Genomic DNA, 57,671 nt, shown 5'->3' with positions numbered 1-57,671 from the left:
AAGCCTTTACGATCATCGAGCTGATGGCGGCGGCGGAAGATCCACTCTCCCTCCGCAGCATCTCGACGCAGACGAACCTTCCAAAAGCCACGGCCTTGAGATTGCTCTATACGTTGATGACGATGGGGTATGTCCAGCAAAATCAAGGGAACGCAGACTATTCCCTCTCTTTGAAATTCAAGCTGCTGACCAATGACAGCGACATCAGCCAAGACATCGTCGCCTACGTTCGCCCTTATATGCAGCAGATGTCTAAAGAGCTGGGTGAAGCAACCTGTCTTTCGATTTGTGACAATCAAGAACTGGTCTATGTCGAATCCATCGACAGCCAAGACAACCTGTTGACCGTCACCCAAAAAATCGGAAAGCGGGCGCCGCTGTATTGTACCGGCTCTGGAAAGCTGTATTTAGCAAATATGCCTGCGGATGAGCTGCAGCATTATTTAGACCACACGTCATTGATGCCTCTGACAACTCAGACGAAAGCCACAAAAAAAGAGCTCGCGGCTGAACTCGCCTTAGTAAAAAAACAAGGCTATTCGATCGACGATGAAGAATGCGAGATCGGGGTAAAATGTGTCGCCGTTCCATTACTAGACAAGCAGCGATCGGTTCTTGCGACGATCAGCGTCTCGATGCCGACGATTCGTGCGACAGAGGAAATGCTTCAAGAAACGATCACTCTGCTCACCCACACAGTAGCAACCCTTGAAAAATGATTTTTTGACCCTGGCCCTCAGAAAATAATAGGAGATTACTATGACATCATTAAAAGAAATTTTGCAGACACCAAGATTCTCTGAACTGTCGCTCCTCAACCAAAAGGCTGACCTAGAACGGCCGCTAGATACGATCGAAATTTTTGAAACGCCTGATATTCTTTACTATATTCCGAAAAATGCCCTGCTCGTCACTACAGGCATGGCGTTTTGTGAAGACCCTGACGGACTGTGCACTCTCGTCAAATCACTGGCAGAGCTGCCTTCCGCTGGATTGGCGATCAAGCTTGGCCGTTATTTACCCCATGTGGATGCGCAGGTTTTAGCGTTAGCGGACGACTTGAACTTTCCTATTTTGCAAATCCCTGTCAGTATGCCGTTGGGAGATATCTCCCATAAGCTGTTGAGCTTTTTATGGCACGACCAAACCGAGCAGGTCTTTTTTGCTTTGGAGATCCAGCAAAAGTTTGTCAATTTGATGGTTCATGGCGCCTCTTTTAAGATTTTGATCAAAGAGCTCAGTTCCATGATCCAACAATCGGTCCTATTGATCGATCCTTTTGGGAAGATCGTCAGCTCTCACCTGCAATTTTCAAATTCAGCGGTATTGAAGGATAGAAAAGAAGCCTTCTTAGAAAAAATTCGTGAATGTCAGTTAAAGAAGCAGCGGGAGACGCTGTTATTTGATTTCGCCCATGAAAAGATGCTGATCAGCATTTTCCCTCTTAATTCAGATCGTTACTTGCCCTACATGCTTGTTATCTTCGAGCCCGACAAGCTGCCCTATCCCTTCTCTCAGTTTGTTATTCAGCAGTCCTTGACTGTTTTAACACTAGCCTTGTATAAAGAACAAACTCTGCTAAATGAAAAAAGAGCCGAACGCAGAAATCTTTTGACCTATTTATTAAGCCGCAAGACCTCCTCGGAGGAAGACACAGATTGGCTCCATTACAAAAGGCACTTTCCTAAGCTCAACTCCACTTATTACCGCGTGATTTTTATCCATTCTTTTATAAAAAAGGACCAGCATTATTATGTAAAAGAAATCGATGCACTCATTTATGACTATCTCTTTCAAGAAGTCGAAAAAAAATCTGAGAATATTTTGCTTTTTCCAACAGAGAATCTCAATCAGATGGTACTAGTTCTTCAGAAGAAAGCGGAGATTTTACCGATTTTAGAAAAGCTCCACAAAGAGCTGTTGGGTCTCTTTGATATTTATGCACAATTTGGTATTGGTGATCCTGTTAATAATATCGACCTGCTCCATTTCTCCTACAAGGAAAGCAAGCAGGCGCTGGAAGAATCCGAAGATCGTACGACGTTTGTCTCCTATAATAAGATCCAGGGAATCAAGCGCATCACCGAAAATGTATCCAACGAAGACATGCGCTATTTCTGCATATCGATTTTGAAAAATTTAGCCTATCCTGAGAATGAACAAGACCAAGAGATGAGAAAGACCTTGATGACCTATCTCGATCAGCAATGCGAGATAACTAAAACTGCCGAAATGTTATTTATCCATCGCAATACGGTCAAATACCGCATCAAAAAATGCGAAGAGCTTTTAAACAATAACATCGATCATCCTGAATTTTCTTTACAGCTGCGTGTCGCGTTGTTTCTCTCTGATCCCGAAGCGAAGGACATCGAATAGCCCACGCCGCTTACAACAAAAACAGACGACTAAGCCAGCATCACTGCCGCTTAGTCGTCTATTTTTAGTTATCGGTTAATACGTCGTTTCCATCACCTCAGCCGCTGCTTCTTTTTCTTGATAATATTTATTGATCCCATAAAAAACAAGCGTCCCTGCAACGATGATCCCGATGGCTAAATAAAAGGCGTACACCTTGGTGCCTGTCGCATCAGAGATCATCCCTGTAACAGACGGGACGATGACCGAGGCAGACATGCCGAAGAAATTGAAGACACCATAAGTAGTAGCGATACTTTTCTTTGGGGCAAATTGACCGAGCCATGAAATAATGATCGGTTCAACGGCAAGTTTCCCGAAAAATCCGTAGGCCATAATCCCAATGATCAATAACACCTGATTATTCGTAGTGATGGTCATAAAGAGGACACTTGCTGCCAAAATTTCTAGCAGGATGATGATCATTGTTTTTTTATGAGGAATCTTATCCGCGATCCGGCTGAAAAACAACGCCCCTGGTATTGCCGTAAAGAAGACTAAGGAAGACGCAATCCCAATGCCTGTCCCTTGGAAGCCGCGTTCAGTTTCTAAAAAATTGGGCAGCCACGTGTCGATCAGATAGTACGTGTACAGCGTCGAAAAGTACAATACGTATGAAGCGATCATCGGCAATTTGAAAAGATCCTTGAGTGTGCCCTTTGGCTTTGCAGCTGTTTGTACCTGTGGAGCGGGCGTCGGTTTTTCCTCGCGAATCATTTTTTTGAAGACACCCAGCATCACGACGATCAAGAGCGCCGTCATAAGTAATAACGATTGCCATGGCAACACCCCTTCTCCTACTAAAAAGCTGGAAGAGACTAATCCTAAGCCGCTGCCAATGGCCGTCCCGCTATTTACGATCGCAGTGGCCAAACTCTTCTTGTTCGCTGGAACATATTCTGTCGTCAGTGAATACGCCACGCCATAATAAGTCCCACAGCCTAAGCCTGCCAGCACACTCCCGAGAAAGACGGCGGATAAGGCCGATGCCGATGCCACGATCAGTGTTCCAAGGCCAAATAGCAAGAATCCAGGAATCAAAATCTTCTTTTTTCCAAATCGATCCACTAAGAGGCCGGATGGAATCTGCATGCTAACATACCCTAAAAAGTAGAAACTCGATATATTGCCCAAGCTTGAATCCGTTGCTCCGCCAAAGTACGCGCTGATAATAGGATAGATCGGCGTAAGAACCATCCGATAGATCCAGATTACCACCCACCCGGCGGTCAGGATAAAAATGATTTGCTTCCAATAGGGAGCTCGCGTTGTTCTTGTTTGTTCTTCCATATTTATACGTCCTCCCTTACATGACACCTTTGATGGCCCGCATGGTCACCGATGCAGGCCACCCGTTTCTCCCTTATTTTTTGATAAATTCACCCGGGAAGTCTGCGGTCACGCCTGCTTCCTGACTGTAGATCGATTCGCCCCGTAAGATTGTTTGAACCACCTGTGCGCCGATCTCGCGTCCAATATAAGGACTGATTTTGTTGCGGTATTCGAGGTCTTCCGCTTGCAGCGTATAGGCCGCCTTTGGTTTGATCAATACGAAATCCGCGTCTTTGCCGATACTGATCCGTCCTTTTGTATCCAGATCATAGCGATCTGCCGGATTGGTCGCGATCACATCCGCAAACATTTTCAAGCTCATTCCACGTTTTTGGACCCCTTCGTCAAACATCACATCAACGTTGTTTTGAACGCCGGAGATACCGCCCCACGCTTCAAAGGCATTTTCTTTATCCTTTAAATCAGGGGTACATGGAGAATGATCCGATGTCACAAAAGCGATCTCTCCTGCCAATAATTTATCCCACATCGCTTTTCGTGTTTCCAGATCGCGAATTGGCGGAGAACATTTTACCACCGGTCCAATAGCATCCAATTCATCCGTATGGAAATATAAATAATGAGTACACGTTTCACAGGTAACGTCCACGCCCTCTGCACGAGCTTTGGTTACCTCCTCGACCCCTTCAGGACACGCAACGTGACAAATGTGGATGCGGCAGCCCGTTTCTTTCGCCAAAAGAATCGCTCGACGAATCGGCTCAACTTCCGTAAAGACTGGGCGGCTTTCTACATAGGCCTTCAAAGTCGTTTCCCCATTGGCATAGGCGATCTCCCCTAATTTATCCGTGATCGCCGCATTCTCCGCATGGATCGCTAGAACCTTGCCTGTTTCTGCGATTTGCTTCATCCCTTCATATAAAGAGTAGTCATCCACGTTCATGAAATCGCCATCGATCGTCCGGTCGCCGCAAGTCGCCATAAAACATTTGTAAGCCGCGACACCGCCGTCGTTTAATTCTTGAATACCACCCTTCAAATTTAGCGGCGTCAATCCGCCAAAGGAGCCGACATCGGAGCGTAATTTGTTTTTCCCAGCCGAATACTTGATTTCTAAGCTTTCAGCGTCGGTCGTAGCAGGAACTTGATTCAAAGGCATTTCCATAAAGGAGGTAACGCCACCTTTAGCACAAGAAGCAGTCCCGGTCACATAGCCTTCCCACTCATCCCGGTACCCGCCGCCAGGATCTGTGATGTGGACATGTGCGTCCACCATTCCTGGACTGACCACTAAACCTGACGCGTCGATCACTTTATCGCCGTCTAACCCCTTTCCGATGGCGACAATGATGCCGTCCTTGACTGCGACATCCGTCTCAACTTCCCCGCTTTCTAAAATGACTAGACCGTTTTTGATAACTAAATCATGATTCATACTTTTCCATCCTCTCTTTTTTTAAAGTCAATTTAATCAAAAGCCTCTTCGGTCGTATCCTCCGAGCCTAATTTCCTCAAGACATAATAAATAGCAAATGCGCAGGAGAAGCCGACGAGCCAAGACACGTTTGAGATCGCCTGCAATGCGGGAATGAACTGACCGCTCAATGAAATCAGCAAGGCTATGATCGTCGCGATGTAGGCTTGACGATTTAATCCCCGATACACATTTTTTGTATTGTTTTCTTTTGGATCAATATAGAGTGCGTCCAAATTGATCGTTTGATCCTTGATAAAGAAATAATGAGCGATCATGACCCCTGCCACCGGTCCTAAAACTGCCCCGATCGAATTTAAGAAAATAAAGATACTGTCGGCATTTTCCATCAATTTCCATGGCATGATCAGGTAGCTGATGACACTGGCGATGACTACGCCTTTTTTGTAATCGACTTTTTTAGGGAACAACGCCGACAATTGGTACGCCGCCGGGATAATATTCCCTGTCGCATTCGTAGAGATCGTGGTCAGTAAAAATACTGTCATCGCGATAATGACTGCCGTGAAATTGTCCCATCGATCAACAATGTTCAGCACGTTCCATTCCTGAATACCGTAGTGAATCGAGCCGCCGATCAAGATCGCCACACTGGAGAGAGCAAAGATCACGTAGGCAACTAACAGACTCGCCATCTGCCCCACCGTTTGATCTTTTGTCGATTTGGCGTTCTGAGTAAAGTCGGAGACACTTGCCCCAGGTGCTGCCCATACAGCTAACACCGAATTAATGATCATAAAATACGCGAAGATCGGATTGATACTTTGAGTCGCACCGCTTGTATCGAAGGATAGAATCGCTCCGATCCCGCCTGCTGCACGAATCGCCCAGATCGCCATGCCGCCGAAGACGAGATAGATCAACGGACTTAGTATCGCCGTGAATTTGTTTAAGATGTTGCCTCCGCCGATTCCAATCAGCATATTGAGCGCCCAAAACAAGGTGAATGCCAGCAATCCCGGAATGCCGATCCCGAAGAAACTAGCTGAACCGCCGATCGCCAAGAAACCGGGCCAAATTTTTCCAATCAATATTAAAAGTGCTAATGATCCCGTATAATTCTGTAGGCCAAACCAAGCGATCGCTGCGACACATCCCCGGAGAAATCCAGGAAGCTTGGCGCCGATATCACCATACGTCGACCGCAAATGAAGTGCGAAAGGAATGCCGTATTTTGAGCCCGCCCGTCCATTCATGGTCATAAACAACGCAACAACAAGTGCACTGATGATCAACGCCATCATGACATTTATTGGTGACAAGCCTAAAAATAGAAACCCTCCAACCGCCGTATAATTAGGAATGTTATGCACAGAACCCATCCAGAGAGTAAAATAATTTTTCGCCCCCATGTTTCGCTTCTCCGGTGTTTTAGGCAGCATATCATCGTTGTAGCCCCGCTCTTTAAATCGAGCGACTTCTTCTTCTGAAACTTGATAATCTGTGTTTTCCACTGGTGCGCCTCCTTCTTCAATTAAAACGTGCTCCTTTTCTAACTGACCTTATTGTAAGCGTTTTAAAAACAATGCACATTAGTCGAAAGAACAAAAACGATCGCCCCTTTTTGTTCACTATGAACAAGCACTTTTTTTGTTTTTAAGCGTATTATATGAGGTATATTCATGCGCTTAAAAAAGAGGCTACTTACTATCCAGTGACGATCACTAAATACAAAGTAGCCTCCTCTATCTGCTTATTCTTTTTGTTCCATCAACTCTGTATAACTTTTTGTTCCATTAAAAATATCAAGGTTAAGCTCGTTTTCATCACTCGCGATGATCATCGCGACCAGCACATCAATATCGACGTTTAACAATGTTCTGAATACGCCAGAAAACCAATCGATCCCAGCCAATAAAGCGATGCTCTCCGTCGGCAAGCCAAGCATCGGCATCACTGTCGCTAATGCTACCAAGCCGCCGCCGGGAACAACGACTGTTCCTAAACACGCTAGCGTTGAGAGCAAGACTGCTTGTGCCAATTGACCGATCCCAAGTTCGATGCTGAAAAACTGGGCAAAGGTGACGATCGACAAGGAAAGATACATCGACAAGCCATTGCTGTTCAGGCTCATTCCTAGAGGCATCACGAGCTTATTGATTCGGTCTCCGATTCCTAATTTTTCTCGTCCATCTTCTATCTTGATTGGTAACGAAATAGCCGAAGACGTTGTTGTAACAGCGATCATGGTGATTCGCCAGATGTTTTTGATCAATCGTGGAAGACTGACTTTACAGTAGACAGCGGTTATCACAAACCAAATGAGCAAATACAAGACCGCCGCGACACCAAAGGTCAGCAGAAACTTCATGAGTGTTCCTAACACACCGATTCCGATATCGCCGACAACTGCCGCGATCAAACTGAAAATACCGATGGGTGCTAATTTCATGATCATCGTGACCATTCTCAAAACAACGTTGTTGAAGCTAGAGATCCAATCTAAAATGTGCGTGCTGTTCTCGTCGCTTTTGATCACACTTAAAGCCAACCCAAACATCAGGGAAAAGACGATGACTTGGATCATATTCGCTTCCGCCATTGCGGAGACGATATTTTGCGGGATAAAGCCTAAGACCACTTCCTGCAGCCCACCCTCATTGACAGCTAGATCATTCACCTCGGAGAGGGTATTTTCCAAGCCAACACCGGGTTTAAAGACGAGTCCGAAGACGATCCCGATCGCTGCGGCTACGACGGTCGACCCCATAAACCACAGGACTAGTCTTACGCCTATTTTTCGCAGCTCTTTGATTTCCAATCCGCCGACTGCTTCTATCACTGATCCCATGATCAAGACAACTACAGACATTTGGATCAGGCGTAAAAACAAGTCACCGACGAGTTTGATGCCTACAATGTTCTTTTGAAAGACTGCGCCAAATAAAATCCCTAGGACCATCGCTATCATGATTTGATTGGTTAAGCTTATTTTTCGAAGTGCTCGCATGCGTTTACCTCGCTCTCTTATACAGAAAAAACGGCCGTGACTACTTGGCTTTCTTTAGATTGGATAATAGGAAGAGAATCGACCCAACGACCAGCAAAACGATCGCGATATAAAAGCCCATTACTTTTGATCCCGTTGCATCAGAAATCGAACCCGTCAATGTCGGCGCGATAACTGAGGACATCATTCCAAAGAAATTAAATACACCCAATGTTGTTCCAATACCCACTTGCGGCGCATTTTCACCGAGCCAAGAAATAATGATCGGCTCAACCGCTAATTTACCTAAAAATCCATACATAATCAAGGCGATCATCAAGAAGGTCGATGTTGATGAGCGAACCGTGATCAATAGCATCACTGCCGCCAAAAGTTCAAGGATCACAATAAAACGAATTTTTTTATCCATATATTTGTCTGCTAATTTACTAAAGAACAGAGCGCCCGGAATCGAAGCAAAAGCCACCAATGAAGAAGAGAATCCAATCGCTGCACCTTGGAAGCCACGTTCCGTTCCCAAGAAATTCGGCAGCCACGTCACGGTCATGTAGTAGGCATAGCATGTCGCAAAATAGAGAATGTACGTAAACAGCATCGCCGGAGACAATAAGGTTTTCATTGATACGGCTTCTTTCGGCTTCTCTTCAACCACTTCTTTTGGCTGATTGAAGGCCACGTCGTCTTTATTGCTGCGGATCACTAAGCTGAAAGCTGCTAACATTACCAAAATAAGTGCCATCGAGATATACATCATGACTTGCCAAGGCAGACCCAATTGGACAACCAAGTAACTGGAGAGGATCATCCCGATCCCGGACCCTACAGCAGAACCGCTATTAACGATCGCTGTGGAGAAGCTTTTCTTTTCCGCCGGAATGTTTTGCGAAGTCAGTGAGTACGCCGAGCCATAAAAGGAGCCGCAGCCGATCCCTGCCATGAAACTTCCGATATAGATCATTGAGATCGTTGAAGCTTGAGAAATAATAAAAGCGGCCAATGCGAAGAAGATGAACCCTGGGATCAAGACTTTCTTCTTACCGATTTTATCTACTAAAAACCCTGCAGGTATCTGCATGATCACATACCCTAGGAAATAGAAACTTGAGATGGAGCCTAATGCCGTATCTGAGACGTTTCCTCCCAGTGACGCATTGATTTGCGGATACACAGGTGACAAGGCCGAGCGGTAAATCCAAATCGACACCCATCCTGAGCAAAGTAAAACGATGATTTTCTTCCAATATTCCATACCGATTCGTTCGTTGTTCATTTCCATCTTTCTTCTTCCCCCGTCTAATATCTAGTTAGTTTTATACTTTCAACACTATGTTTTTCAACAGTTTGTACCGTTCGCATCTTCTACTCTTATTGTAAAGTGAGTCCTCTCCAGATACATTTAACAGTACGAACAAATGTGAAATTCTTTTTGTGCGCTTTAACTAATCACATACTGATAAGTCCTTACACTTCGTACACCTGCAAGGCTGCTTTTGTCGCTTCCCCTTTAGTGATTTCCGCTCCGTAATAGATCAAAGCTGCCTCTAACGCGCCTAAAACGTGCAGGACGTTTTCGCGTCGACTGCTGTAGCCCATGTTCCCGATCCGCCACACTTTTCCTTTTAAATCGCCAAACGAAGAGGCAATCTCGACTCCAAATACTTCCAAGAGCATGCTGCGGATCGCTTCACCGTCATCGGCTCCTTCTGGAATTAAAATAGGGGTCACAGTCGGCATTTTAGTCGCCATATTTCCGAAGAAACCAAGCCCCATCGCTTGAATCCCTGCCACGATCGCGTCATCGTTTAATTGATGACGTGCCCACACATTCTCGATGCCTTCGTTGATCATCGCGCGCAGCCCTTCATGCAAGGCGTAAATCATTGTTGTAGCCTCCGTGTGATGATTGATTCGTTCAGAGTTCCAATAACGCTGCAACTGGCTTAAATCCAAATAATTGCTGCTGATAGGATTGTCGTTGCGATCGACTTTGCTTAAGCCCAACTCTTTTTGGTAGCGGCTCGTCAACACCTTTTCAACGCGGTCATTATAGGTAATCAGAGACATGCCAGAAGGCACGCTCACACATTTTTGCGTTCCGCCGATCGCCATATCGACCTTCCATTCGTCGACATATATCGGCACACCGCCGTATGTTGCGACCATATCGACCACAAAGAAAATATCCCGTTCACGACAAGCCGCACCGATTTTATCCAACGCCTGCATCTGACCGTTGGCCGTTTCTCCGTGGACCATCGTGACGATCTTCGGTTGAAAATCATCGATGGCTTTAATGATGACTTCCTGATCAAAAGGCTCTGTCCATTCTTTCTCCAAATACTTTACGTCTGCTTTTGCTCGTTCGCAGATTTCTCCCAAAAGGTATGCAAAACGACCATATACCGGAATCAGTACCTTATCTCCCGGTTCGATAAGTGCGATTAAAGCAGCTTCTAAGCCCGAGCGGGATGTCCCGTCAATCGCAAAAGCTTGCTCATTTTTCGTTCCGAAAGGGATCTTGATCATTTCTTTCACTGCATCCATAATCGTTAAAAAGGCTGGATCAAATTGGCCCAAGATCGTTGAGCTCATCACTCTCAATACATTGGGATGGGCTTCTACCGGCCCTGGGGTCATAATGGTACGACGCGGGATGACTAATTCTGAAAACATATAAATTCCTCTTTTCTCTTTTTGAGTTGCGACATTGTGGTTGTCTACTTCGCATAATCATTCATATTTTTTAGCCAAAATAACTAAAATAGTCTTGTTTCTCGAGACCCCCTTGCCTATAATTGGTCTAGGAGGTTGCCATGAGAACATTACTTGATGTACTACAAATTCCACGTTTTTCTGATTTGACGTTACTTACAGAGCCCTCGTTCGCTAAATTGCCGCTAGATAGTATCGAAATCAGCGAAACACCGGACATTTCTTTTTATATACCGGAGAATACGTTTCTTTTGACCACCGCGATGATTTATCGTGACGATCAAACGAAGCTATTTGAGCTGATCGATTCGCTGCAAGAAAAAAATGCGGCTGGTTTGGGGATCAAGATCGGGCGTTTTATCGATGCCATCGATCAACGAGTGATCGATTATGCCAATAAGGTAAAATTTCCGATCGTTCAAATCCCGCTTTCCATTCCTCTGGGGAGTCTTCTCCACCAGATGCTCAACTTTTTATGGGATAAAAAAGCCGAACAGTTAAACTATGCACTGGATATCCAGCGTCGTTTTTCAAATATGCTGGTCAACGATGTCAGTATGGCGCGTTTTATCGCTGACTTTGGCCGTCTGATCAAGACGCCCGTCATTCTGGTCGATCCGTATAAGCGGGTGCAGGCGTCGTCGAAGCATTTTTCGAATACATCGAAACCCGCCGAATATTACATTGATCAATTAGAGCAGCTTGATCCTGATTTTGTAAAAAAGAAAAATGATTCCGTTTTAATCAATGATCTCGATCAAAAAGCCTTTTTGGTTTCTTATTTTTCAGTAGAACCCAATCATTATTTTCCGCATTCTCTCGTTGTTCTGAATTCTGAAAAAATTCCGTATCCTGTCTCGAATTTTGCTTTGGAGCAGGCGACATTGGTTTTGTCTTTCATGCTTTATAAGAACCAGAAGATCCAAGAGTCCTTTGATGCACTGAAGACGGATTTTTTCAACCGGATGATCGAGATTCAACAGGAGCCGAATCAGGAACCTCGAGACTGGCTCGACCTTGGTAGAACTTACGGATTAGTCAAAGCACGCCATTACCGGGTGATCTACGCCGCTTGCCAACAAAGCGACCTGGATCATTCGCGAATCAAATTCCAAGAAGAAGTGAGTGAATTAAGCTTCAATTGGCTAAATGACAAGCTTTCCCACCATATCCGCGATGTTTCCTTATTCAAAATGAAGGACCCTGCTCACTTTGCGATCGTTAGTCAGCATAAGGAAGAACAACTCGCGGACATTTTAGAAAATGTCGCGACAGATCTATCCCAGCGATTGAATATCCAACTGCAATTCGGCTTAGGAAATGTGTATGCCTCCATCGAGGACATTGGAAAATCCTTCATCGAAGCCAAAACGGCATTTGAAGAAATGCATCTGCTCTCGAAAGTACCAATGATCTACCAATACCAGCAAAAAGGGATGCGCAGCCTCTTCGAAAAAATGGGCCATTCAGACATCACGTATTTTTGCGAAATTTCTTTGAAGGAACTTGCCTATCCAAAAGAACCTGCAATGATCGAATTACGTAAAACATTGAAATATTATTTAGATTATCAATGCGAGATTGCTCGGACAGCAAAAGCGCTGTTCGTTCACCGAAATACGATCAAATATCGAATCGAACAATGTAGCTCGATCATTGGAAAAAATGTCCACGATCCCGGTGTCAGTCTCGATCTACGCCTGGCTCTGGAGCTGTCGGAAGAAAATAATACATGAAACAGCGTAAGGTACAAGAATTGCCGGATGATTATCCCACAATTCTTGTACCTGCTTTGCCCAATAACGCTTGGTCCGCTTCTTCCAGAGCACAAATGATCGCGGTTTTCCCTTGACGCGCAAAATTAATGGCTGCTTCGATTTTTGGTCCCATGCTGCCGTCAGCAAAGTGACCGTCCTGAAAATGTTTCTGAGCGGTTTCTGGCGTAATGGTCTCTAATTTTTCTTGATTTGGTTTTCCATAGTTAATGTAGACATTGCTGACATCGGTGAGCATCATAAATACATCGGCGTTCACCTGTTCTGAGAGCTTCTTGCCCGTGTGGTCTTTGTCGATCACCGCTTCGATCCCGCTTAAAAGACCATTTTCTTTTCGTGATACAGGGATACCTCCGCCGCCACCGGCTACGACGATCGTGTTTTGGTTCAACAGATTGACGATCGAATTCACTCCATGAATCGCTAAAGGCTTAGGCGATGGCACGACACGACGGTACCCGCGGCCCGCATCTTCCGCCATCTTCCAATTCCGTTCCTTCGACATTTTCTCCGCCTCTTCTTTTGAATAAAAGACACCAATCGGTTTCGTCGGTTTTTGGAAGGCTTCATCTTCAGCAGAGACTTCTACTTGCGTCAACAAGGTGACCACATCACTGGTCAAGCCTTCTTCTTCGATCTTATTTTTGATGGTTTGCTCCATTAAATAGCCGATAAATCCTTGAGACTGTGCATTACACACGTCCAAAGGAAACGGTGGGACCACATCTTTCGCTTCTTCATTTTGTCGCAAAATATTCCCCACCTGCGGCCCGTTTCCATGAGTCACCAAGATTTGATAATCCAGCTTTTCAACCTTTGCGATCATTTCAGCGCTCGTTTCGATGTTTTTCAACTGCGCTTCCACGGTTTCTTCCTGACCAGGTTTCAATATTGCGTTGCCGCCAAGGGCCATAACTACCCGATTTGCCATTTTTTTCCTCCTTCATATCCCGTTTCTTTTTCGTTATCGCCCGTCTCATCCGACGCGATTTGCGTTGCCTCACGGCGTTCGTTTCTAAAATAATTAAGCGTTCTGGAAAATCCTGCTAAAAAATCAGCTCCCGATGTATGTCCCGTCTGCAATACCAATTGAATTGCCGGTTCTAGTTCATCGGTGATTTCGCTGACTGCCTTCAGCAACTGTAGGATGGACTGGTTGAAACGCTGGTCCAATCCGCATAAAAGATAATGCTTGCTTACATCCGTTGTCAGATCAGCTACAGAGAGCAGCTTCGTTCTCAAGTAGGTCTCTAATTTCGTGTCCCTATTGTCTAAAATTAGTCGAGCAGCCAAATATCCAATGAGCATATCGTCTCCTGAAGGCGTCAGCCCCGGCCCCCGACCAATCAAAAAGTGAAGGGCTTTGCGCTGATGAGGCAAGGAATCTGAACAAAGAGCATCGATTGCCTTGGTGAAGTCATTTCCACTGTCAAACACCGTCGATAAGGGTTCCTGATACCCGGTCGGCTTCTTCACTTTTTTCAAAGAGAAACTATATTCTTTCCAACCTTCAGCAGTCAGTCCGCCAGTCGACACGTAATGAGAGGTATATTCCCGTGTCGGTGATACGACCAGTTGTCTTCCGGCGATTCGTAAGATCCTGTTTTGCATGATCAGCGGATCGCCGACGCGGACTTCCGAGAGCAATTGTTCAAAATCAGATACCTTTAGATAAATTCCATTGGGGACAGCCGCCGTTTGTTCAGTCGAAATGACCGCCAATCGCTGGCTGGTTTCATCCTGAATATTGAAGCTATGGTTAAATTTGCTGTGGACGTGCCACCGGCTTTTTAAAATCGATTGCTCAAGGATTTCCCGATCCGAGCAGCAGGCCTCTATCAGCATCGCATTTCTCTCCTTTATTCGTTGAATCCTAGTTTCTTCGCATAGGCTAGAACGGCTTTTTCAAAACAATCAATCGGCGGTGTCACTGTTCCCGCACCGATTTGTCCCTTTCCAGCCTTCTTATTCGCGATTCCCGTATTAATGACTGGCAAGATGCCCGTTTCAACAACTTTTCTCGCATCGATACCTAAGCAGATTCCTTTGAAATCCCACGTAGGAACAGGGAAATTCGGATTGCTGTCGATACAGATTTCCGTCATCTCGTTGCTGGTGTTCAAGGCATCATAAAAGCCGCCTGAACCGACGAATCGCGTCACTGCCGGAGCAGCGATCATCGCCATGCCGCCAACACCAAAGGTTTCTGTAATCGCGCTATCTCCCATATCTGGTGAGGCATCGGCTTCGCTGAATCCTGAGAAGTACAGACCTTTCGGCGTGTTCACAGGACCGGTGAACCATTCATCCCCCATCCCTGCGATTCGAATACCGAATTCATGCCCGTTCCGGCACATGGCTGTCACGATGGTCCCTTCTTGAATTTTCCGAGCCCCGTCCATGACTGCTTTGGCTGAAGCCATCATGATGTTCAAGAAGAATTGATCCGTATCTGCCAAGAACTGAATGACCTCTTGTTTCTCTTCCTCGAACTCTTTTAATGAGACGATCGCAGGTGCAACTTCCTTCAAGAAAGCCAATGATGCCGCGATGTTCCGTTGGTGAAACTCATCCCCCATCGAAATCGCTTTGGCAACTAAGACATTGACATTCAACCCGTTATCCATCGTTTTTAATGCTGCGCTTAGAACTGGTCCCAGCGTATTTTTCATCCAATGCAGACGGTTGACGACTTCTTCAGAATAGGCACCAAATCGTAAGACTGCTCCAATGCCTTCATTCATTGTGCAATAGGCACGATTACCGTCCGTTTTATTTTCGACGACCAATACAGCCATATTGGCAGAGGTGATGCCCCCCATCGGTCCTACTGCATCCACATGATGGCAAGGGATCAGAGTGACTTCGCCAGACTCTAACTGCTGCCGAACCTCTTCCTCTGTTTCGCCCCATCCTTCAAACAGCGCGGCGCCGACACAGGCCCCTTGAATCGGGTCGATCATTTGGTCGTAACGAATCGGTGGTCCAGCATGTAACAAGACCTTGCCTTCATTTAATTCAGAGATCACGGTTTTCGCAGGTACTACATCTAATAAGAAAGGAGAACCGGCTACAATTTTTGCGGCGACCGCTTGGTTTGCTTCATCAATTGTTTTGTACACTTTTCATTCTCCTCCTAATTCAATTCCACTTTATTCAAAAACTGCAATGCTTTTTGCAAGGTTGGATTTCCGCCAGCAACTGGCTGCCAGTCAAATTGAACGGCTTTGCCATGATGACTGATGATCGCGTCAGAAAAACTCCGCAGACCAATGTTGATAAATGCCTCATTCGTAAGCAAACGCATCATTTCTTTAGAAGGTGCGATTTGCGGGTTGCTGCTGGCTTTTTTCGGTAAAACAGTTCTTTCTGGAAGCGTCAATGGGTGTCCTAACATAACTAATGCCAGCTTGACCGCTTGCGCATTGCTCGTGCATAAAATCGTTCCAGCTTCTTCTAGAATCGCCTTTTGTTCCTCCATGTTTTGCGGATCTTCATCCGTCCCGACGATCGTTGCTATAACTGCCAATTCGCGACCTTCGGAGGCGGCTTTTTTCTTGATTTCTTTGATTGTTGGAGCCAATTCTTTTGCCATATTTTCATGGGAACCATAGCCTAGAACATCATCCAGCAAGATCACGGCAGTCGTCGCTTCGTCTGCTGCTTGGACCAGCATTTCTTGTCGCTTGCTTGGATCGATCATCGGGTGCGGTTTTCCTTGTGTATAGATGTCGTCTCCCAAATCAATGATCTCGTGGACACCATTCTTTAAGATAAAGCCAGCCTCTGTTTCCTGATCTTCCTTCAGCCCTAGCGCTCGTTTCATTAGCATCGCTGCTTCATAGGCCAACGTTCCGCCAGAATAAAGCCCTTTGATCCCTGTTTGTCCTGAGACAAATGAATACCCTGGATTTTCCAGTTCATCCGCCTTCACTTTGACCTGCTCCTCTTCCATCAGTTGAACGGCGATTTCAGCAGCTTCTTCTAATGTATAGGCTCTATAAAGATTCTCTTCATGATCGGTCGGTTCTTCGCCTAAGAAAATCGTAACAACTGGTTTTGAAGCACTTCTCAATAGATCAAGCACCTCATCCCGTACGCTTGGTGCAGGTGGTTTGGAAATAACGACGATCACTTTTGTCTCTGGATCTTTTTCCAATGTTGCAACACTGTCCTTCAGCGTGATACCGCCAACTTCAGCTTTTAAATCGCGCCCGCCGGTTCCGATCGCGTTGGTCACGCCGCCGCCTAATTTATGAATCAAGGTCGTTACTTCTTGAATCCCTGTCCCAGAGGCCCCGACAACGCCGATACTCCCTTTGCGAACTGCGTTGGTAAAGGCTACAGGAATGCCATTGATGATACCCGTTCCACAGTCTGGACCCATTAATAGCAGGCCTTTTTCATGAGCTAGTTTTTTTAAACGAACTTCATCTTCCAGTGCGACGTTGTCACTAAAACAGAAGACATGCTTGCCTTCGTCCAACGCGTGCTCGATCTCGCCTGCCGCATGTGTTCCTGGAATTGAGAAGACGGCCACATGAGCATCTTCGCCAAGCGCTATCGCTTTGTCCCATGTTTTTACTGTTTCTGTCCCTTTTTCATTGCCGCCCTTGCTTTGCTCCGCTAAGAATTCATCAATTGTACTCAACACATTTTGGATCAATTGTTCCTCTGTTTCCTGAATGTCTAAAACGATCGCCATGTCATTTGAGGACGCCTCTTCAAGTTCGGATGTATATAAGCCGCCTGTTTTGAAAATATCTTTATTTGCTGGTGTTCCCATCATAACGGACGCCTTGTTCACGCCATCTAGCGTATTTAATCGATTCGTTAACAACATTAATACGATCGAATCTTGATAACTGTTTTTTTGAATAATCGTGTGTAACACGTGATTCCCTCACTCTCTGTTAGTTGGTTGCAAAACTCCCAGTTTCTCCATATTGATCAAAATGGATCGTATCACTTTCCAAATAGTCTACTACCTTCTTCGCCACAGGAATTCCTTCAGAGGAGTATTCCTCATACTTGATCTGATTGGTTTCTCCCGGGTAATAGACTTGCTTAAAGCCAGCTGCTGGAGCGATGCTATGCAATTCTTCAATCATGGTTTCAATACTGTGCTTAAAACTTGCCAAATCAGTAAAGCGTCGTGGATCAATCAAAATAAATAATTGTCCGAGGTTGCGTTTTTCCGTTAGGTCACTATACATAGAAGAAACGTTTTTTCCGAAAGGCAGACCTAGCAGCATGCCAGATAACACATCCACCATCATCATCAAACCAAACCCTTTTGGTCCAGCCATTGGCAATAAGCCGTTGACCTCATGAGGATTCGTTGTTGGTTTACCGTCCGCATCCACTGCCCAAGTATCAGGAATATCTTGGTTTTTTGAACGCGCGTCTAAAATTTTCCCCCATGCTTGAACCGTTGTAGCCATATCAAAAACAACCGGTGCGCCGTGTTCCCTAGGTGCTGCAAAAGCGATCGGATTCGTTCCAAAATAGTTTTCCGAACCGCCAAAAGGAACGACCATGGGATCTGACTGGCACATTGAAATAGCGATGAGGTTTTCTTCTGCAGCTCGCTTTACATAATACGAAAGTGCGCCGCAATGACTGATCCGCTTCACACCAACGATTGCTGCACCAGACTCTTTTGCCTGATCGATCGCATATTCTAACGCCTGAAGCGCCACGAATTGCCCGACACCATTGTCTCCATGAACGATTCCTGTACTTGCGCCAGTTCGTTCAAAGGTGATTTTAGGATCAAGTGTCACGCCGCCTTTCGCGATTCGTTCGGCATAATAATCCACGCGAACAGCCCCGTGGGAGTGGATACCGCAAGCATCCGCAAATACCAAATGCTCCGCCACAGTATCGGCATGGCCTTCTCTTAATCCGGCACGCATTAATTTATTTTGAATCAACTCATGTAATTTTGCTGGTTGAACGATCATTGTTTCTTCCATAATAAAAACGACTTCCTTTATTTAAATTTCAGGATCACGATTGCAGTCCTTCGAATAGACATATTTTAAAGGCTCTTTCCGCCCAACAGCATACGCTGCCTGATGAACATAAGCACTCATGAAAATGTAGTCGCCTTTTTCGACAGGCAGCCAGTCATTATCCAAGTTGTACATTCCTTTTCCAGAGAGCAGGTACGCCCCATGTTCTTGATAATGGGTCTCGATATACCCATGACTAGCTCCTGGTTCAAACGACAGGATATGGAAATTCATATCGAAGCCAAGGTCCTTCGGCAGAAAATCCCAAAGTAACACATCTTTCATGCCTTCATATTCGATCGGTTCCATTTCATTCACGTTCCCGACGACTTTATAAGCGCTGTAGCCCTCTAATGGTTGATAGCGTTTCTTATATAGAAAGAACTCGGTTTCTTCCTCTTGTGCATTTGCTAAAAACATTTTTTCTCCTGCGGGTAGATACACATAACCACCCGAAGCGACCGTATGACTTTCCTTGCTGTCGCTGACCGTCAGCTTACCGTCGATCACGTAGACCAACGTTTCGATGCCTTCTCCGCCAAAGCCGCGTTCATTTTTTCCTTCTTTATGGAATGTCATGATGTAATCAACAAAGCTTGCACCAAGTTTTGTTGACCCCAATATAGAACAATCGCAATTCTCAAATCCCGGGATCACATTGTTTACCAATCCGTCGTGAGGAAGAACTGCATAATTATTTTTCTTGATCACTGCTCTTGATTCTAATAACCCTTCGATATAGCCAGTATTATTATTCTTGTACCCCATCTTTTTTCCTCTTCCCTACTCTTTGTATGCCAGTTCATATAATGCTTGCGCCAGTACTTCGACTCCGGCAACCAAGTCTGCCAAATCTGTCGCTTCTGCTGGATTATGGCTGATTCCTTTGATGCTTGGCACAAAAATCATTGCTGTCGGATAATGCGGCGCAATCACTTGAGAATCATGACCTGCACCACTGTGCATCACTTTATAGCTCTTTTCTTTCGCTTTTGCTGCTTCTTCGACAACGGCAACAACTGCTTCATCCATTGGAACTGGCGTTTCATCCATCCAAAGGTCGATATCTAATTTCAAGTCCAGCTCTTTTGCGACTTCTTTCATGTACGCTTCTGCCTCTTTCGTGAATTTGCTTAACGCATCCACGTCTGTATGACGGCAATCCATCGTAAATAGGACTTCGCCCGGCACGACATTTACTGTATTTGGTTTAGGCTCGACCTTGCCGAAAGTAACCACGAGAGGATCCCCTTCTGCAAAGGCACGATCGATAATTTCTGAACAAATTTTTGAGAATCCGTACACAGCGTCACGACGATAGCCCATCGGTGTTGTTCCAGCATGGTTGGCCTCACCCTTTAAAACAAAGGTATAACGCTTCTGGCCCGCGATATTGTTCACGACACCGATTTGCAGTTTTTCATTTTCTAAAACATTTCCTTGTTCAATGTGGATCTCAACAAACGCTTTGATATCCTCCCGCCGTTTCTTCGCGTCATCCGCAAAGTCAAACCCTTGACGACGCATTTCATCTATAAATTTCAATCCTTCAGAATCGGCGATGGCTTCCACCTGTTCTCTGGAGGCTTCACCAACAAAGTTTTTACTTCCCCAAAAGACTGTAGGAAAACGACTGCCCTCTTCTTCTGCCATAGAAATGACCTCTAAGGAACGCAGAGGCTGACCATAAGTTTCCAATAAGTGCTGAACAGCAAGATAAGCAGCCATTACGCCAAATTGCCCATCTAACGTACCGCCATTGACAACGGTATCAATATGGGAGCCAGAAAGAATCGTTTCCTCTGGGTATTTTGTACCAGCAACACGTCCAAATAAATTTCCAATCGCGTCGTAGGACGTTTCTAGTCCAATTTCCTGCATTTTTCCTTCAACAAACTTCTGCGCCTCTAACCACGAATCTGAATAGAGCAACCGTGTCATACCGCCTGTTGGATCACTACCTATTTGTGACAATTCGTGGATATTCTTATCTAAACGCTTTTCTAAAGTCATTTCATGAACCTCCTTCAGTTGTTAATTCAATTGTAAACGCTAATACTGCTAACATCATTGTTCAAAAGTTACAAAAATCTGTATCATTTTGTGCTAAAGTGCTGTTAAATCTTTTGAAATGTTTTCTATAATTGATACAGAAAGAAGGGATTTTATGCCTAATCAACCACTCATTTACACCATTGAAGCTTCGCTTTCCTTGAAGGCGTCCTTTTACCAAACAAAGAATCCTCATCCGAAGAATGCGACACTTCTGTATTTGCACGGTGGCGGATTTCTTTTTGGCAGTCGTGACGATCTGCCCCAAGCGTATCTGGATCTTTTTCTGGAAAATGGTTTCAATGTCTTGGCCTTTGATTATCCTCTTGCACCAGAAACACCGTTGAGGGAAATTCTTCATTGCTTAGAAGACGCGGTCACATGGTTTTTAGCTCATTTCCAAACGACACTTGATTTATCGGAACCAGATTTTTTCCTATTTGGACGCTCTGCAGGCGGTTACTTAGCTTCTATTTTAACTGCCAACAATTATGAACACCAACGAGGCCTGATCCGTTTTTACGGATACCACCATTTTGAACATCCAGCATTTACTTTACCCAATACTTACTATCATCGCTTTCCAAAAGTTTCCCCATTAGAAGCGCAGCAATTGATTCAGGACCATCCCGTAGCGGATCAGCCGCTAGAAAAAAGATTTCCTCTCTACCTTTCCGCGCGACAATATGGGAATTGGCTGAGTTATCTGGGACCACTTACCAAAGAGCTGTCCCTCAGCACGACGCAATTGACACACTTTCCTCCAACTTTTATCGTCCATTGCACGGATGATCCTGATGTCCCGATTGCTTCATCCCGTGAATTGTCGAAGGCTGTGTCCAACAGTGAATTTCTGGAACTACACGTGGCAGAACATGATTTTGATCGGGAAAAAAATCCGATTGCTGACGATGTGTACCAAAAATTGAGAGCATGGCTATTTAAAACTATTTAGGCAGATAAAAAAACGTTCCAATTCTACTACCTATATAATAGTAGAATTGGAACGTTTTCGTTTCATTCCTGATAAAGTGACTCTTCCTCAATCCGCAAAGAAATCGCTGGAAATTTGAGGCAAGCCCTTATTCAGCGAACTTGTTTTTGTGATCGTAACGATCGTAATGAATCGCGTCACTCGTTAAGTATTCATAAATGTCATCAACGATTTCAATACCGTTTTCCTCGTAATTTTTCTCTCGCATTCTTCCACGTTCCCCAGGATAATTTACTTCTTTGAAGCCTGCGCTGGGCGCGACAGTTTTCAGCTCATCCAGCATCGTAGAAATCGTCTGCTTAAATGGTTCCAACCCAACAAAAAATTCTGGATTTATGACAATATGCAACTGCCCTAGTTCTCTTCCTTTTGAAAGATCATGATACATCGAGGATACATGTTTCCCAAACGGAACGCCTAATAGCACCCCGGATAAGACATCCACCATCATCATCAACCCATAGCCCTTTGCTCCTGCAATCGGGACTAAAGCATTGACCTTCGTCGAATCTGTCGTCGGATTCCCTTGTTCATCCACCGCCCACGTATCCGGGATCGATTCTTTACGAGAACGCGCGTGTAAAATTTTCCCCCACGCCTGAACCGTCGTTGCCATATCAAAAGTAATGATTCGTTCGTCGTTGCTTGGTGCCGCAAACGCGATCGGATTGGTTCCAAAGAAAGGCTCGCTCCCGCCGAAAGGCACTACCATAGGATCGGATTGGCAAACCGATACCGCAACCATATCATTTTCCGCGGCCCGTTCGACATAATACGCCAAAGCGCCACTATGAGAAATATTTCTAATACCGATCACAGCGATCCCTGTTTCCTTAGCAATCTCGATCGCTTGATCCATTGCTTTTTCCGCTGCTACAAACCCTGAACCATTATCACCTTCAAAAATCCCGCAGCTTGGACCCGTTTTTGAAAAATGAAATGCCGGATTTTGTGTGATTCCCCCTTTGGCGATCCGTTCTGAATAATATTCGACACGCATCGCTCCATGCGAGTGGATTCCCCTTGCGTCAGCAAAAGTCAGTACGTCACTAACGATCTCCGCCTGCTCCTCAGGTAATCCCGCTTGATGAATCTTATCTTTGATTAATTGATGCAGCTCCGTCTTTGTTACTTTCATCTCTTTCACCTTTTTCTGTTTTATTTTGATTGTCTGGACACACGTTTTCATTCCTATCGTAAGGGTTTTCCAGACACTATACACTGTTCAAAGTGCACAAAAAACAAAACGAATTTAGTGGTTTTAAATGTCCAAAGATACTTAACCTTTTCAAAAAAGCAAGAGTGATTCAAACATACAAAAAAGTTGACGAGAACTCAAAGAGCGTTCCCGTCAACTTTTTCATGGTTTAGTTATCCTTTTAGAAATTAATCACTTTCTGACCCAACGTTACCAAAGGTCAAACACCTTAAAAGCTATGATTTTTCTCAGCTATTTGCTTTTTAACCATTTCAACGAAGGCTTGCTTATCGATTTTTTGGATTTCTTGAGATCCGCGTTTTCGAACAGCAAATTCGGCGCCATTCATTTCATAATCCCCGATAACTAAACTATACGGTGCTTTTCTTAATTCGGCTTCGCGGATCTTTTTGCCTAATTTTTCGTTGCGGACATCCTTCGACACGCGAATGCCGTTTTCTTGGAACTCTTGATAAAGGGCGTCCACATAGCCGTTATGCTTCTCTGCGACTGAGAGCAATTCTACCTGCTTCGGTGCCAGCCAAACAGGGAACGCACCGGCATAATGTTCGATCAAAATACCAAAGAAGCGATCTAACGACCCAAATACTGCACGGTGAATCATCACAGGACGCTGTTTTTCATTGTTTTGATCAATAAAGCTTAGATCAAATTTTTCCGGCATTTGAAAATCCAGTTGAACAGTCGCGCATTGATGGCTGCGATTGAGGGCATCCTTGATATGAATGTCGATTTTAGGGCCATAAAACGCGCCGTCCCCTTCATTGATCGCGTAGTTATAACCGAGGCTGTCTAATACTTCTTTCAATGAATTTTCCGCCTTGTCCCACATCGCAATTTCGCCCATAAAATCATCTGGCCGCGTAGACAGTTCCACCGAATATTCAAAGCCAAACACTTTGTACACCTCATCGATGATTTTTAATGCCAGCGAAATTTCTGCCTTGATTTGATCGGGACTAACGAAAATATGCGCATCATCTTGGCAAAAAGTCCGAACCCGAAGCAGCCCGTTTAACGCGCCACTGAATTCATGCCGATGGACCTGACCAAATTCAGCCATTCGAATCGGTAAATCCCGGTACGAGCGAACATCATCTTTATAAATCATGCAGTGTCCCGGACAGTTCATGGGCTTCAACGCATAGTCCTGATCATCCACTTTTGTAAAGTACATGTTATCTTTATAATGATCCCAATGCCCTGAACGTCGCCACAACCGTTCATTCATAATCAAGGGCGTTTTTACTTCGTCGTAGTCATATCTCGTTTGCAATTCCCGCAAGAATTTTTCTAGTTCGTTACGAACTGTTTGCCCGTTTGATAGGTAAAAAGGCATTCCCGGCGCTTCTTCAGAAAACATAAACAACTTCAATTCTTTGCCCAGTTTTTGATGACTGCGCTTTTCTGATTCCTCTAAGAAAGCCAGATACTCCGCCAGATCATCCTTTGAAGAAAAAACAACGCCATTCACCCGCTGAAGCATCTCATTGTCTGCATTTCCTTGCCAATACGCACCAGAAACCTTTAACAATTTGAAATTCTTAATAGGCTTCACATCCAAAGCAAACGGTTCTTTTGAAAAAGTGATCCCCTCGCCAAATTGATAAATACATCCGCGATCCTCTTCAGGAAGCGCCTCTAGCAGCTCTAATTGTAGATCGTTGTCTTTGAAAATCGCTTTTGCTTCCTTGACCGAAACAATTTTCTTACTGATCCGATTGTTATTTTTTTGAAGAGCCTTCATGTCTTGCTCGATTTCTTTAAATGTTAAAATACTCAATGACTGATCCAAACGCATATCGACAAAAAAGCCGTGCTCATTTAGCATTATTTCAGAAATAACCGCTTTTTTATAACGTTTCTTTATCGCTCCGCTAAAAACCAAACCGATACTTCTGCGCATTGCAGCTAGGCCCTCTTGACTGTCTTTTCCATAAAACGAAACATGGCTGGGATGGTCAATGGGTGAAAACAAGTCCAACAACGTACCGTCGATACTCCCAATCACTGCCTCTGCATTCATTTCTTTCGCTACTTCGTGCAATGTAGTGCCTGCCACCACCATTTTCTTGCTTCCATTTGGAAATACGACTTCAACTTCATTGTTTGACATACTTGTTCAACTCCATTCTCTCTTTTATAAAAAACAATATAAAAAAACACGTCCCCTAAAAAAGGGACGTGTTCGATTAACGTGTTACCACCCATGTTCCCAAGAAAATTTCACAGAAATATTTTCTCGGCTCATTGCGATATTATAACGTATATCATGCGACCAGTCTTTTGCTGATTTCTCTAAGGGAGTAACGCCAAAATTTCTACTAGAAGCTCACAGCCAAGGCTTCATTCTCTGAAAGTATCTCCTGATGGAATCCTATCCTTATCATTGCGTTTTGTTATTCAATTGATTGTTGCTAGAGTACTCCCATAAAATTTGAAAGTCAAGGGAAAATAAAAAATTATTTTTCGCGCCACAGTTTGATGGGTGATCAAAAAAGCCCCGTCCTACTCAAAGGCACGAGGCTAAAAAAATATCTATACAAACCAAACGAGGTATCTTCAATCATACTTTCCGTTATTACTAAAAACAAAATATAACAACAATCCTGCTCCGATCAATGCACAGGCCGCGCCTAGAAAAGGCACGATCCGTCCCATTTCTGTTACAGTCATTAATATGGCACCGCCAACAAATAGAAATCCTGCTGCAATGAGATTTTTCATAACGACCTCCTATTAAAAAACATATGGGAGACACTTTATTTTTTCCTGACTGTCATTCTTGACTCTTCTTACATTGTACCTTGCGAACCTCATGGAAGACAACAAAGGTGCTTTGTGTTTGATACGATAACAAGCTGTCAATAAAAAAACACTCTGAATAAGTCACTCGCCTTAAGCAGTGTCCTATTCAGAGTATTATAGATTGTGATTACTCCGTTATTCTATTTATCAATTGATTGCACTTAACATTCTTAATATTTCTTCTTCTGAAGTGGCTTGTCTGATTTTCTCTACATTTTTGGAATCAGAACAGAAGTCAGCAATTTTACTCAAAATTTCTAAATGACTATTGCCTTTGCCAGCGATTCCGATAAGAACATAAGCCGTTTCTGCTCCGAAGCTAACTCCTTTTGGTACTTGCAGAATCGAAATCCCTGATTTTAAGATCAAGTCCTCTGAGTTGCCTGTTCCATGAGGAATCGCGACATGATTGCCGACGTAGACAGACACCGTTTTTTCTCGTTCCTGCATTGATTGCACATATTCTGGCTTTACATACCCGTTCTCTACCAAAATGTCCCCGGCTTTTTTGATTGCGGCTTCTTTTGTGTCGAAGGACTGATTTAGTCTGATATTATCAATACTCAGTACCTCTTTAGAGATCGGTGTTGACTGCTTTTTTTCAACCACCGCCCGTTCTTCGCCTACACTCGATTTAACTTGTTTCAAATAAGCAATAATATCCTTATATTGATCACCTTCCATGAAGTTCGTGATCGTCATGAACTTTTTCTGACCATCTCCATGAAGTTTTTTTGCTCGCTCAACTAACTGTGTGTGAGTCACGATTAGATCTGTGTCATTTGGAATTTCTTCGATTTTAGTATTGATGATTTCAACATCTAGCATCGCTTTTTTCGCCTGCGTTTTTAAGATAGATGCTCCCATGGCACTCGAGCCCATCCCGGCATCGCAAGCGACAACGATTTTATTGATAGATACGCCTTGTGTTCCTTGAGACAAGACAGCATTGTTATATTTAGCTCGTTCTGCTAAACTACCATCTGCTAATTCTTCCTCTTCTTCTCCGCCACGCTCTGTTTTTAATAACAACATTCCGATCGTGAAGGAGACTGCCATACCGGCAAAGAAGCCCACAAGATTGCCTACCATTGCTCCTCTTGGTGTCAACATCAGCATTGCGAAAAAGCTCCCTGGGCTAGGTGTGGCTACCGTTCCACCGCCTAACAATTGGAATAGTCCTAACGACGTCGCCATCCCACCCATCGTTGCAAAAACCAGTTTGGGCTTCATCAATACGAATGGAAAATACACTTCCCCGATCCCGCCGATTCCGGCGATGATCGCTGCCATCGGCGCTGTACGTTTTGCCATACCGCGTCCAAAAATACTGACCGCTAAGAGCGTTCCAACAGAAGGACCGCAGTTCGGGTCAACCAAGAATAAAATAGATTTCCCAGCTGCTGCCACCTGCTCTAATCCTAAAGGTGCCATGATCCCATGATTGATCGCATTGTTTAGAAAGAGCACTTGGGCTGGCGCAACAAAAATTGATAATAATGGCAATAGTTTATGCTCTAAAACCCAGTTCACACCACCAGATAGCACGTTCAAAATCCCCTGCATCACTGGTCCGATCGCTACATATCCAGCAATCACGATAATCAATCCCAAAATCCCCATTGAAAAATTGCTGACCAGCATCTCAAATCCTGGTTTAAATTTACCATCTAACACACCGTCTACTTTTTTCATTAACCAAGCCGCGAGTGGACCCATCAGCATTGCTCCACTCAACATTGTTACATCTGCTCCGACGATCACGCCCATCGTTGCTAACACACCGATCGCACCGCCACGATTGCCGTGAATCATTTTACCACCGGTGTACCCGATCAGCATCGGCATCGCATAGGTTAAGATGGGACTAACCAACTCACCTAAATAATCATTAGGAATCCAACCTGTTGGAATGAATAATGCCGTTAAAATACCCCATGCGACGAAAACTCCGAGATTCGGCATCACCATGCCGCTCAAAAAGTTCCCAAATCGCTGAATCTTTACCAATGCTGTTTTGTTTCCACCGGAATTCGATACTGTGTTATCCATTTTCTTCCTCCTTCATTTAAAGAATCCGCTTTCAATTATCCAACGAAGAACAGAATGAGTCCGCTCTTCGATTAGTGATCAATTATCTGGATTTTCCGCCACTGATGTTCAAAGTCGTCCCTGTGATGTAGCTCGAATGATCCGATACCAAATAACTGACTAAATCTCCCAGCTCTTCATGCTCGCCGGCACGTCCTAAAGGAATTGAGCCTGTATAATCATTGTCGATGTTATTCGGGTCAAGTCCGCGAGTATACGCCAGCGCTTCATAATTTGCATCACTGTTCATGTTGGTCCGTTTGTTGATACCAGGTGCGATTCCTACCACACGAATTCCAAATTTACCCAGCTCCTTCGCCCATGAACGGGTAAAACCATTCAACGCTGCTTTGGTCGCAGAATAAATACTCTGTCCTGCTGAACCTTCTGTTCCTGCTTCAGAGGAAACATTGACGATCACGCCCTTATTCTTTTCGATCATGTCTCGAACAACTGCTTGTGTACATAGAAAGGGTCCTTTTTGGTTGACGTTCGTGATAAAATCAAAATCTTCAACTGTTGCTTCGTACTTCTTCTCTTTTTTGTAAAAATCGACTAATAATCTCGGACGATTGACACCGGCATTGTTGACTAACGCATCGACCTTACCATACGTTTCAAGGACCGTTGCGACCATCTTTTCCACACTTTTTGGGTCTGTGATATCACAGCTAACAAATAAATCCGCGTATTCCTTTACTTGTTCCCCTTCATTCACATCACATACCACCACTCTTGCTTGATTGTTATGCAAGTTCTGAGCTATTTTTGCTCCGATTCCTGAAGAACCGCCTGTAACAATTACTACTTTGTCTGACAAATCTGTCCATCCACTCATGTCCATTCCTCCTATTCTAAATTTGCGTGACACCGCCACAACCCATGCATGTCAATGCCCTGTTCCTCAATCAACGTCAACGCAATCGAATCCCCAAGCAGCAACAAGCATTGTTCAAATAAACTCGTCATTGGTTGAACAGATGAAATCTCACCTGCCAAATTCAATTTTGTCTGTACCGGGATACGGATAAACAGATCAGCATACTGTTTCATACTACTAGTTGGATTCGAGCCAATGTGTGCCACCTTTGCTTGAAAAGATGCGGCTTTTTTTGCAATAGCTAATGGAAATGCACTCTCTCCACTACCAGACCCTACGATCAGTAAATCCTTGTCTGTTATTGCCGGTTCTGTGATTTGTCCGACAACGACTGTATTAATGCCGATATGTGCCAATCTTTTCGCAACCGCTTCTAATGAAAGTAGTACGCGGCCTACTCCGACAAAAAAAACACGCTCCGCTTGTTGAATAGCAATCATTAACTGATTCACCTGTTCTTCAGAAATCCCTTCTAGTGTAGAGGCGATCTCATCAGCGATTTTTCTTTCTGATGTTTTAAAGGACATGATGCACCTCACCCAAACCTTCAAGCACTGCTTGTTCCACTTTGGTTTTATTCTCGATCAGTGTGTTTTCTTTCATGAAGAGACTCGTGCTCCCCAGCACCAAATTATCCGCTCCGGCACCTACCAGTTTTGCGATGCTATCCAATGATACACGGCCATCTACTTGTAGTTCGACTTCTGGATGAATTGCTTGAATTCTTTTATGCAAATCAGTGATTTTCTTCTCAGCATAAGGAATCTGCTTTTCATTTTTATTTGTTGCGAAACCCGGATTGATCAACATTAAGCACACCAGATCGATCTCAGATAGTACATAATCCAAAACGGACAATGATGTTGCGGGATTCAAAGCAACCCCAACTTTCGTTCCAGCCTGCTTGATCATTTGAATGTAGCGGTCCACATGAAGACTAGTCTCATAATGGAAAGTAATACTCTCTACACCAATCTTCAGCATCTCTTGGATAAAATACTCATTATTGTTGGACATGATGTGAATGTCAAATCGCATATCCGATACCGTACGCATTCGTTTGATTGTATCTATCCCCAATGGCATACTTGGACTAAAATTACCATCGATTACATCAATATGAAGCGTGTTAATGCCTGTTTCCGCTAGTTCCTGCATACTTTTTTCTAAATTCACGAGATCTCCACACATAATCGAGGGAGATAATTGCACTTTTCTATTCACTTTTGCGTCTCCTCCTTTGTTTACACCCTCATTGTAAACGCTGTTAAAACACAAGTCAATACAAAAGCGCATATATTTTTCTATTTTATGCACGTTTATGCGCCTGAACAAAAACCAAATTGACAGAAACAGGCACACATGCGATGATATAGGTAATGAATTCAAAGGAGTTTTTCTATGTTAAAAGAGGAACGGCAGCAGAAGATTATTGATATTTTAAACGTAGAACAAAAAGTCATCGCCAGTGATTTGAGTCAACGATTTAACGTCTCAGAAGATACGATCCGAAGAGATTTAAAAGATCTGGATGCTCAAGGTTCATTGAAACGCGTTCACAGCGGCGCACTTCGGGTAGGACCTCCCATCACAGATTTTACCTATCGAGAGAATGAGCACAATGATCGTAAAAAAGAACTTGCTCGTAAAGCACTCCCCTTCATAAAGGAGGATTCTGTTATTATCATTGATGGGAGCACAACGAATCTAGCATTAGTGAAAGAGATTCCCGTTGACTTTCGCGCGACGATCATTACCAACAGCCCACCAATCGCTGTCGAATTGGCACAGCGTCCGAATGTTGATGTCATTAATCTTGGCGGTGTATTTTATAAACAATCAATGGTCAATTTAGGCGTAGAACCTTACAAAGCATTACAAAAAATCAGAGCAGATCTTTATATTATGGGCATCTATAACATTGATATTGAAGCTGGAACAAGCGTGCCAACGACACAAGAGGCAGAAATCAAAGACCAGATGACACACGTTTCGACAGAAGTCCTGGGGATGATCACCAATGACAAATTTGGTACCATCAGCAACGCCATTGTGGGTCCTGTCGATGATTTGAGTTTTCTTATCTCCGAGAATATCCCTGAAAAAGTACGAAAAGAATACAGCAAAAAGAAATTGCTGTTGATCGACTAAACTAGTTTACGTTTGCACACATCAAGAAGAACCGTTGGAAAAATTTTCCAACGGTTCTTCTATTTTATTAATCCTTTAAAATAGAAAGTTTTTTTCGACTGCTTGTTTTAGAAAAAGCTCGAATTCTTCCTTCACCTCATCCTCAATACCCAAACGACTATTGTCCTCACTTTTATTACATAACGATAGAATCGATTTGTAAAGTATCACAATTGTTTTTACGCGCGGCGTTTTACTCGATAATCAAACAGGTTCAACGTCTTCTTTAATTCAACATACACTAGCGGGATAAACGACAGTCCTAAAACAAAGAGCCATTGAGTGGGCTGCAGTGCGGTCAATCCAAGAATGTTCGCTGTTTGTGGAAGCGTCGCTGCTAAAATAAGCACAGCTCCACCGAGTAAGGTCGTTCCTACTAACAATTTATTTCCTGCTAAGTCCAGCTTGAAGATCGATTCATGGCTGCGGCAATTGTACATATGCACGATTGTGGTCAAGCCCATCACGAGAAAGGTCATCGTGGTCGCTTGTTCACCATTCGGCAGTTCGTGATTGAAGGCTGCGGTGTGCCCAACGAAAATCGTCAGCAGGGTCACCGCGGTAAAGACGATTGAGATTTCTATGATTTTGTTCAATAACCCATTGTCGAAAATGCTGGCATTTCGGTCGACTGTCTGCTGGCGCATCACATCTTTTTCTGCTGGCTCCACTGATAAACTAAAACCGGGGATGCCATCCGCGACGACTTTTATAATCAATAATTGAATCGCTGTAACAGGAGCTCCTAGACCCATTATCAACGAGATCAACACGATCGTCAGGGCAGAAATATTGCAGCCAAGCATGGCATACAACGATTTCCGAATATTGGCATACACGCGTCGGCCTTCTTTTACCGCCTCAACGATCGTCGCAAAATTATCGTCTAGCAGCACCATATCGGAGGCTTCCTTGGCAACTTCTGTTCCGCCGCCCATTGCGATCCCGACATCGGACGCCTTCAACGCGGGAGCGTCATTGACCCCGTCACCTGTCATGGCGACCGTCTCGCCATTCGCCTGCAAGGCCTTCACGATGCGTATCTTATCTTCTGGTGAGGTTCGGGCAAACACCCGGTATTCCCCGATCACTTCTGCCAAATCCCCCTCGGATAGTTTTCCTAATTCGGCACCTGTCATCGCTTTTTTTCCCGGTTCCAAAATCCCGACATCGGCGGCGATTTTTTTCGCTGTAAGCAAGTGATCTCCCGTGATCATGACGGGGCGAATCCCAGCCTTTTTCGCGATTTGAACCGCTTGATAGCTTTCTTTTCGTGCAGGGTCGATGATTCCGATAAAGCCTAAAAAGTGCAGCTCTGTTTCCAATTCTTCACTGGTAATTTGAGTCGGCAATTCCTCGTATTCCTTCACCGCAACGCCTAAGACCCGGTACGCTTGCGCGGCGAGGTCATCGTGACACTCTTGAAAATCTGCCCGCGCCTCTTGAATAGGCAAACGGTCAAATGCCCCTTTTGTAATGGACAGATAAGAGTCTCCTTTTTTATAAAGAACCGTCATTTTCTTTCGTTTTGAATCAAAAGGAAGTTCGTCGATCCTTTCGTATTGCCTCAACAATGTGTTCAGCTTTTCTCCGCCAAAGTGTGTTTCGGCTGCTTGTTTAATGGCTTGCTCTGTTGGGTTTCCGTGGCTTCCCTGTTCTTCAGAGAGGTTGCTGGCTAAATAAAAGTGCAGCAGCAGCGCCTCTTTAGCTCCCGAGGTCTGTTCTGTTAAAACTGGAACCACCTTTTTGACCGTCATCTGATTTTCCGTGATGGTCCCAGTCTTATCCGAACAAATCACCGAGACGTTCCCAATCGTTTCCACCGCTGCTGGCGTTCGGATGATCGTGTTCTTTTTCGCCATGTTTCGAATACCAAAAGACAGCGAGATCGTGACCACGACCGGCAGCACTTCAGGAATCGCCGCCACCGCCATCGAGATTGCTGTCATGATGGCAATCTCAAGCGAATAGCCTCTGATCAGGCCAATCAGGATCGCAAGCACTGCCGCACCGATCGCAACGCCGCCCAGCACTTTGCCGAGTTTTTGCATTTTCACTTGTAAAGGGGCTTGCACCGGCTGCTCTTCTGTCAGTAAATCCGAGATTTTTCCGATTTCCGTCGCCAATCCTGTCGCCTCAACGATGGCTTCGCCTCGACCACTTACCACCAACGCCCCGGAAAAGACGCTATTTTTTAGATCTCCGATGGTATCTGCCGCATCCGGTTGATAATCTGCCTCTTTCTCACTTGGTTCACTTTCACCGGTTAAAAAAGATTCATCGATCAATAAATTTTTACTAGTGATCAAGGTGGCATCCGCCGAGACACGATCCCCCAGCTCAAGCAGCAGGCGATCTCCAGGCACCACTTCTGTACTTTGAATGACTGTCAATTGCCCATCGCGATAAACTTTTGTTTTAGGAATGCTGAAGCGTTTCAACTCATCCATCGATTTTTCTGCTTTCTTTTGCTGGCGAATAGACAAGAACAGATTCAAGAGAACGATCCCGAAAATCACGATGGGTTCAGAAAAATTGTCAGGATGATTTTTCAACGCGACATAGATCGAAAGAACCGTCGCGATCACTAAAATAATGATCGTGATATCCTTCAGCGCAGACAACAAATAGGTCCAAAACCCGTTCTTTTTTCCCTGTTCGATCGTGTTAGGTCCATATCTTTCCAACCGCTCCGCAGCTTCTTGTTGTGTGAGTCCTTTTCCCTGTTGCTTCTCTGTTTCAATCAGTTTCTTTTGCATGCCTAATCCCTCCCAAATAAACAAAAAAAGTCAGTCAAACGAACCATTAAAGCCTACGGTTCGTTTGGCTGACTTTTTATCCTACTGTTCCGGCGAACAATAGCGTCGTCAAATATTTTAATAATTTGTATTCTGTCACACTTTTCAAAAGAAGGCAAGGGGTGTCCTTCAGAAAATAAAAAATCCTCGTGGCTATTTCTCTGTCTAAAGGCCTTTATTGAGTGTCAAAATTGCGGTTCCGCGCGGTTTTCCCGTATACTTAAGAGACGTACACTAAAAAGGAGAACTTGATCCATGCCGATTCTACAAGAAAATATCGCTAATTTTGCGGTTATTATAGGTTTTATCACGATTCATCTGGCATCACGCTTTTTTTTACTGGAAAAAGTCAACGTAGAAGTGATGATGTCTGTTGCTGCAGGGGTGGGCGTGTCTTACGCCATTCTGCATTTACTGCCGCAGCTCGCGTACTCACAAGGCGTGCTGATCGATTCTTTCGGCTGGGAAGACGGTGTTCATGCGACCCACGCCATTTATGGCATCGTTCTTCTTGGACTGGTCGTTGCCCATGTCATGGATAAGCTGGACGAACGAAACTTTCACATCGTGGAGAAAAAGGACCTCACCAGCGCTGAAGTTGCCTACTTCTGGTCTGACGTTTCATTTTATGCGGTGTACAATGTGATGATCGGGTACCTTGTTATCGCAAATACCTTTTCCGAGCGCTTTTACGTCCTGACGTATTTCATCGCCTTTGGCCTGCATTTTCTAATGAACGATTGGTCCTTGGCGCATCATCATGGAAAAATTTATCAGAAAAAAGGGCGTCTTATGTTATCTGTTAGCATTTTACTTGGCGCCCTGCTCTCTATCCTGCTGCCGCTCCCCTATTTCCTATTGGTTTCCATCGAGGCCTTTATCACTGGAGCGATGCTAATGAACATCATCAAATTCGAGCTGCCGGATGGTGACGAAGGAAGTATCAAAGCCTTTTTAGCGGCAACGATCGTTTCAGGGGTACTTTTTGTGTTTATCTAAAAAAATAATCATTATTTCCCATAAAAAAACAGCTCGACTTTTATCGAACTGTTTTTTTATTATTACCTTGTTCTTACCATCTTCCACGTTTGAGTCGCGCCTTGTTGATGTATCGCTTGGCATCATCAGGGATTCGCGCGGGGGAATCATCGATGTCTTCTTCCCAAGGATACAGACCTTCTTCGTTCTTTTTGTAATTTTTAAGCTCGTGGACAGCTTCGTTTGCTTGTTTGTGCGTTTTCTTTCTTCGACTATGTGTGACCGCATAAGCCACACCGATCATTACTAACGCGATAAATCGAATAAACCCTACCATATGATCCCTCCTAATTCGTGTGCAGACGGTAGTTTATCAAACCAGATAAGAAATGCTCCGCGTCGTCGATCCGCATTCGAAAGCGGTCATGTCGGGCAAAAAAGCCATAATTGATCGTCGCTGGTTCTTTGAAAAATTGAGCAAATTCAGGGAACATGACGCCTGTTGTCAATTCGTGTCGAACGCGTTTTACCATGACTCCATTGATCCGATCCTTCACTTCAACAAAGTCTTTTTCCTCTTGAAAAAGCGTATGTTTCATGTCGCTTTCGGCTAACTTATCCATCATTTTTGAAGCAGCCACTAGCAGCTCTAGCATCGTCGGATAAGCGGTGTCGCGCCTGTCGATGAAGCGAAGGTTGCCAAGTGCATTATCCAATCCAAATTGGTAATACTCTTTCTTTTCCTTGAATCGCAACAACTCATTCGTTGCGTAACTCAGCCAATGATCGTGGTATTTTTGATAGTCATTCGCGATAAAGGCAGCCATCAGATCCTCACAAATATGCATGATCCTCGCTTCTTTAAAAATCCCATACGCCCGCAGCAGTGCAAAAAGAATCTCCCCATCATAATACACGATGCGAAACGCTTCTTTAATTTCCAATGCTTCATCCAGCACATGGATCGTGCGATTTTGGGCGGTAATGAATTTTTCTTTAACAGAAACGATCAATTTTTGTAAAAAGGAATGAAACTGCGAATCGCCCGTCACCTCTGTGTATTTAGCAATTGCCAAAATCGCCGTCGCTTGAGCGCCAAGCTTGTATTCGACGGTTTTACTCAAGGGCTCCATGACCAGAGTATAGCCGTCAACGGTAGAAGTCAGATGGGTGATGCCCCAATGGATTCCCTGTTCTATTTTTGCGCATAACGCTTGATCCGATTTGTACTCAGCGGCCTCAGCCAATGCATAAAGGGAGGAGAAATGCCGCACCGAATTATAGCCTTTGATTCGTTGATCGTAGCAAGGATAATACCCGTAAATAAATTGTCCTGTAGACATCAGTTGCTTTTCCAAATACTCGGAGCCTTTTTCAATGACTGAATCTGTTATTTTATTTAAATTTGAAGCCGTCACCTCACGCACCCGATTGCCATTGCCATAGTCCGTCAGCGGGTAAACGTTTCCCTCTTCGAAATAGAAAGCCTTCGTTTTGAAGAGGAAAATAGCTGCTCGCTCCAATTCCTTTGTTTGAGCATTTGATCGTTTGTATTTTCGTTTCATATACCCGCGGAAATTTTGTTCATTGATCGTTAATTCAGGCAGATTATAGCCGACTCTATGGTCTTTACTCGGTTTCAAAAGTGCATTTCCAACCATCTCTTCCATTAAAAAGCTATAATGACCCGCCTGTTCCCAACGAAAGTTGAAATCACCATAATTGTTTCTTTTTATAGAAGAAATTTGTTCGTTTAATTGCGAGTACGCGATCGGTTCCTCTTCTGTAACGATGTCGATCCGAAAATAGCTCGCTGAATCTAACCTGTTTTTACTATAATGTGATAGAAAGCTTGTCCAAGCGGCTTCATACGTATCACCATAGAATTCACTCACCTGTCCCCGTTCCGTAAAATTTCCGACACTAAGAATAATGGACGGTTGCAGGTTTTCTGACCGTAGACCAGCAAGATAATCCTCGACTTCTTTTAGTTGATGTTGACTCGTTTGAACAGCCATCCTATCACCCCATAAAGAATCGATGAAGAGACCTGCTCTTCATCAATCCATTTTTTCTACTCTTCTTTTTTTGTTCTTTTTAATTTCCAAATACCCAATCCTGAAACAAAGGCGGCAATGGAACCTAAAATCGTTAACCCGCCGCTCAATTCATCACCGGTCGCCGGGTATTGTTTGGCACTGCCCGTATAGCCGGAACCTGCACTTCCAGTATAGCCAGAGCCACCAGAATGTCCGCTGCTGATCGCACTTCCGCTACCTGCTGGATCTAGACCACTTCCTGGATTCGATGGTGGTGTTCCATCAGATTCCCCAATTGGTAGAGCTCCATCGTCCTGATCATCATCCTCATCTAATTCCAAATCAGAATCAGCGTCGGCATCAGCATCGGAGTCAGCATCGGCATCCGCGTCGGCATCTGCATCGGCATCAGCGTCGGCATCGGCATCAGCATCGGCATCAGCATCGGCGTCGGCGTCGGCGTCGGCATCGGCATCAGCATCGGCGTCGGAATCGGCATCTGCATCGGCATCGGCGTCGGCATCGGAATCGGCATCCGCGTCAGCGTCAGCGTCAGCATCCGCATCGGCATCCGCGTCGGCATCCGCGTCAGCATCCGCATCGGCATCCGCATCGGCATCCGCGTCAGCATCCGCATCGGCATCCGCGTCGGCATCCGCGTCGGCATCAGCATCGGCATCGGAGTCAGCATCCGCATCAGAATCAGCGTCGGCATCGGCATCCGCGTCGGCATCCGCATCGGCATCAGCATCGGCATCGGAGTCAGCATCGGCATCGGCGTCAGCGTCCGCGTCAGCATCGGAATCCGCATCTGCGTCAGCATCAGCATCGGCGTCAGCATCGGCGTCGGCATCCGCGTCAGCATCAGCATCAGCATCTGAATCGGCATCTGCGTCGGCGTCGGCATCGGCATCCGCATCCGCGTCCGCGTCAGCATCCGAATCGGCATCTGCATCTGCATCGGCATCTGCATCGGCGTCGGCATCCGAATCAGCATCAGCGTCGGCATCCGAATCAGCATCAGCGTCGGCATCGGCATCCGCATCCGCGTCGGCATCCGCATCCGCGTCGGCATCAGCGTCGGCATCCGCATCCGCGTCAGCATCGGCATCAGCGTCGGCATCGGATTCATCGTCATCTGGGATGATTGCTGGCGTTGGCAGACTAGGGATATTGTTTTGATCGTAAGCGATCAGTTCGATTTCATCGAGTGCATCAACATCATCTGCTGAAACAGAAATCGTGAATTTTCCTGTAGCATCTGTTTGACCTTCACCGATCTGCACATTGTCTTTAAAAATTCGTACCGTCGAATTAGGATCTGCAAACCCTGTGACTTCGTAACCTGTAGTAGAACTTCCTGTTACCGCCACATCATAGGGCGCGGTAACGGCAGCCGCTTGATAAAATACTGGCGAGTATCCATCATTTCCAGAAGCAATATTGATCGCGATCGCATTTGATTTCACGATCGTCGCTAAGAAACCGGCTTCATAGGGGTTCGCCAAGTTTACACCTTGTGAAACAAGGTCTTGGTACGAAGGATCTGTGATCGTTGTAGGTAAGGTAACGGTCGTTTCACCTAACACACTCGCATCCGCCAAGTCTCCAATCAGAGCCGAGCCCACATTCAAGAGCGCCCGCGCCGTCCCAAATGTCACATTGAATGCTGGTTTGATGACCGTATTCGATGTGACATTTAAGGCAGTTGAGCCTAACCCAGTGATACTCAACGCCTGTACCGCATTGTTTAAATCATCTAAAATCTGGGTCAGATTTTGGCGAATGATGGTTTCCAATACGCCATCCAAATCTGCATAGATGTATTGATCCCCTTGTGCCTGAAGCTGAAGCGCCACGTCGGCAGAATTGATCATGCTTAAGTTTCTCAATAAGTTTAGCTGTTCATTGACTTCGGCTAAATTAATATTCAGTACCGGATTCGCATTGATCAGCGCGTCGACTGCGTTGATCAGAGTCGTCGTTGCGCCATCCACGATCGAGATCAACGGCACTAAGCCATTTTCAGGAAGTAAAATACTTGTCGAAAAGGTTCCAGCGCCATTGGGAGTAACGCGTCCTCGCAAGCCTTCAGGAATCGCAAGAACCGCTCTTTTCGTCCCTGGCAAGACACTCACATCAATACCGCTGTTTCCCAAAATCGTGAAATTGACATTTCTATTAGCATTCGCCAGCGGAAAGGGTGCTGCACTGGTGGTCCCACTTGAATTTGATGAAGTTAAATTACTAAATAATTGCCCGTCGATCACTGCAGCTTGCACTTCGCCTGATTGGACAGTAAAAAAAGGTGTCGCAACTGCAATCGGGGTCAAGCCTAACAATAACCCTGTCGCCACGGTGGTCCCTGCGTAAATATATTTCCTCGATCTGCTCTTCGCTCGCGCTTTTTGATCCATTAATTTCCGATAATCTCTTTTCATTTCTCAATCTCCCTTCGTATAAAAAACTAAAGTTATAAATATATTAAAAAAATAAAAAACGTTTCCATTTTATTAATATGCTTTAAACTACCATTTATTAAACAAAAGGATTAAGAAAAATGCCTTTATTTCGACTTAATTGTGAATAAAATATGAGTAAAATTCGATAATAACGTGTTTTTTCAAATTTTTCTAAATTGTGTAAAAAAAAGAAAATCAATAATTAAAAAAAGGCCTACGTTCAAAAAATATACTTTGAACGTAGGACTCGATTGCTATTCCAATGTACCGATTGTCGCTGCAGCTTCGACAACTCCTGGATGGATACTCAATTTCTTCTCCTTTAAATTCGGAAAGACGATCATCGTTGTCGCTTCTTTGCCTTTTTCCGCCAGATAGTCCAAATCAACTTTGACGAGCGGGGTACTTGGTTTTACTTTCGCACCTTCCGCCACTAGGAGTTCAAATCCTTCCCCTGCTAACTCCACGGTGTCGATCCCAATATGGATCAATACTTCAAGTCCATCCTTATCAACTAAACCAATCGCATGCTTTGTCGGAAAAATCGAAGTGACCGTTCCTTTGATCGGTGAAAAAATCTTTCCATTAGATGGGTCGATCGCGAAGCCCTCACCCATTGCTTTTGTTGAAAATACAGGGTCATTTACCTGATTGATCTGAATGAGTTCCCCGTCCACTGGGGCATAAATTTCTTTTTCTTTTTTTCCAAAACCAAACATTATTCTTCTCCTTTTTGCTTCTCAAATTTGAATGGTGCGACCGGATAACCAACCTCATTAAATAACGAGACAGCAGGTACATTTTCCCATCCATATTGGACGGTTCGACTGCTTTTTGTGGTCTCAATGATAAGTCTATTTTCTTCGATCGTTTGACAAATTATTGGGACATCTACTTCAATGGTTTGAACATCCAGCAACTTCAAAGAGGCCGCTTCCTCCACTTCGATCACAAGTGTGTCACTCGTCCAACTGGCTATTTTTGCTACAGGGGCGCTGGGATAATGAATGGCGTCCAAGATTTCCCCAACGCGCTGTCCAAGGATCGACTTCTCCGTTGGATGGATGTCCTCTACTTCGCCGCAATCCAGACTTGTGACTAAGAACGTTGCCTCGTATTTTTGTCTCGCTTGTTCTTGAGCTGCGCGGACACTTGCCCAATCATGTTGCGGGTCATCCGCATAAAGGGGCAATTGAAGGATATAAAATGGCACAGGTGTCTGTAGATCTTTTCGCCAACGAGTAATCAACTGATCCAATAATTCCTCATAAAGTGGGGCGATTGCTGTATCCTCCTCCCCTTGATACCAGATGACCGCAGAAAAAGTGAACGGAACGATTCGTTTGAACATTTTCTGATACAATCCTCCAGGACGATTGAACAAATATGGATTTGCAGGGGGCGGCCAAGGCGAGTGACCTATCTGTTCTTTGATCTGACCTAATGTCAGCTCAGGATGCTCCTCTGCCCACAGCGTTCTCTTTTCAATATATTGCTGGTACGTCGCTAAATACTCCGCGAACTCCGCATCAAATGCTGCTTTTTCTTTTCCTTTTGTTTCTTCTATAAAGGGAACTAAAATCTGCTCATTCAGGGTGGGGCTTTTTGCCAAATCTTCCTCGCTGATCCAGCAGCTAGCGCTGGTCCCGCCCTTGCTGCAAATCACGGCGCCAATAATACGATCGGGATGATTGTTTTGGTGCTCCTTCATGGCATAGTAGGCAACAGCCGATAAGCCTCCAAGAGTGTCCGCCGTTAGCCGCGTCCAATCTGCCTCTGTCTCTTCTTCAATATTTAACTCAAATTCTGGCATAGGAACCACGTAGAAAAAAATCGACTTTTCATCGGTGAGAGCCTGCTGTTCCTCGATAAAGTGGTCTTCCTGAGCCATCGGGTATTCCATATTGGATTGACCCGCAAAGAGAAAAACATCGCCGTATTGAAGGACTAGTTCTCTAGTTTCGCCATCCGAAGCAATGCGCAGGTTCTCAGTGACCCCGTAGGATTGTGATGGAACAAGAAAGACAAATTCCCCATCTGAGTCACTCCGCACCTCTAACGTCAATTCTCCCATTTTGAGCTCCACAGAAGTATTTGGTGTGGTTTTCCCATTAATCAAATGACTTTTTTCTGCCTGAAAAACCACTTGATCTTTCAGTAATGGATTAAGTTGTAACATGTGATCAAATCCTTTTTCTTCATATTAAGACAGCTCGCGACTATTTGGTGATAGAAAATAGGCACACGTTCACGTCTTCGCAGAGTAATTAATTACCTTTCTTGAAATTATGATGTAATATGTTACACAAATGGTATCGCTTTCTCAAATGTTTGTCAAGCAGTTTTTGAAATATATTTCTATCGTCTACATAAAATTGAAATTTGTTACGTTTTTTGGTAGAATAGAGACAGAAAGCTACTGAAAGGATGTTGACCGGATGCAAAATATTGAAGAAGCCATTACGATCCATTACACAAAAATGTTTAAAACGGATAAAAAAATTTTTGAACAAATCATGGCAGACCCTGCGCAATATGTCGGACTATCGATCCACGACATGGCAGATCGGTTTGATGTGAGTTCTCCAACGATCCTGCGGGCAATCAAAAAAATCGGCTATAGCGGATACCCAGAGTTCAAACTGGCGTTAGAGTCCTTTGTGACAGATAAAAATCAAGAAAAGCCTGTCATTAAAAACTCTCTGTTTCATGAAGTGATCAATACGTATGAACGCTCGTTTTCAAAATTAAGAGAATTAGACTTTGAAAAGGACATCATCGAAGTTGTTGAATGGATGCAAGATTCACAAGACGTGAAGTGTGTTGGCTTTGACAATACAGGACTTGCGGCACAGCAGCTCGTATATTCCCTGTACTCTCAAGGGGTCTTTTATGAGGCGATCTCGACAGAAACACAGATGCATTATCTAAGTCAGACGGCCAGAAAAGACTGGGTCTACATTATTTTCTCTGTAACCGGTATGGACATTTACAGCGAATTGGTGGATGCCGTCACCGAAGTAGGAGCAAAAACCGTGCTGATCACTATGAACAAAGATGCCGAGATCGCAAAAAAAGTCTCCAAAACTTTTGTTTTGCCCGCGGCGTCGACCTTTTTACGAGACGACGGTTCTTTACGACAATTGGATGTTCGTTTTGAACTGTTTCTGTTTTCAGAAGTTATTTCCTACTATTTTAATTGGGTGGGAGACCAGCGCGAACAAGCCGTTCCCTCTTAACTCCAACAGAAGCCGATACCTCATCAATGAGATGGATCGGCTTTTTCTACGTCAAAAAAGAACGCTGATCATTCAGCGTCCTCTGATAACTGATTATTTTTCTGCCCCTTTTTCTGCGTAGCTCATATCGTTGACGGTCTCGACCTTCCATTTCCCGTTTTTATACGTAGCCTTTGAGATACTTGCATTTTCCAAGCCCGACATCGGAATATCCGCAGACACGCTAGAATCCAATTCGTTCAACAGCGTCGCTAAGGTCATCCCATGAGAAACGACCAGAATCGAATCATCCCCGTTTTCACTCGCTTCATCTACAATATCATCCAATGCTTCTTTTGAACGTTTTGCGACAGCCGCGTAATTTTCTGCCGGCCAGTTCTCGTTTTCTTTGACATTTTCTTTGTCGATCTCAGCTAAATCATCTGACAGTTCCTTGATGAATCCATTATAGCCGCCGCCCTCTTTTGCTGCTTTTTCTGTGTATTCATCCGCCGTCAGTTCTTTTCTTTTGGCGATCGCTTCGACCGATTCCGCGCCGGGTGTAGCCTCAAAGGTCCCGAAATTGAATTCACGCAAGCGTTTGTCTTTATTGATTTTTGCTTTTTGACCAGATTTGTCTAAGATGATCTCAGCAGTCTCGATCGCCCGTCCGCTGTCACTGCTGTACACTTTGTCGAATGTGATACTCTTATCGATCCCTGTACCGACATCCTCTGCCACCTCGATTCCTGCCGGAGTCAAAGGTGCGTCGCTCCATCCTTGAGATTTCCCTGTAGTATTCAGCATCGTCTTCCCATGACGAGTGAAATAGACAGTCACCCCGTCTGCCTTTTTATCCGCAGAGGTATCAGTGGCATCCGTCGCCGCTCCTCCTCCTGAACAGCCTGCTAACAGTCCGATCGACAACATTCCAACAACGACCTTTTTCAATCGATTCATTTGTTTTTCCCTTCCTTTTCGTCCATTTTTTTGTTTTTTATACCATTACTTCTCCTTTAACTTTCCAATCAGAAAATCAGCGGTGCGAGCGACTGTATAAGTCTGTACACTTTCGTCCTTTTCGTCTTCGATATGACGGAAGCCATGATCCGCATTTTCCACCGTGCATACAGACAGTTCTTTGACATTCGTAGCTGCACGGATTGCTTTATCCGTCGTCTCTTTTTGAATCGCCGGATCTTTTTGTGCCACCGCGATAAACAAATGCCCCTTGTAATCATTGATTTTCTTGAGAGGGTCGCTTTCCTTCATTCCTTCAAAAAATTCCAAACTCAAATCGATTGCATATTCTTTGCCATACAGATCAAAGACCGCAAACTCATTTTTTTGAGCTTCTCGATAATAACTTTCTACCAAGTCTTTGCCTCCCATAAAATCGTAAACACCACTGAGGCCAGGCGAAGCCGCTGGCGCCCATAATGCAGCGGCCTTGATCTGATCATCCAGCTTCAACGCTGTCATTCGAGCCCCCATGCTGTGACCCATCAATCCAATATTGTCTTCATCGACCCGATACGTGTCCTTCATATAAGCCAATGCAGTATCCAGATCGTCACTCATGGTTTTCACCGTATATTGAGTGTACGGCTCTTCACTGTCGTTGTTTCCGGCAAAGTCGATCATAAGAGACAAAATATTTTGTTTTGCCAGTTTTTCAGCTATCTTTGGGAAGGCACCGTCGCCGTCCCTTGATCCGACGAATCCATGAGAAAACAGCACGACCGGATAGGCTTCTTCTGTCATTTCTACAGGTGTGACTACTGTCCCGTATATCTTGGTTCCTCTTTTTGAGCTAAATGTGACTTCTTTGCTTATTGAATTCTTTTTCTCCACCGTCTCTTTTGTCCCTTCTTTACCAGCACCTTGACAACCACTTAGCAGAAAACAGCCAAGTACGATTATTGCTACCCAAACGCCCGTTGTTTTTTTCATTTATGTCCTTTCTCTTTTGTTCCTTTGCATCAATTAAAAACATTTTATCAGTGTTCGTCTAACCCTTTGCAGATGATTGGTATTCTAGCGGCGTTGCCTTCTCCCAAAGGTCGTCACCGTTGCTTGTGATTACCTGCTTGAACCAATAAAAGCTTTTTTTCTTATAACGTTTCAAATCCTTTAGGTCCGTTTCGTCACGGTTCACGTAAATGAAACCATAGCGCTTCTTCATTTCTCCCTGTGAGCTTAAAATGTCGATGGGGCCCCACGTAAGAAAGCCCATCAGATCCACGCCATCCTCTGTCACCGCTAAACGCAACTGCTCCACGTGATCTCGCAGATAGTCGATGCGATAATCATCCTCCACCGTTCCTTTAGCATTCAGCGTTTCCTTCACACCGATGCCGCACTCTACGGTGAATACGGGTAATTTGTAGCGGTCGAATAATTCTTTTGCTGCCAGCCGTAAGCCTTTCGGATCGATGATCCAGCCCCACTCGCTCACCGCTAAAAAGTCATTTTTCGGCTGTGTCCCATCTAGGAAAGAATCCAAAAAAGAATCCACGGTAATGTCCGCACCCTTTTTCGCCATCGCACTTTGATAGTAACTAAAAGGAAGAAAGTCCACTGTTCCTTCTTTTAAGTACTGCTTGTCTCCCGCGGTAATTTCTGGCATGATTCCTTGCTTTTCCCAGTCATGCAGCAGATCCTGCGGGTATTCGCCGTTTACGAAGACATCCGTTGTTTGATAGGTCAATCTTCTATTTGCGATTTGTGCACTTAGAATCGCATCTGGATGACTCGACTCAGGATAAAAAGGTGAGAATGCGACCATTCCGCCGACTTGTGCATGAGGTGCAAAGGCGTTGACTAGGTGCTTGACCGAGGCAGAAGCCAAGAACGAATGGTGCTGTGCTTGCGCCTCATACCGCGCCAATTCTTTCGGTTCGATGTCCTCTGGCAGTAAATCACTGGTCAGTGTATACGCCACGTTTTGCTCATTGATTGGAATATAATAACGTACTCTTTTATCGAAATGCTTGATCATAAGTTCCGCGTATTGTCGATAAGCCTCTAAGACCTTTCTCGACTGCCAGCCGCCATATTTCTCCGCCAAGGCATCCGGCAAATCAAAATGATACAAACAGACAATGGGTTCGATGTTTTGCGCGATCAATTCATTGACGACCCGATCATAAAAATCAAGTCCTGCTTGATTTACCTCGCCCTCGCCATCTGGAAGCACACGCGCCCAACTCAATGAAAAACGGTACGTATTGAATCCCATTTCCGCAAAAAGCGCAATGTCTTCCTTGTAATGATGGTAAAAATCAATGCCATTCTCCCAATCGGAAGAGGTCTGCGCATAAGTTCTCTTTTTCTTCGTATCGTATACTGTGAGTCCTTTGCCGTCCGTGTTCCAGGCACCTTCTGCCTGCATACTCGACACTGAGCCGCCCCACATAAAATTCTCTTTAAATGACTTCATAATCAATCTCCCTACTTCCTATTTCTTGACGTAGCCTCATCCAAACGTTATGCCGCTGGTTCTTCATCTTTCCAGAAGAATGAAACCAATAGGAACGAAAGCACTAACGTGACAATGATCCCGATTACCAGACCGTAAAAGCCTTGATCGATCCCATTCGGCCCGATTACACTTGGCAACAAGAAGATCCCTGCGATCAGAGAGTACCCCTTTGTCCCCATCAATCCAACAATCAAGCCTCCTACGACTGCACTGACACACCCGAGGATAAATGGTTTTCTTCTAGGCAACGTGATCCCATAAATCGCTGGTTCAGTGACTCCGAAGATTCCTGAGATAAATGCGGGATACGTCAATGCCTTCAATTTTTTGTCCTTTGTTTTCACCATAACAGCCAAAACTGCACCAACTTGACCAAAGATCCCAATCGTGGTGGCAGGAATCGTCATATCATAGCCTAAGACCGCCAAATTATTCAGTGTGATCGGCACAATGCCCCAGTGAATCCCAAAAATTGTACAAATCTGCATCACACCAGCTAAAACAGCGGATGTAATCACTGGACTCAAGTTATACAACGCCTGTGTTCCAGCGCCGAATAATTGCGAAGCCCATGTGGCGATCGGCCCAATGACGATGAAGGTCAATGGAATGACAATTAACAAAGTACCCGCAGGAACAAAGAAGGACTTCACCACATCGGGAACAATCTTCTTCAACTGCATCTCTACTTTTGACGCGATCCAAGTCGCGATGATAATCGGGATCACGCTAGAAGCGTAGCTCATTAAAATAACGGGAATTCCCAAAAAGGTCAAATGCACTGGAGATTCAATGATCGTACCTGCAAATAACGTGTACAACGGTTTTTCCGCCATGATTCCCGCCAGCGTCGGATATACCATCGCTGTCCCGATCGCCATGCCGATAAAGACATTTCCTTTAAACTTCTGGGCTGCCGTATACCCCAAGAATACAGGGAAGAAATAGAAGAAACAGTCACCAATAATATTTAAGATCTGATAGGTACCAGAATTCATATCCAATAACCCCAACGCGATGACGACCATAGTCAAGCCTTTGATCATCCCTGTCGCGGCTAAAATTCCAAGTGTCGGTGTAAAGACTCCTGAAACCAGATCAATGAACCGATCAAAAAGCGAGAGCTTCTTCTCTTCTTTCTGATCCTCTACGACATTGTCCCCTTCATTGATGTTATAGATACTATTGATATCGTTATAAACATCCCCGACCGCATTCCCGATCACGACTTGGTACTGTCCACCGCTTTGAACCACGGAGACCACACCGTCCGTATTCTTTAGAACCTCTGTTTTTGCCTTACTCTCATCCTTCAGTTTGAAACGCAAACGTGTCATACAATGACCGAGATCGTTTACATTTTCTTTTCCTCCAACATTTTGCACGATCGTGCGTGCTAACTCTTCATATTTCATTTGTCATTTTCCTTTCCTGTTTACTCGAACAAGCCCATCAAATAAGTGCATGATTTCTTAAATAACCATTCCTACTGAATCCTCGATCTTCTCTATCACCAAGAAAACTAAAAGCTTTTTGCCAACAAAACAGTAATTTATTACTAAATTATAAAAATAAATGAAACATATTACACTTAGAATGATAACGGTTCCGAAATTGGAAGTCAATAGATTTTTGGAATATTTTTTACAATAAATAAAATCGATGTAATTAGTTACAAAAATGCAGCAAAAAAAAAGAGACACCCTCGATCCCTTCTACAATCAAATGGTGTATCCCGCGTTTTTATTTGCGACTCTCTTTTTCATAATACTCTGAGAATTCCTGTAAAGTAAACAACTCATTCAAATAATAAACACCCGCCTTATTCGTCTTCCGCAACACTTTAGAAGCTGTGTAGGCAGCGATTTTTCCCGTGTCTTCTGAGCTGTTTTTCCCATGGAGAACCTTTTCTAGCAGGACTGTTTGATGGCCCTTTTTTCCCTTCATTTTTACATGGATCGAAAAAGCACTTGAGGCATTTTTGGAAGAAAGCGCGCTGCTGCCGGCTATTTTCAACACAAAGTCGTACAATTTGCGATGCTTCAGAAGCTTAAAGAATCGGATGGTCGCCAAAAAGTGCAACGCAGAAAGCATAAATGAATCGTCTAAACTGAGAAATGCTGCGACATTTGATTGATGCATCGTATCCGTGACGATCTGCTGATCGGCTAAATTAAACGCGTACGCTGATTGGGCTTTCCCCTCTTTTTTAAAAGGAATAGTCCGCCTTTCAATAAACGGCGCTTGTTTTTTTAAAGTTCCATTGATTGTCCAATAAAAAGGATGTACCAAATTATCCACTAACCATTCTAGCGCATCCCTGCCATACGCGTCCCCCATCCCCAACAAAAGAGAAATGTCTGTCTGCGTCACTTCGTCCATCGTCGCCCCGAGTTCCTTTACTAACAAAGTCGACAAGCCCGGGCAGATCCCTACCCCCAAAACGCCCGTGCCGAGGACCTTCGCAGAAGGCAAATCTCCGAGGGCTCTCATGATCTGATGGGAAGCAGAAATATCCACATAATGAATCCCTGTTTCCAAACAATACGCCGCAAAATCAATAGTTTTCGGTCCCAAACACATCACCGCAAGTGAAATGTGGGCTAATGTATCTACATAGGAGCTTTCATCATAAATATCAATTTTTTGAAAAGTGACGCGGGGATTTTTTATCTTGCTAAGAAACGCGGCCCCTTTTTTCTCACTTCGCCCACCGATAACGATGGGGTTTTTCGTTATTTTTAGAAGCTCTTCAACCGCCCCTTTTCCCACATCACCATAACCACCAATAACAAGAATTGCATCCATATCTATACCTCCAAGTGAATCATTTTTTTATTTCTCCGGCTAAATGGTCATTTTTCTTTGCATGAACAAACCAAACATCCACATCGTTCCTAATGAAGAGATTGCTTTTTGAACAAGCGTTGATTAATTGACATATGTATATTATACTAATTTAAAATAACGGAACAATCGGCAATTACTGTGGAATTGTCCACTATTGGACAAAGGAGGAGTCATTGTTCATAAAACGGAGGATGAATCGGGTGGATCGCAGAACGATAAAAACACGAACAGCGATAAAGAGTGCGTTTTTAGCTATTCTGAAAGAGAAAAGCATCAATAAAATTACGATATCAGAATTATCGGAAAAGGCGAACATCGGACGCGGCACTTTTTATCTGCATTATCATGATCTTTACGACCTGTACGAGAGCATTGAACAAGACCTCTACGCCAAACTCGTGGAAATCTTCGATGAGTTCTCTCCCTACATATTGTCAGAAAACTTAGTGGCATTGACAAATGAAATAACAGCTTACATTGATAAAAAAAGAGAATTGTTTCTATTATTAATGGGCGTCAACGGAAATGTGTTGCATAAAATCAAGGAGATTTTTAACGAGAAGGTTTTACAAGATGAATGCTACGCAGAAATTTCAGCGTATGAACAGCTAGAAGCGCTCTTTATCGTATCGGGGACTATTGGTATTTTAGAAGAATGGCTGCAGTCAGGTTTAGATATGCCAGTGGCGCAACTCTCTAGCACATTGCACGAATTGTTGATGAAATTCAATCCATGATAAAAGAACAAAAATAGCCGCTCACTTCAAAGTGAACGACTATTTTTTTACTAAAGAATCTAAGAGTGGTTTCTCCTACAACCGTTCGTTTTTTACACGTTCAATAATTCTTTTATTGCCGCTACTCGATCCGTCAAAGGCTTGCCTAATACGTCTTCGAAATCATTAGACACCACGTCTAATTGGTTGGCTTCGATATCTTTTTGAATGGCGACGAACACTTCAGCGACAGATTCAGGAAATCCAGCTTCTACGAGGTTGTCGACGAACCCTTCCTCATCCGTAGCGACCACGTCAAAGGATTGTCCACTGGCTTCTTTTAGCGCTTCGGCTAATTCAGCATACGTAATCGGTGCGTGAGATAATTCCAGAATCTCAGGAAAGTCGTTTCCTACCAGCACATTCACTGCGGCCTCCGCATATTCACGCTTCAGCGCCCAGCCAGTTTTGCCATTTGCAGCCATGTAGACAAATTTCCCTGACTTCAACGCGCCTTCGATCAACGGCAATTCATTTTCTAAATACCAATTGTTTCTGACAAACGTATGTTGAATGCCTGAATTTTTAAGTGCCTTTTCTGTAAAGAGATGGTCTGGAGACAAGAAACTTGTTGAATGATCCGCGTCAGGAAAACTAGTGTAGACGATAAATGAAACCCCTGCCTGTTTTGCTGCGTTGACTACATTTTCATGCTCCTCTTGCCTATTCCCAGGTTCTCCTGAAACAAACAATACCCGATCAATTCCTTGCAAGGCGTCATTCATTGACTGTTCATTGGCGTAATCCCCGATGCGAACGTTGTAGCCTGCGTCCCGCAACGCTTTTCCTTTTTCCTCGCTACGTACTAGAGCATAAATATTCTCTTTCGCAACTGCCTGACTTAGGTAATCCAACGCATAACCGCCGAAACCGCCTGTTGCTCCTGTTACTAAATAATTCATCGTCATCTACTCCTCAAAAGTTAAATTTTTCTAGCTGTATAAATACAATTTACACCTTTATCATAAAAGGTGTGGTACTATTAGTCAAGAAATACAGTCAAAGGAGCTGAAAAAAAATGAAATACTCGATCCAGATGAGTGATACCATCCATATTCTTGCGTACATCGAGATTTTTAAAGATACAAACTTTCTTTCTAGTGAAATGATCGCAAAAAGTGTAGAGACCAACGCTGCGAACGTAAGAAAAATTATGAGCAGCTTAAAAAAAGAGGGGCTGATCCATACGCAAGTAGGAAAACCCAACCCGACACTCGCCAAAGAGCCTAGCAGCATCACCTTTCTTGAAATCTATCGGAGCATTGAAGGAAATACAAAATTGATCCAAGTAGACGAAAAAACAAATCCCAACTGTGTTGTCGGTGCCAATATCCAAACGGCACTTTCGAAAGAATACGACCTCTTACAAAAAAAAGTCGAGGAGCAAATGGACCAAATCACATTAGATACCGTCATTCATGATATTTCCGCGCTGGAGATGGCAAAACGGCCTGAGAACAAGGCGATTGTTGAGAGGTATTTGTAGGGTGAAGAAAATCGGAATTTTGACAAATATGACTTAACAACTGAATGCCTTTCCTTGGATAAATTCTATTTGTTTGACAACGACAAAAAGTAATCCGTCAATTCCTTTACTTGGAAGACGAATTACCTTTTGTTTACTAATGATTCCATGGTCCGCATCCTTGAAGACAGATGGGATGCTTTCTTTCTTGTATCGTACTTTATTTAATAGTGATATCTATGTTGTCACCCAATTTATAATACAAGGCTGTAGGGATGTTCTAAATAATAGATGATTTTGCTTAGAAACTCTGCTGCAGGCGAACCATCAATGATTTGATGATCAAAAGTTAGGCTTAACGGAAGTTTCTTCTGTTCGATTATTTTCCCTTCTTCCGATAATGCCAACTCTTTTATTAATGTACCTACACCCAATATTCCCACTTCCGGCTGATTCAATATTGGTGTAAAGTACTCTACACCACTTTTTCCTAAGTTGCTGATCGTAAATGTTGAACCACTGTAATGACTTCCATCAAGTGATCCTGCCCGAACATCATGAATACGACTATTCATGGTTTTTCCTAAATCTGTCAACGTCCTATGATCTGCATTTTCAATAACTGGAACAACCAGCCCTTCAGGTAAAGCAACCGCGATCCCTAAGTGTATCTCAGAAACTTCCTTATAGATTTCTCCATCATACCAAGCATTCATTTTTGGCGATTCTTTTAAGGCTAAAACAACAGCTCTCGCCAATAAAGTTGTGATACTTGTTTGTCCATCAACAAGGGGTATATCTGCTTTCATTTTCAACTCAGTGATAAAATCAAGCAAATGTGTAATATCCGCTTTTTGTTGAATCGTTACTTGAGCAGTTGTGTGAAGACTTGTCATCATTCGCTGCGCAATTGTTTTACGCATACCAGACAATCCCTTTGCTACTTCTGTCTGTGGTTGCGTCGTGGACATTGTTGGTGTTTCTAGAACAGGTACGTACATTTCGACATCTCTTCGAGTAATCCGTCCGTTTCCTCCAGTCCCATTGATTTGCGTATAGTCAACCCCTTTTTCTTCAGCAATTTTTCTTGCTAATGGCGTGATAAAGAAACGAGCGCCTTCTTTCTTTACAGCATCTGTCTGGAGGGATGTATCTTTTTGGCGTTCTTTTTCCGCCGACGATTGTTCATTTATTTCGTCGTTTTTTCCTTCTTTGTCTTGAGTATCCAATTTTTCTTCTGTATCAGTCACATCTTCTCCTTCAGCTCCGATTAATCCGATCGGCGCCTGACAAGGCGCATCTTCACCAGCCTGTACAAGTATCTGAATCAGTTTGCCTGATTCTGTTGCTTCCACATCATGCGTCAGCTTTTCAGAACTGATCGTACAGACAACTTCTCCCTTAGTGATAGCATCTCCTTCATTTTTTAGCCACGTATCAACTGTTCCTTCAGTCATCGTTAACCCTAATTTAGGCATAATAATTTCTGCTGCCATTGAATAAGAACCTCCCTTATTTTTTCAAGTCATCAATAATTTCTGCTGCAGAGTTTAAAACCTTCTCGGCATTTGGTAAATACAATTTTTCTAAATTCGCTGCAAAAGGAACCGGCGTATTCGGCGCACAAATACATTTAACTGGTCCATCGAGATAATCAAAAGCTTTGTCTGCTACAACAGAAGAAATATCAGTCGCCGTATTGTTATGGGGACTCGCTTCATCAATAACAATTAAACGCCCGGTTTTTTTCACAGAAGTTAAGACTGTTTCTTGATCCCACGGTGCAACTGTAATTAGATCAATCACTTCTGTTTCGATTCCTTGTTTTTCTAATTTATCCGCCACTTCCAATGCTACATAGAGCATTTTTCCAATTGTGACGATGGTTAGGTCTTTTCCTTCTCTTTTTACTTTTGCTTTGCCAATCTCAACTTTAAAATAGTCTTCTGGAACCTCCCCTTTTAAACCATACAAGGTTTTATCTTCCGAAAAAATAACAATGTTGTCATCTTCTATAGCCGATAATAGTAACCCTTTGGCATCGTATGGATTTGAAGGGACCACAACTTTTACGCCTGGGATTGATCCCAGCATTCCATAATAAGACCCAGAGTGTTGCGCAGCCGCACTGGCACCAGCACCATGACAGGTTCTCACAGTCATTGGGATTTTCGCCTTCCCACCAAACATGTAACGCATTTTTGATCCTTGCGCTAAAATTGTATCCAAACAAAAGCCGATAAAATCATTAAACATCAGCTCTGGAACGGGGCGTAAACCAGTTGCTGCAGCTCCGACCGCAGCTCCCATATAGCCCATTTCCGAAATGGGTGTGTCGATGACTCTTTCTCGTCCAAATTTAGGCATCAGTCCTTTAGTTACACCAAACACGCCACCCCAAGCATCTTCGTTTTTATCTTCTAAATGCTTAACTTCAGCTCCTCCTGCGATATCTTCACCAAGTAAAATAACCCGATCGTCTTTTTCCATCGCTTGTTCTAAGCCTTCATTGATAGCCTTCATAAAAGTTACTCGTCTTGTCATGATTCTTTCTCCTCCTTTTTATTTATGCGTATACGTCTTCAAACAGCGCTTCCGGTCTCGGAACTGAACTTTCCTGAGCAAAAGTGATTGCTGCTTGGATGTCTTCAGTTGAAGCTTTAGCGATTTCATTGACTTCCTTTTCAGTCAATACCTTTTGTTTTAAGGCATAGTCTTTAAAAGCAGTAATGCAATCCACGTCAGCAATCTTTTTCTCTTTCCCTGCATCATTTTTATACTTTTGTTCGTCCCCTTCAAAGTGTCCGTAATTTCTATATGTGACACACTCTAACAATGTCGGTCCTTTTCCAGAACGCGCCCGCTCGATGGCTCTCCCTGCTGCTTCATAAACTGCGATTAAATCTTTCCCATCTACCGTTTCCCCTGGTATGCCATATGCCGCAGCACGTTCTCCAATCGTTTTAGAACCAGATGAGTACCACTGTGGAGTCGCCTCCGCGAAAGAATTGTTTTCATTTACAAATACAACGGGTAGATTCCAAATTGCCGCCATATTTATTCCTTCATGGAACGTTCCTTCATTCGCTGCCCCGTCCCCAAAGAAACAAATCGCAACATCTTTCGTTTTTAAGTATTTGTTCCGTAACCCGGCTCCAACTGCGATAGGGAATCCTCCGCCAACCATGCCATTCGCCCCCAACATTCCTTTATCAATGTCAGCGATATGCATAGAACCGCCCTTACCTTTACATAACCCAGTTTCTTTTCCATAAATTTCTGCCATCATGCCATTAAGATCGCACCCTTTGGCAATACAGTGTCCATGACCTCTGTGGGTACTCGTAATGTAATCATCATCTGTCAAATGTGCGCATACACCAGTTGCGATAGCCTCTTCCCCTGCGTATAGATGAACGAATCCTGGAATTTCACCTGTTGTAAAAATGCGATGAACCTCATCTTCAAAATTTCGAATATCGTACATTGTTTTTAAAATCCATTGTGCTTTTTCTGTTGATACGTTTTCTTTTGCCATACTTAATTCCTCCTTTTTTTATCCATGAATTGCTTTTCCAAGCAAACCGTTGGCTGTTTCTCCAATTACTTCTGACAAAGTTGGGTGTGCAAATACCATATTTGCTATCTCTTCTACCGTTCCTTCTGACACTTTAACTGCTAACAATGTGTGAATCATCTCAGTGGCATGACTTCCAACTAACACAACTCCAAGTATCTGATGATATTTTTTATCACTAATGATTTTCACAAATCCTTCTGTTTCTCCTGCGGCGATCCCCTTTCCGTTCCCCGAGAATAGAACTTTTTTTACATCGACTTCATATAATTCCCTTGCTTCTTCTTCGCTCAACCCAAAACTTGCTACTTCTGGATCGGTGTACAAACAGCGTGGAATGTTTGACATGTCTACTGGTGATGATGGGTCGCCACAAATTGCATCAATTGCTTTTAAGCCTTCAGCACTTGCTGCATGAGCCAATTGATATCCGCCAATCAAGTCACCCACAGCATACACATGAGGCACACTTGTTTGATAATACGTATCTACTTGTACAAAGCGTTTCGCCGGATCTAATTGAACACCAAGTTTCTCCGCCAAAGCCAAGTTGGGCTTTCTTCCTGCAGCAATCAACAAGCGATCATAAGTTATTTTTACATCGGATAATTCTATTTCATTCTCCTTAATTCGTTTGATTTTAGCTTGAGTAACTATGTCTATACCTAAGCTTTTTAGCTTCTTCTTAATCACGCTTCTTGCGTCATTTTCTTCGGTCAGCAATATATCTGATGCAACTTCTATTAATGCCACTTCCACTCCTAAAGGTCTCATAGCAAAAGCCAATTCAACGGCGATCACTCCTCCACCAATAATAGCCAGCTTTTTTGGTAACTCTTTCATAGAGAAAAAAGTGTCCGTTGTTAAGTACTCACAAGTATCTAATCCATCAATTGGCGGTACAAATGGCTGTCCGCCTGTGGCCAGTAAAATATCTTTACCAGTAACCGTTTGGCCATCTACTTTGACAGTTGTCCCGCCTATCTCTGATACTTCTCCTTCGATGTACGTAACTTGGTTAGCTTGAAAGAGGTGCTTAATGCCACCTTGTAATGTATGAACTACCTGATCCTTTCTCTGAACCATTTTTTTAAAATCAACACTTCCAGTTTTTTTTACAAATCCATAATGGCTTGCTTCTTCAGCAGCCAGAAGCCAATGTGCGTGTTGCAAATAACTTTTTGATGGAATGCATCCCACATTCAAACAGGTACCTCCCACCGCTTTTTTTTCAATCACAATAACTTTTTTCCCTCTTTGTGCCGCTCGGATTGCTGCAACATATCCACCTGGACCTGCTCCGATCACAATGAGATCATAAATAGTCATAAAAGATCTCCCTCCCTTAATTTCCGTTTCATCCTAATTAACGCAAAAACTATGCCAACTTTTTTATTTTGTGAATATTTTTTCAATTGATCAGCCCTTAAATCAATTTTCTTAAGTCGAAGAGAGCCATTTTGATTTATTTATATACACTTCCTCAACTATTAATGCCTCTGTTTTCAAATGAAAGCGTTCACAATTTTGACAATAGCACGATGACTACCCGCTTTCGATTCTCTTTTTCTCTTTCTTAATGACTCACTTATGAGACGGTTTGTCTCAAAGTGTATCAATCTATATTCACAATAAAAAAGACAAGCTAAACGATGGAGCCCGTTTGGCTTGTCTTCTCTTATCTATTTATGAGGTACATTTACTTCCTATCCCTTTCTAAATCTGACAAGAATCAAAAGGTACCGATTATTTTTCTATATTGTATTGCTTCATTTTTCGATACAACGTTGCTCGGGAAATCCCCAAATTTTTAGCTGTATTTGTGGCATGATAATTTGTTTTCTCCAAAGCTAATTGTATTTCACGTTTTTCTTCAGGCACTTCTTCTGCTAGATTAGTGACGTTCAACAGACTCCCGGAAAGGATTAATTCATTTAGTTGATCAAGTGTAGGTTCTTGGTCAAAATAAAACACATAAAGACGTTGTAAAAAGTTATTAAACTCCCGAATATTTCCAGGCCAGGAAAAGGTGCGTGCTGCTGTTTCAATTTTTTGTTGCCAAGTGATAGACCAGTTATTCTCTTGACAAAATTTTTCAATTAAAGGAACGATGTCTTCAAGACGCTCGCGTAACGGTGGCAAAAAAAGTTGTCCCACATAAATTCGATAGAACAGATCCTCACGAAATTCATGCTGAGATACTTGTTGCTGTAGTTTTTTATTACTTGCAGTAATTAAACGGAAAGAGACCTGTTTAGCAACGCCGCTGATCGGTGTTACTTGATGGTCTTCTAAAACTCTCAACAACGCTGTTTGCATTTTAGCGGGCATGCTGTCAATCTCATCTAGAAATAAACTACCACCATCTGCCTGCTCAATTTTTCCCTGGTATCCTTGAGCATTAGCCCCAGTGAATGCTCCCGGTGCGTACCCAAAAAGTTCACTTTCCAACAGATTTTCACTAACTGCCCCACAGTTAACGGAAATCAGCGGTCCATCTTGAACGTCACTATTATAATGAATCATTCGAGCAACCACTTCTTTTCCACTGCCTGACTCGCCATAAATATGAATCGGTAGGCTACTTTCAGCTAAAAGCAATGCTTTTTTTAAAAAGGCATTGTAGCGTGCACTTCTACTAAGAACCCCTTCAGAATAATAAGGCTTCGTTGCCGTAGACGAATAAATCATGTATCGATAACCAATCACACGTTGATCCATTAAGATAGGATTTTCGTTATACAGTAGCGCACTTGTTAAGTATGCACGGATATCTTTACCTACCTCAAACAGTTGCTGATGTGCAGGCGGTGCATACATGATTCGATGTTGCGTGTTACATAAGATTTCTTGCTCAGAGTAGTTGGTCACGTAATGCAGTAATTCTCTTTCTCCTTCTAAATAATCACGCATTAGATAATTAGATACTTTTTGGGCAATAGCAGTAAGCAGAAGAAGATATTCCTTCGCTGATTCATTCTTATAGGTCGAAATATCTAAGATACCTACCAATTTATCTTCTCCGTCGAAAATAGGCGCCGCCGCGCAACTCCAGTCACGAGAAGCAATGGAATAATGTTCTTCTAAAGAAATCGATTCAGTTGATTTTGATTCAAGTGCCAAACCGATG

46 protein-coding genes (2 of these 46 cut by a window edge) are annotated in these 57,671 nt (G+C 43.8%); 9 read left to right on the top strand and 37 right to left on the bottom strand.

What is annotated here, in order from left to right; genetic code table 11:
• Together I592_RS15840 and I592_RS15835 are read left to right on the top strand one after the other, a co-directional pair.
• Positions 1-719, top strand: partial view of an IclR family transcriptional regulator gene (locus tag I592_RS15840; protein WP_010778677.1) — the 3' portion only. Its footprint begins 40 nt before the window's first position; only the last 719 of its 759 coding nucleotides appear in the window; its start codon lies beyond the left edge, outside the window; it ends in the stop codon at positions 717-719.
• A 40-nt stretch (positions 720-759) separates the two neighbouring features.
• Positions 760-2,379 (top strand): PucR family transcriptional regulator, encoded by a 1,620-nt coding sequence (locus I592_RS15835; protein WP_010778678.1) that lies wholly within the window; start codon positions 760-762, stop codon positions 2,377-2,379.
• Between the two features lie 75 nt (positions 2,380-2,454).
• Here I592_RS15835 and I592_RS15830 read toward each other — a convergent pair whose 3' ends face one another.
• The 6 genes from I592_RS15830 to I592_RS15805 all read right to left on the bottom strand — a co-directional run bounded on the left by I592_RS15830 (position 2,455) and on the right by I592_RS15805 (position 10,829).
• Positions 2,455-3,708 carry an MFS transporter gene (locus I592_RS15830; protein WP_010778679.1) on the bottom strand — a complete coding sequence of 418 codons (1,254 nt, stop codon included), beginning with the start codon at positions 3,706-3,708 and terminating at the stop codon, positions 2,455-2,457.
• 73 nt (positions 3,709-3,781) lie between these two features.
• A complete protein-coding gene (gene allB, locus I592_RS15825; RefSeq protein WP_010778680.1) occupies positions 3,782-5,146 on the bottom strand; it encodes an allantoinase AllB in 1,365 nt (454 codons plus the stop codon).
• A 32-nt stretch (positions 5,147-5,178) separates the two neighbouring features.
• A complete protein-coding gene (gene allW, locus I592_RS15820; protein ID WP_010778681.1) occupies positions 5,179-6,660 on the bottom strand; it encodes an allantoin permease in 1,482 nt (493 codons plus the stop codon).
• Positions 6,661-6,899: 239 nt separating this feature from the next.
• Entirely contained in the window at positions 6,900-8,156 is a 1,257-nt protein-coding gene (locus tag I592_RS15815; RefSeq protein ID WP_010778682.1) for a dicarboxylate/amino acid:cation symporter, read from the bottom strand.
• A gap of 40 nt (positions 8,157-8,196) precedes the next feature.
• Positions 8,197-9,432, bottom strand: coding sequence for an MFS transporter (locus tag I592_RS15810; protein ID WP_010778683.1), 1,236 nt, complete (start codon positions 9,430-9,432; stop codon positions 8,197-8,199).
• Between the two features lie 185 nt (positions 9,433-9,617).
• Positions 9,618-10,829: a pyridoxal-phosphate-dependent aminotransferase family protein gene (locus I592_RS15805; RefSeq protein ID WP_010778684.1), complete on the bottom strand. Its 1,212-nt coding sequence runs from the start codon at positions 10,827-10,829 to the stop codon at positions 9,618-9,620.
• A gap of 140 nt (positions 10,830-10,969) precedes the next feature.
• On the opposite strand from I592_RS15805, the gene I592_RS15800 reads away from it, so the two are divergent.
• Entirely contained in the window at positions 10,970-12,604 is a 1,635-nt protein-coding gene (locus I592_RS15800; RefSeq protein WP_010778685.1) for a PucR family transcriptional regulator, read from the top strand.
• A gap of 31 nt (positions 12,605-12,635) precedes the next feature.
• Here the strand turns inward: I592_RS15800 and arcC are convergent, their stop codons facing one another.
• From arcC to allC, 7 genes are read right to left on the bottom strand one after another with little or no spacing between them, the layout of a single operon-like run.
• A complete protein-coding gene (arcC, locus tag I592_RS15795) occupies positions 12,636-13,574 on the bottom strand; it encodes a carbamate kinase (RefSeq protein WP_010778686.1) in 939 nt (312 codons plus the stop codon).
• Complete coding sequence (locus I592_RS15790) at positions 13,559-14,488, bottom strand: oxamate carbamoyltransferase subunit AllH family protein (RefSeq protein ID WP_010778687.1); 930 nt, start codon at positions 14,486-14,488, stop codon at positions 13,559-13,561. Before I592_RS15790 ends, arcC begins: the two co-directional genes overlap by 16 nt.
• Positions 14,489-14,502: 14 nt before the next feature.
• Positions 14,503-15,765, bottom strand: a complete 1,263-nt coding sequence (locus I592_RS15785) for a YlbE family protein (RefSeq protein WP_010778688.1) — start codon at positions 15,763-15,765, stop codon at positions 14,503-14,505.
• 14 nt (positions 15,766-15,779) lie between these two features.
• Complete coding sequence (fdrA, locus tag I592_RS15780; RefSeq protein ID WP_010778689.1) at positions 15,780-17,537, bottom strand: acyl-CoA synthetase FdrA; 1,758 nt, start codon at positions 17,535-17,537, stop codon at positions 15,780-15,782.
• A gap of 19 nt (positions 17,538-17,556) precedes the next feature.
• Positions 17,557-18,621 carry an ureidoglycolate dehydrogenase gene (gene allD, locus I592_RS15775; protein WP_044926676.1) on the bottom strand — a complete coding sequence of 355 codons (1,065 nt, stop codon included), beginning with the start codon at positions 18,619-18,621 and terminating at the stop codon, positions 17,557-17,559.
• Positions 18,622-18,642: 21 nt separating this feature from the next.
• Positions 18,643-19,428 carry a (S)-ureidoglycine aminohydrolase gene (gene allE, locus I592_RS15770; protein WP_010778691.1) on the bottom strand — a complete coding sequence of 262 codons (786 nt, stop codon included), beginning with the start codon at positions 19,426-19,428 and terminating at the stop codon, positions 18,643-18,645.
• 15 nt (positions 19,429-19,443) lie between these two features.
• Positions 19,444-20,673, bottom strand: a complete 1,230-nt coding sequence (allC, locus tag I592_RS15765; protein ID WP_010778692.1) for an allantoate deiminase — start codon at positions 20,671-20,673, stop codon at positions 19,444-19,446.
• 154 nt (positions 20,674-20,827) lie between these two features.
• Here allC and I592_RS15760 point away from each other — a divergent pair, with 154 nt between their 5' ends.
• The gene (locus tag I592_RS15760) at positions 20,828-21,667 is read left to right on the top strand and encodes an alpha/beta hydrolase (RefSeq protein WP_010778693.1); all 840 of its coding nucleotides are present in this window, start codon (positions 20,828-20,830) and stop codon (positions 21,665-21,667) included.
• A gap of 127 nt (positions 21,668-21,794) precedes the next feature.
• Here the strand turns inward: I592_RS15760 and allD (I592_RS15755) are convergent, their stop codons facing one another.
• The 7 genes from allD (I592_RS15755) to I592_RS15730 all read right to left on the bottom strand — a co-directional run bounded on the left by allD (I592_RS15755) (position 21,795) and on the right by I592_RS15730 (position 29,928).
• Complete coding sequence (gene allD, locus I592_RS15755; RefSeq protein WP_010778694.1) at positions 21,795-22,844, bottom strand: ureidoglycolate dehydrogenase; 1,050 nt, start codon at positions 22,842-22,844, stop codon at positions 21,795-21,797.
• Between the two features lie 289 nt (positions 22,845-23,133).
• Positions 23,134-25,041, bottom strand: a complete 1,908-nt coding sequence (gene thrS, locus I592_RS15750; protein ID WP_010778695.1) for a threonine--tRNA ligase — start codon at positions 25,039-25,041, stop codon at positions 23,134-23,136.
• Between the two features lie 446 nt (positions 25,042-25,487).
• The gene (locus I592_RS21705) at positions 25,488-25,652 is read right to left on the bottom strand and encodes a hypothetical protein (RefSeq protein ID WP_010778696.1); all 165 of its coding nucleotides are present in this window, start codon (positions 25,650-25,652) and stop codon (positions 25,488-25,490) included.
• 228 nt (positions 25,653-25,880) lie between these two features.
• Positions 25,881-27,785 carry a PTS mannitol transporter subunit IICBA gene (locus I592_RS15745; RefSeq protein WP_010778697.1) on the bottom strand — a complete coding sequence of 635 codons (1,905 nt, stop codon included), beginning with the start codon at positions 27,783-27,785 and terminating at the stop codon, positions 25,881-25,883.
• A gap of 82 nt (positions 27,786-27,867) precedes the next feature.
• Positions 27,868-28,662, bottom strand: coding sequence for a sorbitol-6-phosphate dehydrogenase subunit (locus tag I592_RS15740; RefSeq protein ID WP_010778698.1), 795 nt, complete (start codon positions 28,660-28,662; stop codon positions 27,868-27,870).
• An 11-nt stretch (positions 28,663-28,673) separates the two neighbouring features.
• Positions 28,674-29,231: a 6-phospho-3-hexuloisomerase gene (gene hxlB / locus I592_RS15735; RefSeq protein ID WP_010778699.1), complete on the bottom strand. Its 558-nt coding sequence runs from the start codon at positions 29,229-29,231 to the stop codon at positions 28,674-28,676.
• Positions 29,221-29,928 (bottom strand): ribulose-phosphate 3-epimerase, encoded by a 708-nt coding sequence (locus I592_RS15730; protein ID WP_010778700.1) that lies wholly within the window; start codon positions 29,926-29,928, stop codon positions 29,221-29,223. Before I592_RS15730 ends, hxlB begins: the two co-directional genes overlap by 11 nt.
• Positions 29,929-30,105: 177 nt before the next feature.
• Here I592_RS15730 and I592_RS15725 point away from each other — a divergent pair, with 177 nt between their 5' ends.
• Positions 30,106-30,855 carry a DeoR/GlpR family DNA-binding transcription regulator gene (locus I592_RS15725; RefSeq protein ID WP_010778701.1) on the top strand — a complete coding sequence of 250 codons (750 nt, stop codon included), beginning with the start codon at positions 30,106-30,108 and terminating at the stop codon, positions 30,853-30,855.
• A gap of 218 nt (positions 30,856-31,073) precedes the next feature.
• Here the strand turns inward: I592_RS15725 and I592_RS15720 are convergent, their stop codons facing one another.
• Entirely contained in the window at positions 31,074-33,653 is a 2,580-nt protein-coding gene (locus tag I592_RS15720; RefSeq protein WP_010778702.1) for a cation-translocating P-type ATPase, read from the bottom strand.
• 294 nt (positions 33,654-33,947) lie between these two features.
• Between I592_RS15720 and I592_RS15715 the strand changes: the two genes are divergently transcribed.
• Positions 33,948-34,691, top strand: coding sequence for a hypothetical protein (locus I592_RS15715; RefSeq protein WP_010778703.1), 744 nt, complete (start codon positions 33,948-33,950; stop codon positions 34,689-34,691).
• A gap of 73 nt (positions 34,692-34,764) precedes the next feature.
• Here I592_RS15715 and I592_RS15710 read toward each other — a convergent pair whose 3' ends face one another.
• From I592_RS15710 to I592_RS15690, 5 genes are all read right to left on the bottom strand, one after another.
• On the bottom strand, positions 34,765-35,007 hold the full coding sequence (locus I592_RS15710) for a hypothetical protein (protein ID WP_010778704.1): 243 nt from the start codon (positions 35,005-35,007) through the stop codon (positions 34,765-34,767).
• Between the two features lie 10 nt (positions 35,008-35,017).
• Positions 35,018-36,688: a hypothetical protein gene (locus tag I592_RS15705; protein ID WP_010778705.1), complete on the bottom strand. Its 1,671-nt coding sequence runs from the start codon at positions 36,686-36,688 to the stop codon at positions 35,018-35,020.
• A gap of 56 nt (positions 36,689-36,744) precedes the next feature.
• Positions 36,745-39,150, bottom strand: a complete 2,406-nt coding sequence (locus tag I592_RS21700) for an adhesive domain-containing protein (protein ID WP_016250202.1) — start codon at positions 39,148-39,150, stop codon at positions 36,745-36,747.
• Positions 39,151-39,425: 275 nt separating this feature from the next.
• Complete coding sequence (locus I592_RS15695) at positions 39,426-39,890, bottom strand: PTS sugar transporter subunit IIA (protein ID WP_010778708.1); 465 nt, start codon at positions 39,888-39,890, stop codon at positions 39,426-39,428.
• Complete coding sequence (locus I592_RS15690) at positions 39,890-41,350, bottom strand: sialate O-acetylesterase (RefSeq protein ID WP_010778709.1); 1,461 nt, start codon at positions 41,348-41,350, stop codon at positions 39,890-39,892. The genes I592_RS15695 and I592_RS15690 overlap by 1 nt, the downstream gene beginning before the upstream one ends.
• Positions 41,351-41,609: 259 nt before the next feature.
• Here I592_RS15690 and I592_RS15685 point away from each other — a divergent pair, with 259 nt between their 5' ends.
• Complete coding sequence (locus I592_RS15685) at positions 41,610-42,410, top strand: MurR/RpiR family transcriptional regulator (RefSeq protein WP_010778710.1); 801 nt, start codon at positions 41,610-41,612, stop codon at positions 42,408-42,410.
• 93 nt (positions 42,411-42,503) lie between these two features.
• On the opposite strand, the gene I592_RS15680 is transcribed toward I592_RS15685, so the two are convergent.
• The 5 genes from I592_RS15680 to I592_RS20805 form a co-directional block, all read right to left on the bottom strand.
• The gene (locus tag I592_RS15680) at positions 42,504-43,349 is read right to left on the bottom strand and encodes a histidine phosphatase family protein (protein WP_010778711.1); all 846 of its coding nucleotides are present in this window, start codon (positions 43,347-43,349) and stop codon (positions 42,504-42,506) included.
• 45 nt (positions 43,350-43,394) lie between these two features.
• On the bottom strand, positions 43,395-44,342 hold the full coding sequence (locus tag I592_RS15675; RefSeq protein WP_010778712.1) for an alpha/beta hydrolase family protein: 948 nt from the start codon (positions 44,340-44,342) through the stop codon (positions 43,395-43,397).
• A gap of 58 nt (positions 44,343-44,400) precedes the next feature.
• The gene (locus tag I592_RS15670) at positions 44,401-45,831 is read right to left on the bottom strand and encodes a glycoside hydrolase family 1 protein (protein ID WP_010778713.1); all 1,431 of its coding nucleotides are present in this window, start codon (positions 45,829-45,831) and stop codon (positions 44,401-44,403) included.
• 47 nt (positions 45,832-45,878) lie between these two features.
• Entirely contained in the window at positions 45,879-47,288 is a 1,410-nt protein-coding gene (locus I592_RS15665) for a PTS transporter subunit EIIC (protein ID WP_010778714.1), read from the bottom strand.
• A 328-nt stretch (positions 47,289-47,616) separates the two neighbouring features.
• A complete protein-coding gene (locus I592_RS20805) occupies positions 47,617-48,681 on the bottom strand; it encodes a saccharopine dehydrogenase NADP-binding domain-containing protein (RefSeq protein ID WP_010778715.1) in 1,065 nt (354 codons plus the stop codon).
• Positions 48,682-48,923: 242 nt separating this feature from the next.
• Between I592_RS20805 and I592_RS15655 the strand changes: the two genes are divergently transcribed.
• On the top strand, positions 48,924-49,460 hold the full coding sequence (locus tag I592_RS15655; protein ID WP_010778716.1) for a TetR/AcrR family transcriptional regulator: 537 nt from the start codon (positions 48,924-48,926) through the stop codon (positions 49,458-49,460).
• Positions 49,461-49,552: 92 nt separating this feature from the next.
• Here I592_RS15655 and I592_RS15650 read toward each other — a convergent pair whose 3' ends face one another.
• The gene (locus I592_RS15650; RefSeq protein ID WP_010778717.1) at positions 49,553-50,401 is read right to left on the bottom strand and encodes an SDR family oxidoreductase; all 849 of its coding nucleotides are present in this window, start codon (positions 50,399-50,401) and stop codon (positions 49,553-49,555) included.
• A 116-nt stretch (positions 50,402-50,517) separates the two neighbouring features.
• Here I592_RS15650 and I592_RS15645 point away from each other — a divergent pair, with 116 nt between their 5' ends.
• Entirely contained in the window at positions 50,518-50,985 is a 468-nt protein-coding gene (locus I592_RS15645) for an Rrf2 family transcriptional regulator (RefSeq protein ID WP_010778718.1), read from the top strand.
• 233 nt (positions 50,986-51,218) lie between these two features.
• Here the strand turns inward: I592_RS15645 and I592_RS15640 are convergent, their stop codons facing one another.
• From I592_RS15640 to I592_RS15620, 5 genes are all read right to left on the bottom strand, one after another.
• On the bottom strand, positions 51,219-52,460 hold the full coding sequence (locus tag I592_RS15640) for a dihydrolipoamide acetyltransferase family protein (RefSeq protein ID WP_010778719.1): 1,242 nt from the start codon (positions 52,458-52,460) through the stop codon (positions 51,219-51,221).
• A 16-nt stretch (positions 52,461-52,476) separates the two neighbouring features.
• A complete protein-coding gene (locus I592_RS15635; RefSeq protein WP_010778720.1) occupies positions 52,477-53,508 on the bottom strand; it encodes an alpha-ketoacid dehydrogenase subunit beta in 1,032 nt (343 codons plus the stop codon).
• A 22-nt stretch (positions 53,509-53,530) separates the two neighbouring features.
• A complete protein-coding gene (locus tag I592_RS15630) occupies positions 53,531-54,502 on the bottom strand; it encodes a thiamine pyrophosphate-dependent dehydrogenase E1 component subunit alpha (RefSeq protein ID WP_010778721.1) in 972 nt (323 codons plus the stop codon).
• A gap of 18 nt (positions 54,503-54,520) precedes the next feature.
• Positions 54,521-55,870: a dihydrolipoyl dehydrogenase gene (lpdA, locus tag I592_RS15625; protein WP_010778722.1), complete on the bottom strand. Its 1,350-nt coding sequence runs from the start codon at positions 55,868-55,870 to the stop codon at positions 54,521-54,523.
• A gap of 417 nt (positions 55,871-56,287) precedes the next feature.
• Positions 56,288-57,671 carry the 3' portion of a sigma-54-dependent Fis family transcriptional regulator gene (locus I592_RS15620; RefSeq protein ID WP_010778723.1) on the bottom strand. 377 nt of this gene lie beyond the right edge of the window, so 1,384 of the gene's 1,761 nt are visible here — the last part of the coding sequence; its start codon lies beyond the right edge, outside the window — the gene reads right to left on this strand; it ends in the stop codon at positions 56,288-56,290.

This window comes from Enterococcus gilvus ATCC BAA-350, assembly GCF_000407545.1.
Classification (GTDB): Bacteria; Bacillota; Bacilli; order Lactobacillales; family Enterococcaceae; genus Enterococcus_A; species Enterococcus_A gilvus.
The sequence above is the reverse complement of the archived record's forward strand: the minus strand, read 5'-3'. Positions and strand labels throughout refer to the sequence as shown.

Bases quoted from the DNA above. Each gene is read 5' to 3' on its own strand.
- I592_RS15835 (WP_010778678.1), top strand. From the start codon at position 760: ATGACATCATTAAAAGAAATTTTGCAGACACCAAGATTCTCTGAACTG.
- I592_RS15830 (WP_010778679.1), bottom strand. From the start codon at position 3,708: ATGGAAGAACAAACAAGAACAACGCGAGCTCCCTATTGGAAGCAAATC.
- allB (WP_010778680.1), bottom strand. From the start codon at position 5,146: ATGAATCATGATTTAGTTATCAAAAACGGTCTAGTCATTTTAGAAAGC.
- I592_RS15815 (WP_010778682.1), bottom strand. From the start codon at position 8,156: ATGCGAGCACTTCGAAAAATAAGCTTAACCAATCAAATCATGATAGCG.
- I592_RS15810 (WP_010778683.1), bottom strand. From the start codon at position 9,432: ATGGAAATGAACAACGAACGAATCGGTATGGAATATTGGAAGAAAATC.
- I592_RS15805 (WP_010778684.1), bottom strand. From the start codon at position 10,829: ATGTTTTCAGAATTAGTCATCCCGCGTCGTACCATTATGACCCCAGGG.
- I592_RS15800 (WP_010778685.1), top strand. From the start codon at position 10,970: ATGAGAACATTACTTGATGTACTACAAATTCCACGTTTTTCTGATTTG.
- arcC (WP_010778686.1), bottom strand. From the start codon at position 13,574: ATGGCAAATCGGGTAGTTATGGCCCTTGGCGGCAACGCAATATTGAAA.
- I592_RS15790 (WP_010778687.1), bottom strand. From the start codon at position 14,488: ATGCTGATAGAGGCCTGCTGCTCGGATCGGGAAATCCTTGAGCAATCG.
- allD (WP_044926676.1), bottom strand. From the start codon at position 18,621: ATGGAAGAAACAATGATCGTTCAACCAGCAAAATTACATGAGTTGATT.
- allE (WP_010778691.1), bottom strand. From the start codon at position 19,428: ATGGGGTACAAGAATAATAATACTGGCTATATCGAAGGGTTATTAGAA.
- allC (WP_010778692.1), bottom strand. From the start codon at position 20,673: ATGACTTTAGAAAAGCGTTTAGATAAGAATATCCACGAATTGTCACAA.
- I592_RS15760 (WP_010778693.1), top strand. From the start codon at position 20,828: ATGCCTAATCAACCACTCATTTACACCATTGAAGCTTCGCTTTCCTTG.
- allD (WP_010778694.1), bottom strand. From the start codon at position 22,844: ATGAAAGTAACAAAGACGGAGCTGCATCAATTAATCAAAGATAAGATT.
- thrS (WP_010778695.1), bottom strand. From the start codon at position 25,041: ATGTCAAACAATGAAGTTGAAGTCGTATTTCCAAATGGAAGCAAGAAA.
- I592_RS21705 (WP_010778696.1), bottom strand. From the start codon at position 25,652: ATGAAAAATCTCATTGCAGCAGGATTTCTATTTGTTGGCGGTGCCATA.
- I592_RS15745 (WP_010778697.1), bottom strand. From the start codon at position 27,785: ATGGATAACACAGTATCGAATTCCGGTGGAAACAAAACAGCATTGGTA.
- I592_RS15740 (WP_010778698.1), bottom strand. From the start codon at position 28,662: ATGAGTGGATGGACAGATTTGTCAGACAAAGTAGTAATTGTTACAGGC.
- hxlB (WP_010778699.1), bottom strand. From the start codon at position 29,231: ATGTCCTTTAAAACATCAGAAAGAAAAATCGCTGATGAGATCGCCTCT.
- I592_RS15725 (WP_010778701.1), top strand. From the start codon at position 30,106: ATGTTAAAAGAGGAACGGCAGCAGAAGATTATTGATATTTTAAACGTA.
- I592_RS15720 (WP_010778702.1), bottom strand. From the start codon at position 33,653: ATGCAAAAGAAACTGATTGAAACAGAGAAGCAACAGGGAAAAGGACTC.
- I592_RS15715 (WP_010778703.1), top strand. From the start codon at position 33,948: ATGCCGATTCTACAAGAAAATATCGCTAATTTTGCGGTTATTATAGGT.
- I592_RS15710 (WP_010778704.1), bottom strand. From the start codon at position 35,007: ATGGTAGGGTTTATTCGATTTATCGCGTTAGTAATGATCGGTGTGGCT.
- I592_RS15705 (WP_010778705.1), bottom strand. From the start codon at position 36,688: ATGGCTGTTCAAACGAGTCAACATCAACTAAAAGAAGTCGAGGATTAT.
- I592_RS21700 (WP_016250202.1), bottom strand. From the start codon at position 39,150: ATGAAAAGAGATTATCGGAAATTAATGGATCAAAAAGCGCGAGCGAAG.
- I592_RS15695 (WP_010778708.1), bottom strand. From the start codon at position 39,890: ATGTTTGGTTTTGGAAAAAAAGAAAAAGAAATTTATGCCCCAGTGGAC.
- I592_RS15690 (WP_010778709.1), bottom strand. From the start codon at position 41,350: ATGTTACAACTTAATCCATTACTGAAAGATCAAGTGGTTTTTCAGGCA.
- I592_RS15685 (WP_010778710.1), top strand. From the start codon at position 41,610: ATGCAAAATATTGAAGAAGCCATTACGATCCATTACACAAAAATGTTT.
- I592_RS15680 (WP_010778711.1), bottom strand. From the start codon at position 43,349: ATGAATCGATTGAAAAAGGTCGTTGTTGGAATGTTGTCGATCGGACTG.
- I592_RS15675 (WP_010778712.1), bottom strand. From the start codon at position 44,342: ATGAAAAAAACAACGGGCGTTTGGGTAGCAATAATCGTACTTGGCTGT.
- I592_RS15670 (WP_010778713.1), bottom strand. From the start codon at position 45,831: ATGAAGTCATTTAAAGAGAATTTTATGTGGGGCGGCTCAGTGTCGAGT.
- I592_RS15665 (WP_010778714.1), bottom strand. From the start codon at position 47,288: ATGAAATATGAAGAGTTAGCACGCACGATCGTGCAAAATGTTGGAGGA.
- I592_RS20805 (WP_010778715.1), bottom strand. From the start codon at position 48,681: ATGGATGCAATTCTTGTTATTGGTGGTTATGGTGATGTGGGAAAAGGG.
- I592_RS15650 (WP_010778717.1), bottom strand. From the start codon at position 50,401: ATGAATTATTTAGTAACAGGAGCAACAGGCGGTTTCGGCGGTTATGCG.
- I592_RS15645 (WP_010778718.1), top strand. From the start codon at position 50,518: ATGAAATACTCGATCCAGATGAGTGATACCATCCATATTCTTGCGTAC.
- I592_RS15640 (WP_010778719.1), bottom strand. From the start codon at position 52,460: ATGGCAGCAGAAATTATTATGCCTAAATTAGGGTTAACGATGACTGAA.
- I592_RS15635 (WP_010778720.1), bottom strand. From the start codon at position 53,508: ATGACAAGACGAGTAACTTTTATGAAGGCTATCAATGAAGGCTTAGAA.
- I592_RS15630 (WP_010778721.1), bottom strand. From the start codon at position 54,502: ATGGCAAAAGAAAACGTATCAACAGAAAAAGCACAATGGATTTTAAAA.
- lpdA (WP_010778722.1), bottom strand. From the start codon at position 55,870: ATGACTATTTATGATCTCATTGTGATCGGAGCAGGTCCAGGTGGATAT.